Origin of the sequence: Streptomyces sp. NPDC093085, assembly GCF_040683935.1 — a bacterium.
Taxonomy (GTDB): Bacteria; Actinomycetota; Actinomycetes; order Streptomycetales; family Streptomycetaceae; genus Streptomyces.
In genome coordinates this window covers 57,672-104,468 of sequence record NZ_JBFBFB010000005.1, presented here as the reverse complement: position 1 = coordinate 104,468, position 46,797 = coordinate 57,672, and the positions used below count along the sequence as shown (strand labels likewise).

General features: G+C 73.4%; 40 protein-coding genes and 1 pseudogene (1 of these 41 cut by a window edge). 19 read left to right on the top strand and 22 right to left on the bottom strand.

Translation table 11 applies throughout. The features are described 5' to 3' along the window. The first annotated feature begins 157 nt into the window (after positions 1 to 157). The gene (locus tag AB0O07_RS16960; protein ID WP_365633384.1) at positions 158 to 1,021 is read left to right on the top strand and encodes an alpha/beta hydrolase; all 864 of its coding nucleotides are present in this window, start codon (positions 158 to 160) and stop codon (positions 1,019 to 1,021) included. Positions 1,022 to 1,116: 95 nt separating this feature from the next. Here AB0O07_RS16960 and AB0O07_RS16955 read toward each other — a convergent pair whose 3' ends face one another. Then, positions 1,117 to 2,367 (bottom strand): transcriptional regulator, encoded by a 1,251-nt coding sequence (locus tag AB0O07_RS16955; protein WP_365633381.1) that lies wholly within the window; start codon positions 2,365 to 2,367, stop codon positions 1,117 to 1,119. 103 nt (positions 2,368 to 2,470) lie between these two features. Here AB0O07_RS16955 and AB0O07_RS16950 point away from each other — a divergent pair, with 103 nt between their 5' ends. The 5 genes from AB0O07_RS16950 (at position 2,471) to AB0O07_RS16930 (ending at position 6,638) form a co-directional block, all read left to right on the top strand. Then, complete coding sequence (locus AB0O07_RS16950; RefSeq protein ID WP_365633378.1) at positions 2,471 to 3,157, top strand: hypothetical protein; 687 nt, start codon at positions 2,471 to 2,473, stop codon at positions 3,155 to 3,157. Positions 3,158 to 3,162: 5 nt separating this feature from the next. Then, positions 3,163 to 3,777, top strand: a complete 615-nt coding sequence (locus AB0O07_RS16945) for a hypothetical protein (protein ID WP_365633375.1) — start codon at positions 3,163 to 3,165, stop codon at positions 3,775 to 3,777. 27 nt (positions 3,778 to 3,804) lie between these two features. Then, complete coding sequence (locus tag AB0O07_RS16940; protein WP_365633372.1) at positions 3,805 to 3,969, top strand: hypothetical protein; 165 nt, start codon at positions 3,805 to 3,807, stop codon at positions 3,967 to 3,969. Positions 3,970 to 4,071: 102 nt separating this feature from the next. After that, positions 4,072 to 5,238, top strand: a complete 1,167-nt coding sequence (locus AB0O07_RS16935; protein WP_365633369.1) for a YcaO-like family protein — start codon at positions 4,072 to 4,074, stop codon at positions 5,236 to 5,238. After that, complete coding sequence (locus tag AB0O07_RS16930) at positions 5,235 to 6,638, top strand: TfuA-like protein (RefSeq protein WP_365633366.1); 1,404 nt, start codon at positions 5,235 to 5,237, stop codon at positions 6,636 to 6,638. The genes AB0O07_RS16935 and AB0O07_RS16930 overlap by 4 nt, the downstream gene beginning before the upstream one ends. Here the strand turns inward: AB0O07_RS16930 and AB0O07_RS16925 are convergent. The 3 genes from AB0O07_RS16925 to AB0O07_RS16915 form a co-directional block, all read right to left on the bottom strand. After that, positions 6,557 to 7,909 (bottom strand): MFS transporter, encoded by a 1,353-nt coding sequence (locus AB0O07_RS16925; protein ID WP_365633363.1) that lies wholly within the window; start codon positions 7,907 to 7,909, stop codon positions 6,557 to 6,559. The genes AB0O07_RS16930 and AB0O07_RS16925 overlap by 82 nt on opposite strands. A 274-nt stretch (positions 7,910 to 8,183) precedes the next feature. Continuing rightward, positions 8,184 to 8,390, bottom strand: a complete 207-nt coding sequence (locus tag AB0O07_RS16920; RefSeq protein ID WP_365633360.1) for a DUF397 domain-containing protein — start codon at positions 8,388 to 8,390, stop codon at positions 8,184 to 8,186. After that, positions 8,387 to 9,229 carry a helix-turn-helix transcriptional regulator gene (locus tag AB0O07_RS16915; protein ID WP_365633357.1) on the bottom strand — a complete coding sequence of 281 codons (843 nt, stop codon included), beginning with the start codon at positions 9,227 to 9,229 and terminating at the stop codon, positions 8,387 to 8,389. The genes AB0O07_RS16920 and AB0O07_RS16915 overlap by 4 nt, the downstream gene beginning before the upstream one ends. A gap of 652 nt (positions 9,230 to 9,881) precedes the next feature. On the opposite strand from AB0O07_RS16915, the gene AB0O07_RS16910 reads away from it, so the two are divergent. Then, entirely contained in the window at positions 9,882 to 10,337 is a 456-nt protein-coding gene (locus AB0O07_RS16910; RefSeq protein WP_365633354.1) for an ATP-binding protein, read from the top strand. 438 nt (positions 10,338 to 10,775) lie between these two features. Here AB0O07_RS16910 and AB0O07_RS16905 read toward each other — a convergent pair whose 3' ends face one another. The 3 genes from AB0O07_RS16905 to AB0O07_RS16895 all read right to left on the bottom strand — a co-directional run bounded on the left by AB0O07_RS16905 (position 10,776) and on the right by AB0O07_RS16895 (position 14,124). Then, entirely contained in the window at positions 10,776 to 12,518 is a 1,743-nt protein-coding gene (locus AB0O07_RS16905; RefSeq protein ID WP_365633351.1) for a transporter, read from the bottom strand. Then, positions 12,515 to 13,327 carry an ABC transporter ATP-binding protein gene (locus AB0O07_RS16900; protein ID WP_365633349.1) on the bottom strand — a complete coding sequence of 271 codons (813 nt, stop codon included), beginning with the start codon at positions 13,325 to 13,327 and terminating at the stop codon, positions 12,515 to 12,517. The genes AB0O07_RS16905 and AB0O07_RS16900 overlap by 4 nt, the downstream gene beginning before the upstream one ends. Before the next feature lie 176 nt (positions 13,328 to 13,503). After that, positions 13,504 to 14,124, bottom strand: coding sequence for a bifunctional DNA primase/polymerase (locus tag AB0O07_RS16895; RefSeq protein ID WP_365633346.1), 621 nt, complete (start codon positions 14,122 to 14,124; stop codon positions 13,504 to 13,506). Between the two features lie 379 nt (positions 14,125 to 14,503). Here AB0O07_RS16895 and AB0O07_RS16890 point away from each other — a divergent pair, with 379 nt between their 5' ends. Both AB0O07_RS16890 and AB0O07_RS16885 read left to right on the top strand, forming a co-directional pair. Then, positions 14,504 to 15,886 carry a transcriptional regulator gene (locus tag AB0O07_RS16890; RefSeq protein WP_365633343.1) on the top strand — a complete coding sequence of 461 codons (1,383 nt, stop codon included), beginning with the start codon at positions 14,504 to 14,506 and terminating at the stop codon, positions 15,884 to 15,886. A 304-nt stretch (positions 15,887 to 16,190) separates the two neighbouring features. Further along, on the top strand, positions 16,191 to 18,017 hold the full coding sequence (locus AB0O07_RS16885; protein WP_365633340.1) for a hypothetical protein: 1,827 nt from the start codon (positions 16,191 to 16,193) through the stop codon (positions 18,015 to 18,017). A 189-nt stretch (positions 18,018 to 18,206) separates the two neighbouring features. Here the strand turns inward: AB0O07_RS16885 and AB0O07_RS16880 are convergent, their stop codons facing one another. After that, on the bottom strand, positions 18,207 to 19,505 hold the full coding sequence (locus AB0O07_RS16880) for an ABC transporter substrate-binding protein (RefSeq protein ID WP_365633338.1): 1,299 nt from the start codon (positions 19,503 to 19,505) through the stop codon (positions 18,207 to 18,209). 173 nt (positions 19,506 to 19,678) lie between these two features. Here AB0O07_RS16880 and AB0O07_RS16875 point away from each other — a divergent pair, with 173 nt between their 5' ends. Further along, positions 19,679 to 20,125 carry a hypothetical protein gene (locus AB0O07_RS16875; RefSeq protein WP_365633335.1) on the top strand — a complete coding sequence of 149 codons (447 nt, stop codon included), beginning with the start codon at positions 19,679 to 19,681 and terminating at the stop codon, positions 20,123 to 20,125. 230 nt (positions 20,126 to 20,355) lie between these two features. Then, entirely contained in the window at positions 20,356 to 21,207 is an 852-nt protein-coding gene (gene purU, locus AB0O07_RS16870; RefSeq protein ID WP_365634228.1) for a formyltetrahydrofolate deformylase, read from the top strand. Positions 21,208 to 21,289: 82 nt separating this feature from the next. Here the strand turns inward: purU and AB0O07_RS16865 are convergent, their stop codons facing one another. Both AB0O07_RS16865 and AB0O07_RS16860 read right to left on the bottom strand, forming a co-directional pair. Then, positions 21,290 to 22,678 (bottom strand): DinB family protein, encoded by a 1,389-nt coding sequence (locus AB0O07_RS16865; RefSeq protein WP_365633332.1) that lies wholly within the window; start codon positions 22,676 to 22,678, stop codon positions 21,290 to 21,292. Next, entirely contained in the window at positions 22,675 to 23,277 is a 603-nt protein-coding gene (locus AB0O07_RS16860; protein WP_365633329.1) for a sigma-70 family RNA polymerase sigma factor, read from the bottom strand. Before AB0O07_RS16860 ends, AB0O07_RS16865 begins: the two co-directional genes overlap by 4 nt. A gap of 290 nt (positions 23,278 to 23,567) precedes the next feature. On the opposite strand from AB0O07_RS16860, the gene AB0O07_RS16855 reads away from it, so the two are divergent. From AB0O07_RS16855 to AB0O07_RS16845, 3 genes are all read left to right on the top strand, one after another. Next, positions 23,568 to 23,942 carry an STAS domain-containing protein gene (locus AB0O07_RS16855; RefSeq protein ID WP_365633326.1) on the top strand — a complete coding sequence of 125 codons (375 nt, stop codon included), beginning with the start codon at positions 23,568 to 23,570 and terminating at the stop codon, positions 23,940 to 23,942. Positions 23,943 to 24,087: 145 nt separating this feature from the next. Continuing rightward, positions 24,088 to 24,606, top strand: coding sequence for an EF-hand domain-containing protein (locus AB0O07_RS16850; protein ID WP_365633323.1), 519 nt, complete (start codon positions 24,088 to 24,090; stop codon positions 24,604 to 24,606). A gap of 516 nt (positions 24,607 to 25,122) precedes the next feature. Next, on the top strand, positions 25,123 to 25,623 hold the full coding sequence (locus AB0O07_RS16845; RefSeq protein ID WP_365633320.1) for an ATP-binding protein: 501 nt from the start codon (positions 25,123 to 25,125) through the stop codon (positions 25,621 to 25,623). 64 nt (positions 25,624 to 25,687) lie between these two features. On the opposite strand, the gene AB0O07_RS16840 is transcribed toward AB0O07_RS16845, so the two are convergent. Beyond that, complete coding sequence (locus AB0O07_RS16840) at positions 25,688 to 26,800, bottom strand: helix-turn-helix domain-containing protein (RefSeq protein WP_365633317.1); 1,113 nt, start codon at positions 26,798 to 26,800, stop codon at positions 25,688 to 25,690. 59 nt (positions 26,801 to 26,859) lie between these two features. Here AB0O07_RS16840 and AB0O07_RS16835 point away from each other — a divergent pair, with 59 nt between their 5' ends. Next, positions 26,860 to 28,203 carry an MFS transporter gene (locus AB0O07_RS16835; protein ID WP_365633314.1) on the top strand — a complete coding sequence of 448 codons (1,344 nt, stop codon included), beginning with the start codon at positions 26,860 to 26,862 and terminating at the stop codon, positions 28,201 to 28,203. Here AB0O07_RS16835 and AB0O07_RS16830 read toward each other — a convergent pair. Then, complete coding sequence (locus tag AB0O07_RS16830; protein ID WP_365633311.1) at positions 28,163 to 29,377, bottom strand: NAD(P)/FAD-dependent oxidoreductase; 1,215 nt, start codon at positions 29,375 to 29,377, stop codon at positions 28,163 to 28,165. The two genes, AB0O07_RS16835 and AB0O07_RS16830, sit on opposite strands and share 41 nt — an antisense overlap. 249 nt (positions 29,378 to 29,626) lie before the next feature. Next, a complete protein-coding gene (locus AB0O07_RS16825; protein ID WP_365633309.1) occupies positions 29,627 to 30,274 on the bottom strand; it encodes a TetR family transcriptional regulator in 648 nt (215 codons plus the stop codon). A 421-nt stretch (positions 30,275 to 30,695) separates the two neighbouring features. Between AB0O07_RS16825 and AB0O07_RS16820 the strand changes: the two are divergent. Both AB0O07_RS16820 and AB0O07_RS16815 read left to right on the top strand, forming a co-directional pair. Then, a pseudogene (locus AB0O07_RS16820) lies at positions 30,696 to 31,481 on the top strand (VOC family protein); the annotation flags it as partial. Positions 31,482 to 31,931: 450 nt separating this feature from the next. Next, on the top strand, positions 31,932 to 34,412 hold the full coding sequence (locus AB0O07_RS16815; RefSeq protein WP_365633306.1) for a PQQ-binding-like beta-propeller repeat protein: 2,481 nt from the start codon (positions 31,932 to 31,934) through the stop codon (positions 34,410 to 34,412). 136 nt (positions 34,413 to 34,548) lie between these two features. Here the strand turns inward: AB0O07_RS16815 and AB0O07_RS16810 are convergent, their stop codons facing one another. Next, the gene (locus tag AB0O07_RS16810) at positions 34,549 to 35,346 is read right to left on the bottom strand and encodes a hypothetical protein (protein ID WP_365633303.1); all 798 of its coding nucleotides are present in this window, start codon (positions 35,344 to 35,346) and stop codon (positions 34,549 to 34,551) included. 209 nt (positions 35,347 to 35,555) lie between these two features. Between AB0O07_RS16810 and AB0O07_RS16805 the strand changes: the two genes are divergently transcribed. Continuing rightward, positions 35,556 to 36,059 (top strand): hypothetical protein, encoded by a 504-nt coding sequence (locus AB0O07_RS16805; protein ID WP_365633300.1) that lies wholly within the window; start codon positions 35,556 to 35,558, stop codon positions 36,057 to 36,059. A 164-nt stretch (positions 36,060 to 36,223) separates the two neighbouring features. Here AB0O07_RS16805 and AB0O07_RS16800 read toward each other — a convergent pair whose 3' ends face one another. The 4 genes from AB0O07_RS16800 to AB0O07_RS16785 form a co-directional block, all read right to left on the bottom strand. Beyond that, positions 36,224 to 36,394 (bottom strand): hypothetical protein, encoded by a 171-nt coding sequence (locus tag AB0O07_RS16800; RefSeq protein WP_365633297.1) that lies wholly within the window; start codon positions 36,392 to 36,394, stop codon positions 36,224 to 36,226. A gap of 161 nt (positions 36,395 to 36,555) precedes the next feature. Beyond that, a complete protein-coding gene (locus AB0O07_RS16795; RefSeq protein ID WP_365633294.1) occupies positions 36,556 to 36,705 on the bottom strand; it encodes a hypothetical protein in 150 nt (49 codons plus the stop codon). Between the two features lie 213 nt (positions 36,706 to 36,918). Continuing rightward, a complete protein-coding gene (locus tag AB0O07_RS16790) occupies positions 36,919 to 40,287 on the bottom strand; it encodes a BTAD domain-containing putative transcriptional regulator (protein WP_365633291.1) in 3,369 nt (1,122 codons plus the stop codon). Positions 40,288 to 40,591: 304 nt separating this feature from the next. Then, positions 40,592 to 42,151: a CehA/McbA family metallohydrolase gene (locus AB0O07_RS16785; RefSeq protein ID WP_365633288.1), complete on the bottom strand. Its 1,560-nt coding sequence runs from the start codon at positions 42,149 to 42,151 to the stop codon at positions 40,592 to 40,594. A gap of 392 nt (positions 42,152 to 42,543) precedes the next feature. Between AB0O07_RS16785 and AB0O07_RS16780 the strand changes: the two genes are divergently transcribed. Then, the gene (locus AB0O07_RS16780; RefSeq protein ID WP_365633285.1) at positions 42,544 to 45,564 is read left to right on the top strand and encodes an ADP-ribosyltransferase; all 3,021 of its coding nucleotides are present in this window, start codon (positions 42,544 to 42,546) and stop codon (positions 45,562 to 45,564) included. A 130-nt stretch (positions 45,565 to 45,694) separates the two neighbouring features. Here AB0O07_RS16780 and AB0O07_RS16775 read toward each other — a convergent pair whose 3' ends face one another. The 4 genes from AB0O07_RS16775 to AB0O07_RS16760 form a co-directional block, all read right to left on the bottom strand. Then, a complete protein-coding gene (locus AB0O07_RS16775; protein ID WP_365633282.1) occupies positions 45,695 to 45,964 on the bottom strand; it encodes a DUF397 domain-containing protein in 270 nt (89 codons plus the stop codon). Beyond that, a complete protein-coding gene (locus AB0O07_RS16770; protein WP_365633279.1) occupies positions 45,957 to 46,157 on the bottom strand; it encodes a DUF397 domain-containing protein in 201 nt (66 codons plus the stop codon). Before AB0O07_RS16770 ends, AB0O07_RS16775 begins: the two co-directional genes overlap by 8 nt. Positions 46,158 to 46,191: 34 nt before the next feature. Next, positions 46,192 to 46,341: a Scr1 family TA system antitoxin-like transcriptional regulator gene (locus tag AB0O07_RS16765; protein ID WP_365633276.1), complete on the bottom strand. Its 150-nt coding sequence runs from the start codon at positions 46,339 to 46,341 to the stop codon at positions 46,192 to 46,194. 161 nt (positions 46,342 to 46,502) lie between these two features. Continuing rightward, a protein-coding gene (locus AB0O07_RS16760) for a GNAT family N-acetyltransferase (protein WP_365633273.1) crosses the window boundary here: on the bottom strand, positions 46,503 to 46,797 show its 3' portion. It continues 233 nt past the right edge of the window; the window shows 295 of its 528 coding nt (coding positions 234-528); its start codon lies beyond the right edge, outside the window; its stop codon occupies positions 46,503 to 46,505.

Sequence of the window (46,797 nt, the reverse complement as noted above, 5' to 3'; positions counted from 1 at the left end):
GCCTGGGTCGCCCGCTGCCCGTCCCGGGATACCGCCTGAGCCGGTGCAGGGAATCTCCCCAGGGAGCGCCCCGGCAACCCCGGAGTGACATCACTCGTACGAGCGATGTCACTCGCCACACCCCCATGTTCGAATAAGAGTTCGATACTCTGGGGTCATGGTGCGGCGCGTCGAGGAGACCGAGGTGACGGGGGCGGACGGCATACGTCTGGCCGCCCGCGCATACGCGGACCCGCGCGGCCCCGGTCCCGACGGCCCCGGAATCCTCCTCCTGCACGGCCTGATGGGGCGCGCCTCGCACTGGGACGCGACGGGGCGCGGCCTCGCCGCCCGGCACCGGGTGGTCGCGTTCGACCAGCGGGGCCACGGCGCCAGCGAGAAGCCCCCCGAGGGCCCGTACACGCCCGAGGCGTACGCGGCCGACGCGGAATCCGTCATCGAACAGCTCGCCCTGGCCCCTGTCACCCTCATAGGCCACTCCACGGGCGCGCTCACCGCCTGGCGGCTCGCCGCCCACCGCCCCGACCTGGTCCGGGCCCTGGTCATCTGCGACATGCGCGCCGCCGCGCCGGGCGCGGCCTCCCAGCGCGACTGGGGCGAGTGGTTCCGCGCCTGGCCGGTCCCGTTCGGCTCGCTCGCCGAGGCCCGCGCCTGGTTCGGCGAGCAGGACCCCTGGCTGGAGCGGCCGGCCCCGGCCCGGGGCGACTTCTTCGCGGAGGTCATGGCCGAACACCCGGACGGCTGGCGCCCGGTCTTCTCCCGCCGCCACATGCTGCGGGCCCGCGAATCCTGGGTCCACGACGCCCACTGGGACGACCTGGCCCACGTCCCCTGCCCCACCCTGGTGCTCCGGGGCCCGGACAGCGACCTGGGCCGCGCGGAGGCCCAGGAAATGGTCCGCGTCCTCCCCCAGGGCGCCTACGCGGAAGTCCCGGACGCCGGCCACCTCCTCCACTACACCCACCCAGCCCCCTGCCAGGCCGCCCTCACCCCCTTCCTGGAGGGCGTCCTCGCCCCCTGAGCCCCCTGAGCCCCCTGAGCCCCCTGAACCCCTGAACCCCTGAGCCTCCCGACCGGCTGCCCTCGGCCCTTCCTGCCTCCTTCAGGGCCGAAGGCTCAGGTGAGGGCCTGCCCGAGGAGGTCTCGGGGTCGGCCATCGAGGGAGTGGCGGAGGAGTTCGGCCCGGGAACGGATCAGGCCGTCACGAAAGGGGGCGGGGAGACGTCCGAAGATGTCCGCCGCCATCTGGGCCGCCGCAGCGGGGTCACCGTCGAGACGCAGGCAGGCGGCGGTGTCCATCGCGATCAGGGCCCGGGTCATCACCGAAGGGGAATCGGTGAGGCTGAGCGCGTCGTCCTGGGCCGCGTAGGCGGCGTCGGTGTCCTTGAGGAGGGTGTACGCCTGGGAGAGGTGGACGAAATGCTTCTGTGCCGGATAGCCGAACCATGTGTCGGCCGCTTCGTGCCCGTCGAGGCGTTCCACCAGGGACCGCACGTCCGCGACGGCCGTCCTCGCGCCCCGGTGGTCACCGATGGCGGCGAGCGAACGTGCGGTGACAGCAGCCGCCAGCGCTCCGGCGGCGGTGGGCGCCCGCCCGGCCGCTCGGCGGGCCCGGACGGCGATGCGTACGGCCGCCTCGGGGGCCCCGTAGTTCAGCGGCACCATCGCGTGCCGTGCCAGTACCCAGGCGGTCATCCTTCGGTCGCCGGACTCGCGGGCTGCCTTCTCCGCCGTCTCGAACCAGCGGAAGGCGTCCCCCTTTTCTCCGCGATCGTGCTGAACGATGGCGACGAGACCGGCGATCCCCGCGGTGGTACGGGCGAGGTCGGCGCGTGCGCCGGCCGGGTGGGGCTGGTTGAGAACCTGACCGAGGAGGTCGAGGTCCTCCCGCATCTCGCGGAGAACATCGCCAGGCGCCCGGCCGTGGTACCCGCCCCGGTGCCGCTCGAACGCCGACTCCAGGTAGGCCAGATCACTGGACCCCGACCCGGTGAGAGCGCCGTCGATGCCCTCGCGGGCCTGTGCGATGCCAGGCAGTGCGGTCGCACCTGCCGCGGCGGCCGCCACCCCGAAGAACCTCCGTCGTTCCACGTCCTCTTTCTCCCTGTGCCCGCCGCGTCGGTGCTGTCGTGATACGGCCACTGCCCGTCGTACGTCCGCGACGCTCACCCCGTACGCACGGGCGACCGTGGCGTGCCAGTCCGGGATCGGCAGCCGCTTCTCCAGTTCCCACCGCTTGATGTTCTCCCAGTCGAACCATCTGCCGTTCTGGGCCTGTTGAACGACCTGTGCCTGTTCCTCACGGGTCCGTCCGGCGCCTTCGCGGATCGCCCGCAGTAAGACACCGATGCCGTCCGGGGCCACCATGACACTTTCCCTCCGCCGCCGTCAGGTGAGACCTCGTCGTGGCCCCCCGCCGGGAAACGCACCCCTTCGTGGCCCCTCATTCCTTATGTTCCCCAGCAGTTCAATGGTCGAACGCCACCCGGACGGACAGACCCACCGACTGGAGGAGACCGTGGACACGGAAGCACTGAAGGAACGGCTGCCGGCTCGTGCCGTGTGGGAGGAGACGGGAACGGTGGTTGTTCCCGGTGTCCTTGAGCCGGACCGTTTCAAGGCCCTGGCCGAGGAGGTGCACGGCAGGGTCGATCTGGTCACGCCCCACGTCCACGAGCACACGGCCGCGCACCGTGACGGCAGCTTCGCCTCCCCGGTCCACTGCGGTTTCATCCCGCCCGGCCCGGTGCTGGAGGCTCTGGCCTTCGACAAGAACGTGCTGATGGCCTTGCGCGAGGCCACCGGTATTCCCCGGCTGATCCCGCGCGGGGGCGCCGTCGTCCTCTACCGGGAGGGCGACTTCCAGGGGCTGCACACGGACTCGGTGAAGTCCACCGTGACCGTCACCGTCGCGCTGACCGAGGACCTGCCCCCGATGGGATGGGCCCGGGATCTGATGGGGGCCTTCCCCGACCGTCTGGGAGAAGTCGTCACCGAGCAGGGGATCTTCCCCGAGGGCGAGGGGTTCACCAGCCTGCCCCACCCGTACGGCGACGGCAGCGTCCGGGCGTTCGCCGGATACCACGTGCCGCACTGGCGCCGGCCGCTCTCACTGCCGATGGGCCTGCTGGCGACCATGTCGTTCATGGACCTGTGATGGCCATGACTCCACGTCAGCGCTGGCTGACGGAAGGCCGGGCGGATGTCCCGCTGGACGTGGTCGAACCCGGGCTCTGGGAGGAGATCGCGGAGGAGGCCGCCCGGTGCGAGCCGTACGCGGTCGTCCGCCACAACCGACGGCCGGGCCTGCTGGCGATGCGGGACGGGTCGATCACGTCCCCCCAGCGGTGCAGGGTGCACACCGGCGGAGAAGCGCTCAGCCGGTTGGCCAGGTGCGAGGGTCTGGCAGAGGTGGCAGGGGAGGCGACCGGGCGCGTCCGGATGACCCCGATCCGCTTCGGCCTGAAGTTCTACGAGCCCGGTGACTACATGCACGTCCACCGCGACGACGGGAAGTGCTCGATCACCTTCTCGTGCGGTCTGACCCCCGGCCTCGTACCGATGGGCTGGCTGCCCCGGCTCCGGTGGCTGACCAGCCGGCAGGTGGCCGACCGCCTCAAGGACACCCCGTACCCCGGCGGCGGCAAGACCTTCCTCGTCCGCCACCGTGCCCTCACCGGATTCGACGGAAGCCGGATCCCTCACTGGCGTATCCCGCTCGACTCCCCGTCGCGCGAGGTACTGATCACCATCTGCTTCGCCGACCTTTCGGTGTAGCAGCGTCCTGATCAAGGAGGAACCACCATGTCCCAGCAGTTCCCCTCCGCCACGCCCCCGGCCGTGGACCCGGCCGACTTCGTGGCCGAGCTGCACGCCGAGGGCAATATGCCGCAGAACTCCGGCGGCGACCCGGCCGTGCCCGACTCCGCCTTCCCCGACACCCACACCTATCCGCTGCCGTCCGTCTGACCGGTGCCATAGGCGGTAGCCGAACCCGCCCGGCCGTCGCACACCCCGGCGTGACCCGGGTGCCCGGCGGTCGGGCTTCGGCATCCGAGAAGGGAGGAACCCGTGTGCAAGGCGTATGTCGACGGCACCCACCGGACCCGCCGTCCCGATCAGACGTGGGAGGCGATCCGGCCGCTGCTGATGGGGTACGGCATCACCCGCGTCGCCGACGTGACCGGCCTGGACGACCTCGGCATCCCGGTGACCATGGCCGTACGCCCTCTGGCCCGCACCCTGTCCGTCGCCCAGGGCAAAGGCGCGACACCGGCCGCCGCCCGCGTCTCGGGGGCCATGGAAGCGATCGAGGCATGGCACGGTGAGCGGGCCGTCCCGACCGCCGAAGTGCGGTCCCCGGCCGATGCCTTGGACCTGTCCTACCCGGTGACCGCCCTGGAGAGCCACCCCGGATCCCTGGTCACCGGCCGGACGGTCCTGGACTGGATCACCGCACATACGGCGCCGGGCGGCTCTCGTGTACTCGTTCCGGCCGCGTGCGTGCGGCTGGGCCGTCAAGCACACGGCCGGTGGCGGCTCCATCTGCCCAGCGCGTCCACGAACGGCCTCGCCTCCGGCAACACCCGCGCCGAGGCCGTCGCCCACGCTCTGGCCGAGCTGATCGAGCGCGACACGATCAGCGCTCTCGCCGGCGGGCGGGGCCACGGCCGGCTCGTCGATCCCGACACCATCGAGGACGAGCGCAGCAGGGCGCTGATCGGCCGGTTGCGGGCGGCCGGGGCCTGGCTGGAGCTGTGGGACCTGCCGAACCGGTTCGGGGTGCCCGTCATGAGCTGCTACCTGTGGCGTGAGGACCAACCGGCCCTGCTGGTCTCCGGCTCCGGCGCCCACCTGGACCCGCACGTGGCCCTGTCCCGGGCGATCACCGAGGCCGCTCAATCCCGCCTCACCCAGATCACCGGCAGCCGGGAGGACATCCATCCGGCCGCGTACCGGCATGCCGTACACCGTGGCCCCCGGCCGGCCACCAGCCCCGGCACCGGATGGGGGGAGGTCGTCGCGCAGCACACCAATGGGTTCGCCACAGACGACGGCGACGCCGAGTACCTGGCCGCCCGCGTCGCGGCCGTCACCGGCCATCCCCCGCTCGTGGTGGACCTCACCCACGGGGTCCACCAGAGGAGCGAGTTCGCCGTCGTCAAGGTGCTGGCCCCGACTCTGCGCTACGACGCCCGGCACGTCATCCCCCGGCCCATCCAGAAGGTGGCAGCATGACCGTGCACGTCTTCACCGGGCCCACCGTGCCCACCGCACGGGTCCGCGAACTTCTCCCCGACGCCGTGACGCATCCCCCGGTCCGGCACGGCGATCTGATGAGGCTCGGCTCCGGCCCCGGTGACACCGTGCTGGTCATCGACGGGCTCTGGCACCAGAACGCCCCGGTGCGGCACAAGGAGATCCTGGCGCTGCTGGCCGACGGCGTCACCGTGGTGGGTGCCGCCAGCATGGGAGCCCTGCGGGCCGCCGAGCTCGCCCCGTACGGAATGGTCGGCGTCGGCCGCGTCTTCGAAGCCTTCCGCAGCGGCGCCCTGGACGCGGACGACGAAGTCGCCGTGCTCCACACCGATGACGGCCGCCCACTGACCGAAGCCCTTGTGAACCTGCGAGCCGCACTGACCCGGGCCGCCGGTGAAGGACAGCTCGATGTCACCGAATCGGACCGACTCGTCGGCCTGGCCCGCTCTCTCCGCTACACCGCCCGGTCCTGGACCGCACTGGGCCGCCTCGCCGTCGAGGAGGGGCTGGCGCCCGCATTCCGCCGGGCGGACGCCTGGCGTCGTACGCATTCCTGCGACGTCAAGAGGGAGGACGCCGAGCGAGCTCTTGCCCTGGTCTCCACCGGCCTGCCCTTGCTGCCCGGCCCTGGTGCGTGGGCGGGCGAGCCATGGCGGACCAGCTTCGTCCGGTACTGGCAGGCGGCCTTCCGGCCGGGCGCGGTGGTGCGCGGGCAGCCCGTGAGCCTCCTCGCCCTTCTGCACTACCAGCAGGTGTACGACCCGGGATTCCCGGACCGGTGGCGGGCACGGGTCCTGGCCGCTCTCGCACAGGAGGCGGGCGACAACGTATGCCGTCCGATGCGATCCGCGGTGGTACGGCGGTCCGCCCTGCGGTTCGTAGCTGCGGCAGGTGTGGAGGTGGGCGGCCTGTCCGGCGACCAGCTCGCCCACTGGCTCACCGAGGAGGAGGTGAGCCGGCTCCCGCCCGAGGAAGCGCTGGTGAGGGTTGTCGTCCGCGCCGCCCGCCTGGACGGAGCGTGGACGGTGTGGCCCGCCACGGTGACCGAAGCGGGCGACCTGCTCGGTTCCGTCTCCCCGGCGGCCGAAGCCGTGGCCGCCGCGTTCGCCCTCAACGCCGAAGCCGAGGCGGCCGACCCCCACCACACCACCGCCCATCTGAGCGTTGCCCGCATCGCCGCTCATCTCACTTGGCGCTGGGGGCTTCCTGAGGGATGCGGCCGGTCCGCGCTCGACGCGGCGGCCCGGGACCGGGCGTTCCGCGACTTCGCCGGCGCCATCGAGGTGGCCCGGGCGTTCTACCTCGCCGCCCGCGCCACGGACACGGATCCGGCTGCGCCCTCGGCCGCCTCCGGCGCGAGACGGAGTCCCCGGACCTGAGCAAGGGCCAGGGGTACGACGGCGGCGGCGGTGATGATCAGGGCGCCTGTCGCCAAGGCCGTACGGAGCCCGAACATGTGGGCGGCGGGACCGGCGAGGAGATAGCCGAAGGGTACGGGCAAGGTCTGTCCGAGCGTCGAGTAGGACAGGGTCCGGCCCAGCCGGTCCGCAGGGATCCTCTCCTGCACCAGCGAGGCCCACACGGTCATGCTGACCGCCAGCCCCGTGCCCGCCACCCCTGTGGCGACCACCAGCACAGGCAGTGGCACGGCCAAGGCCATCGCCGCCAGCGGCACTGCCATCGACCCGGTGCCCGCGCAGACGACAACTCCGACCTGGCGTGGCTTCCACAGCAGGGCGAGCGCCGCCCCGGTCACCAGCCCGGCGGTGAAACCGGACACCGCCACACCCCACGGGGCGGCGCCCCCGAGCACCTGCTGCCCGTACACCGGACCGAGGAGCTGGTAGCCGGCCAGCCACACGGGAACGATCACGGCGGCCTGGCAGACCATCACCCACAGCCAGCGGCGGGAGCGGAAATCGTCCCAGCCCTCACGCAGATCGGCGGCGAACCCGCTCCGGACCTTCACGTTCCTGGGCGGGAGACCGAGCCGGGAGAAGAGCAGGGCCGAGGCGGCGAACGTCAGAGCGTCCCATCCGAGGGCCCAGCCGGGGCCGGCCACGGCGACCACCACGCCGCCCAGGGCCGGCCCCGCCACCTTCACCGTGTTCTGGCCGATCTTCAGCAGAGCGTTGGCCGCGTGCCGGAGTTCGGCGGGGACCACCTCCACGACGACGCCCCCGGCCGCCGGTGTGAAGAAGGCCCCCGCCGCGCCGCAGACGGCCGACATCGCCACCAGATGCCAGACCCGCGCCGTACCCGAGACGAGCAAGAGCACCGCCGCCGTCTCCGCGCCCGCGCAGACCACGTTGGACCACACCATGACCCGGGCCCTGGACAGCCGGTCCGCGACGACCCCGCCGACGAGCAGCAACAGGATCTGCGGTACGACGCCCGCCGCGAGAACGGCGCCCAACGCGCCGGGGCCGCCACCGATCTGGAGAACCGCGAAGGCCAGGCCGATGGGCGCCACGGCCGAGCCCGTCCAGGAGAGCAGGCGAGCGGTGAAATGCAGCCGATACGATCCGACGGCCAGCGGCGCGCCTGCCTCCCGCAACCGTGCCGCCCACCTGATACGGGGAACGGGGCCCGCCGGACTCCGGCCGTGCGGCCGCGCCTTGCCCAAGATCCAACTCCGCCCGGAGAACACGAAATCCCGGCAGCGGGACGCCACCGGGAAAGCCGCCCCGACTCTAGAGCACCCCAGCGATCCTGTCGTGCGGACGCGCCGTGGCCGACGGCCGGCCGGTCTGATGACATATCGCTGACGCGGGCCCGCGAGGTGAGTGGCGGGCGCGGTTCGAACTCGCCGGACGCCCGAGGCAACTTGGCGCCGGGGCTCGCTGGGCAACTCCGCTGCGGTGCCGCCACCGCGGCCGCGTGAAGCGCCCTGCGCGCCCGTTTCCCGCCCTCCGCCGCACCGTTCAGGCGGAGCGCTTCACCTCCGTGGTGAAGGCTGTCCAGGCCCGGTTCGTGAAGGGGAGGGCGGGGCCGTCGGGGGACTTGCTGTCCCGGACCAGGGTCCTGGCTTCCAGGGGCGAGGTCTCCACGCAGTTGCTGTTGGAGCCGCTGTAGCTGGACTTTTGCCAGTCGAGGCCCGCTATCGATGCGTCGGGGATGAACGCGGTCACGATGATGCACCCTTCTTGCTTGCGATGAGGGACAGCGACTGGTCAAAGGGGAGAGCGGAGGCTGTCAGTCGCTCGAACGCCTCCGAGTATCGCGCGACATCTGCCGGTTCCTCGATGTAGAGGCTGCTGTCGAGATGTTCCAGCAGTACCACGTCGAGTCCGGGCTGGCCGAAGCCGAGCACGGTGAAGCCTCCGCCTCCGCCTGGATGCAACTCGGCGTCCAACGGCAGTACTTGGATGGACACCTGTGGATAGACGGCCACATCCAGGAGTTTCTGCAACTGGTCGCGCATGACACCGGGGTCGGATGCGCGGGACATCAGCGCGGCCTCGTGGATGATCGCTCGCAGTTTCAGGGGCTTGGGCTGGGTCAACGCGGACTGCCGGGCCACTCGTACCTCGACCAGGGGTGCGATCTCTTCGGGCGTAGCGGTCATGCTCATGGCGCCGATGACGGAGCGGGCGTAAGAGGCCGTTTGCAGGAGCCCCGGGATGAGGAGCGGCTCGAAGGTGTTGACCGAGGAGGCGTCGGTCTCCAGGCCGATCAGGTCGGCGTACACCTGCGGGAGATCGTAGGTCTGCCACCATCCGCGCTTCCCGCCGTCCCGGGCCAGGATCAGAAGGAACTTCGCCAGGTCGCTGTCAGTCACCTCGTAGACGCCGAGAAGGCGCTCGACATCCGCTGTGCGGGCGCCTCGGGTGGCGCTCTCGATACGGGAAATCTTGGACGCGCTGAGCCCCGAGCGATCTCCGACCTCATCGAGTGTCAACTTGGCGCTTTCGCGCAGCCGTCGTAGCTCCAGGCCGAGCCTTCGCCGCCGCACGGTGGGTGCCGTCATGGGGCCTGCCGCTCCCTTCGTGTCCTGGTCCGGGGCAAGTGTCTCCGCCCCCGGTTATGGGTGGCTACATGCTCGCATGGTGTTGGAATGGCCATCTTTCATTTTGGCAATCTTGCCATTCACTCTTTAGGGGCTTGCCGATTTACGTGCGGATAGGCCACTCTCTGGGCAAGCAGGCAGCGTTAGTTGGCGATCGTGCGCAACTGGAGTCTGCCTGTGGGCTTGGCGAACGCCTGGTCATTCGCGCCCGGGGCGCGAGTCGCCCGGCGTGCGGCCAAGAGAAACCCCCGCGACCTGGCCGGGTCCGGGGGTGTGGCCAACGCTGGTAAGGAGCAGTCGACATGGTGGAGTTTATCGTTCGTCTCTTCGCGTCACCGGCGCGTGGCTTATTTCCGGATGCCGGGCCTCCTCGGCCGGTCCCGTCTGCGCCGCGTCGGGTGGTGTTCCGCCCGGCGGTGGTCTTCGTGCACGGCTGTCGCACTGCCGCGTGTGGCCCGCATGACGCACTCCTTCTGCCCTGCGACCGGGGTGAGTTCGAGCGGTGGGAGCGGGCGGAGCAGCGGCGGCGTCGGTGGTGGCTGCGGGAGGTGTGGCTTGCCTCGCAGGGGGCCGGCGCCGGGGTGCGGGCGGTTCATGGTGGGGAGGTCGGCCGGTGAGCTCTTCCGTGGATCCCGGGGGCCCTGCGGTGGTGCTGCGGTGGAGGCGCCACGCGAGCTGTGTCGGACTGGCGCGGCTGGAGTTGCGCAAGACCTTGGCGGGGTGGGGACTGAGCGCGCTGGAGGAGGCGGCTCTCCTCGTCCTGTCCGAGCTGTTCACCAACGCCGTGCGGCATGCGAGGGTTTCGCCGGGACGGGAGATCGAGACGCGCTTTGTGCCGGTCCCCGGTGGTCTGCGGCTGGAGGTGCATGACGCCGCGCCCGAACGCCCGCGGCAGTGCGTGCCGGATCCGGACGCGTGCGGCGGCAGGGGTCTTCTGCTGGTGGAGGCGCTGGCCGCGCGGTGGGGAGTCGGCGACCGTGACGGGGTCGGCAAGGTCGTGTGGGCGCTGCTCGCGGCGCCCGACGGGATCGGCGACGCGACGGGTGGCGCAGTGGGCGGCGCGTCATGACGTACCGGCGTGCTGTGCGTCTGGTCAGGGCTTTGGCGCGGGGCCTGGGGCAAGGGTGTTACGGGGGTACGGGGGGATTCCTTGCCGCAGAGTGCTCCGGGCGCTGCCCGTGGGGTTGTTGCCGTCTCGGGGGCGATGTTTCTGGCCCGCTTCCGGCGGAACGCCTCACCCGGCGGGAACGGGAAACGGCCCGGCGGGAGGCACCCGTGGTCCGGCTGTGGGCCCGGAATTCCTGGGCAGGAAAATCCGGGGCAGGCCACCCGTCCTCGTAGCCCGCCTGTGGTTCCTGGGGCGTCAGGGGCGGGGACGGCCGGTCTCCGAGGGCTGCCCCGGGGGCCTCCGCCCCGGGGGCCCAACCCCTGGGCGCCCCCGCTTCCGCCCCCGGGCGCCCCTCCGCCCCGGCGCGCCCCCGCCCCCTGCCGCCGTAGCCCCGTACCCCTACCCCTTGCTGACCGCCGCCAGGATCTCCGGGAGGCGGGTGGCTGTCTGGGGGGCTGCCAGGCGGAGGCCGCCTTGGGCTATCAGGACGCCGTATGCGGTGCCTGCGGGGAGGAGGAGCCAGGTGGGGGCGGCGGTGTACGAGACGTGCAGCCAGATGGTCAGGGCCAGGACCGGGGCGCAGAGGAGGGCCGCGCCGAGCATGCCGCCGAAGATGGAGATCCCGGCCAGACCCGCCTGGCCGGGGGCGACGTTCTTGTAGCCGTTGTCCTGCGGGATCGAGTACGGGAAGCGTGCCGACGCCACGGCGCCCGTCGCCAGCATCGCGCCCAGCAGCGCGAACGAGAGCCCCAGCGCCTCCGGCAGCGTGTGCCAGTCGCCCAGGACCGCCGCCGTGGCGACCGTGACCAGTACCGAGTACGGCAGCGTGATCACCAGCAGGGCGAGCGCCCGCGCCCGCAGCTCCAGATAGGCGTCCCGCGTCGAGGAGATCGTCTGCGCGACCATCCAGAACGCCGAGGTGTCCTGGCCGAACTGGTTGTACATCTGGATGCCGAGCATGCCCGCCGCGAAGCACGCGAAGTACAGCGTGCCCTGGCCCTGGAGCGCGTTGAAGAGCGGCACGATCAGCCCGATCGCCAGCGAAGTGGCCCACGCCGCCTTCGTCTTCGGGTCGCGCCACACGTACCGCAGGGAGCGCCGCATCACCGTCGCCGTACGCCCCTCCGGGACCAGCGCCGTCAGCAGCCGCCCCACGCCCCGGGCGGCCTTCGCGTTTCTCGTCCGGTCCGGACCCGACGCTCCCAGCGTCGAGCCGTCCGGGGCCGTCATCAGCTTCGTCAGGGAGCGCTGCCACGCGTAGAGCAGGACCGTCAACGCGCCTGCCGAAAGGAGGAGTTGGAGTGCCGCGCGGGCGTAGGCGCCCTCGGACGCGGAGTCGACGGCGCCGAACGCGGCGGCGGGCGGCAGCCACCGTACGACCGACGCCGCCGGGTCGAGCGCCGCCAGGCCGCCCGCCGTGCCCAGCCGCTGCGCCGCGAAGTTGACGAACTGCGCGCCGACCGCGATCACCAGGCCGCTGAGGACGGCCAGGTCGCGGCCCTTGCGCGAGCTCAGCAGGCGGATGTTGGCCGCGGCGACGGCCCGCGCCAGGGCCACGCACACCAGCAGCGCCAGCGGTACGGCGACCACCGCCACGGCCACCGCGCCCGCGCCGCGCGCCGCCGCGTACGCGGCACCGGTCAGTACGGAGAGGGTGAACGCCGGGCCGATCCCCACCAGGGACGTCACCAGCAGCGCCCGTACCAGGGGCGCCGGGCGCAGCGGCAGCATCACCAGCCGCGTCGGGTCCAGCGTCTCGTCCCCGCTGGGGAAGAAGAGCGGCAGCACCGCCCACCCCACCGCCAGGACGGCGGCCACCAGGACGGAGACGGTGGCCGCGTGGGCGTGGCCGCGCAGCAGGACGAGGCCGGTGACCTGCGCCGCCGTGAAGAGCAGGACGGCGACCAGGGTGCCGATGTACGCGACCGTCCGGCCCGAGGACTGCCGCAGGCCGTTGCGGAGGAGGGAGAGCTTCAGGCGGACGAGGGTGGGGGTGAGGGGGTACGAGGCGGCGGGCGTCCCGCTCAGGGGGTACGGGGCGGAGAGCGCGGGCCCGGCCGGCGGGGGCGCCGGGGCGGCCGGCGTCGGAGTTGTCGGCGTCGGGCCGGTGGGCGCCGGCCCGGCCGGCGTCGGGCCGGTCATCGGGTGCCGCCCAGCCAGTCGAGGTGGTCCCCGCCGGCCACCCGGCCCTGCGCGCCGACGAGTTCGAGGAAGGCGCTCTGGAGCGAGGGCGCGTCGCCGCGTACCTCCGCGAGGGTGCCGTGGGCCCGGATCCGGCCCGCCGCCATCACCGCGACCCAGTCGCAGAGCGACTCGACCAGCTCCATGACATGGCTGGAGAAGACGACGGTGGCGCCCGAGGCGGTGTAGCGCTCCAGGACGCCCCGGATGGTCTGCGCCGAGACCGGGTCGACGCCCTCGAACGGCTCGTCCAGGAAGAGGACTTGGGGGTTGTGCAGCAGCGCGGCGGCCAGCCCGATCTTCTTCCGCATGCCCGTCGAGTAGTCGACGACGAGCTTGTGCTGGGCGCCCGCCAGGTCGAGCACGTCGAGGAGCTGGGCGGCCCGCTTGTCCACCTCGGCGCCGGGCAGCCCCCGCAACCGCCCGGTGTAGCCGAGGAGTTCGCGCCCGGAGAGCCGTTCGAAGAGCCGCAGCCCCTCCGGCAGCACGCCGATCACGGCCTTCACCCGGGCCGGGTCCCGCCAGACGTCGTGCCCGGCGACCGTGACCCGGCCCTGGTCGGGGCGGAGCAGCCCGGTGATCATGGAGAGGGTGGTCGTCTTGCCCGCGCCGTTCGGCCCGACCAGGCCGATGAACTGGCCCGCGGGCAGCTCCAGGTCGACACCCGCGACGGCGATCTGCTCGCCGAAGCGCTTCCACAGCCCCTCCACCCGGACGGCGGGGGCCGTCTCCGCCCCCGCGCCCGCCCCTCCTGATGTTCGGTCCGGCATGACGTACGACCCTTCCGTGTGCGGTGAATCCCTGACATCCCTCCCAGGGATACGGGAACCACCCTACGTACCCGGAAACCGCCTCCCCATGCCCCCGCCGCGCCCGCGCCCCCCTGCTCCCCCCGCCCCCGCCGCCCTCGCCCCCGCTGTCCTCGCCCTCGCCGCCCCCGCCCCCGCTACCCCCGCCGGGCCCGGACCGCCGCCTCCTGGCCGCACGCGTACGCCAGCGGGGAGATCAGCTCCGCCACATCGGGCAGCCACCGGTTGGCCGGGGTCGGGCGGCGGGCCCACTGGACCGCGCCCCGGCCGCCCACCCGGGTCGGCGGCGCGGCCACGTAACCCCCCTTGCCCCGCACCACCAGGTCCACCGCCCCCGGGTCCCAGCCCAGCGCCCGTACCAGCGCCTCCGTCTTCGCCGCCGCGCCCGCCAGCACGAAGAACACCACCCGCCGGTCCGGGGTGCAGGTCACCGGGCCCAGCGACACCCTCATCCGGTCCATCCTGGCCAGCGCCAGGAACCCGGCCGCCTCCGGCACGTCCAGCGCGTCGAAGGTCCGCCCCGTCGGCAGCAGCACCGAAGCCCCCGGCTCCTTCGCCCACATCCTGCGCACCGCCGCCGGGCTCCCGGTGGCCAGCCCCGCCCACCCGGTCCCCACCGGGTGCGCCCCCGGCGAGCCGCACTCGGGCCGCCCGCACGAGCACTGTTCGCCGCCCGGCACCCGTACCAGCCAGGTGCCGGGGAACACGTCCCAGTGCCGCTCCTCCGCGTACCGCACCGCGCTGTCCAGCGTTCCCATGGTCTCTTCCACGGTGAGCACAACTCCCGCCACCTGTGCGGGTTACGGGCGCGGAACGGCGCGCGGTCTCCCCGGAACCCGCACATGGGGCGCATCGATGCATGTACGGGGGCGCGCGGGAAGGGGCGGAGCGGTACGCGGGTAACGAGCCCCGGGGGTCGGAGACGATATGGGCAGCGCACGGCGGCGCGGAACCGTTCGGGGCCGCCGGCGACGTGTCGCCGGGCCACGACCGGACAGCTCCGGAGAGGACGGGGGAAGTTTCCGGACGTACCGAAAGACCTAGATTATTTGCGTTAACGCCGAACATGCGCATTCTCCGCACATTCGCCGGGCAGTGTTCACAGAGATGATCACTGCGGCCACAGGGGGTAATCCATTGGCAGCCAGGCCACTCGTCGCGCGCCAGCCGAACGAACGGCTCCAGGCGCTCATCCAGGAAGCCGGGTGCTCCAACGCCGGGCTCGCGCGACGCGTCAACATGGTGGGTACGGAGCGCGGGTTGGACCTGCGCTACGACAAGACGTCGGTGGCCCGCTGGCTCCGCGGCCAGCAGCCGCGCGGCCGGGCGCCGGGCATCATCGCCGAGGCGCTGGGCCGCAAGCTGGGCCGTACGGTCACGATCGACGAGATCGGCATGGCCAACGGCAAGAACCTCGCCTCGGGGGTCGGCCTCCAGTTCTCGCCGACGGTCGTGGGGGCGATCGAGCAGGTCTGTGAGCTGTGGCGGAGCGATGTGGGGCGGCGTGACTTCCTCTCCGGCTCGGCCGTGGCCTCCTCCGCGCTGGTCGAGCCCAGCCGCGACTGGCTGATCACCGGCGCGGACTCGACGGTCGCCCGCAACACCGGGGCCCGGGTGGGGGATTCGGACGTCGAGGCGGTACGGGCGATGACCCGCGCCCTGATCGACCTGGACCACCGCTTCGGCAGCGGCCATGTCCGCCCCGTGGTGGTCCACTACCTGAACAGCGTGGTGGCGGGGCTGCTCGCGGGCTCGTACCGGGAGACGGTCGGCCGCCGGCTCTTCGCCGCCGTCTCCCGGCTCACCGAACTCGCCGGGTACATGGCGGTGGACACCGGCCAGCCGGGGCTCGCCCAGCGCTACTACATCCAGGCGCTGCGCCTCGCCCAGGCGGCGGGGGACCGGGGGTACGGGGGGTACGTCCTGGCCGCGTCCATGAGTCATCTCGCCGCGCAGCTCGGAAACCCGCGCGAGATCGCCCAGTTGGCGCGGGCGGCGCAGGAGGGGACGCGGGGTCAGGTGCCGCCGCGCGCCCAGGCGATGTTCCACGCGGCGGAGGCGCGCGGCCATGCCCTGATGGGCGACGTCCGCACCTGCGAGGCGGCGGCGGGCCGGGCCGTCACGGCGCTGGAGCACACGGCGGAGGGGAGCGGCGAGGACCCGGAGTGGATCGCCCACTTCGACCACGCCTATCTCTCCGACGAACTCGCCCACTGCTACCGGGATCTGGGCCGCCCCGAGGCGGCGGCCCGGCATGCCTCGGCGGCGCTGGACGGCCACCCGGAGTCGCGGGCGCGGCGCCGCGCCATCGGCCTCGTCCTGCTGGCGACGGCGCAGGTCCAGCGGCGCGAGGTGGAGGAGGCGTGCCGGACCGGCACCCGCGCGGTGGAGCTGCTGGGCACGCTGCGCTCCAGCCGGGGGGCGGAGTATCTGGACGACTTCCAGCAGCGGCTGGAGCCGTACGGGGACGAGCCCGCGGTACGGGAGTTCGGCGCACGGCTGGAGATCCAGGCGGCCTGAGGCGGCGCGGGGGTGTCGTGAGGGTGCGGTGTGCGTACCGTGCGCTCGTCGGTGCCCTCCGCCGAGTTCGCCCCGTACCCTCCCCGCGCCCTTCCCGCACCCTCCGCCCATTCCGCCAATTCCGCCGGTACGCACCCGGATTCCCCCCGGATGCCCCCGGAACCGCCCCTTCCATCCGCGGTTTCACGGACCGTGCCGTTACCGGTTCGACACCCTTCCGGCGTGTGTGTTCGAAGAGTCGGTTCACCCGGTAGCGTGAACCGACGATTCGGTAGGTCCAGACGTTCCACACGTAGGAGTCCCGGTGACGCACAGCGGACTAGGGGATGAGCCGCAGAAACCCGCCGCTCGGCCCGTGCAGGGCGTGGTGCTGCCCAGCGACGGCAGCGGGCCCTGGATCCCCGGCTCCGCCGAGGACCAGGACCAGCCGCCGGCCCCGCTGCCGCCCCAGCAGCCGCCGCACCAGCCGCAGGCGTACGGGCACGATACGCACGCCCCGTATGCGCCCTACGGGGCCCACGACCCGGCCCAGGGCGCCGGGCAGGGGTACGGGGCGCCCCAGGGCACGCAGCCGTACGACCTGCCCCACCAGCAGGGTTACCCGCAGGGCGGCGTCCAGGACGGCGCGGGGCCCTACGGCGGTTACGGTGCGCCGGAGCCCGCGCCCTCGTACGGCGCCCCGGGCGGCGACCCCTACGGGGCGTCCCCCTCCCTCCCGCCCCAGCAGCCCCAGGGGCCCCAGGGGCTCCCGCAGGGCCACTCCCCGTCGTACGGTCAGCCGCTGCCCCAGCAGTACGGCGACCCGCACCACGCCGCCGCCCCCGCCCACCAGCCGCACACCCCGCAGGGCCAGTCGCCGTCCTACGGCCAGCCGCTGCCGCTGCCCGCCGAGACCCCCGCGCCGGCCGGCAGCGCGGACGCCACGCAGTACCTCCCGCCGGTCACCGCGACGCCCCCCGGCGCCATGCCCTCCGCCGGAATGCCGCCTGCCGGGATGCCCGGCTCGATGCCCGGTGCGATGCCCCCGGCGGCGGCCGGGGCGGACTCCGAGGCCACCCAGTTCATCGCGCCCATCCCGGCCGGCGGCCAGGGCCCCGGCGTACTGCCGCCCGAGAGCCAGGACAGCGCGGCCGACGCGACCCAGTTCCTGCCGCCCGTGCCCGCGGCCGGGGCGGGCGGGGCGGACTCCGAGGCGACCCAGCTCATCCCGCCCGTCCCCGGCGGCCCCGACCCCGTCGCGGCCCCTTCTTCCTCCCCCTACGGGGTACGGCCCGGCGCCCCCGGTGACCGGCCGCCGCCCGCCGAGTTCGACAACCTCTTCCGCTCCGAGGGCGGCGGTGCGCCCGAGTCCACCCAGAAGATGCCCCGCATCGAGACCCAGGCCCCGCCGGTCGGCGGACGCCGGGCCGCCCGGGGCGCCCAGCCGCCCCAGGCCCCGCCCCCGCGCCAGGACCACGCCACGGCCGGCGGCCCCCCGCCGGGACGCGGGCGCCGCACCTCCTCCCGGGTCCCCCTGATCGCCGCCGTCACCGCGGGCATCGTCGCCCTCGGGCTGGGCGCGGGCGCGCTGATGAGCGGCGGGGGCGACGACACGAAGGAGCACAGCACGACCGTCGCGTCATCGTCCTCGCCCGGGACCACCGAGGAGTCCCCGGCCCAGGAGGAGGCCCCGGACCCGGTCAGGACCCAGGCCGAGGCGCTCGACAAGCTCCTCGCGGACAGCAGCAGCAGCCGCGAGTCCGTGATCAACGCGGTCAACTCCATCCGCACCTGCGACAACCTCGACCAGGCCGCCACCGACCTGCACGCCGCCGCCGAACAGCGCCGGGGCCTGAAGACCCGGCTGGACGAGCTGACCGTCGACCAGCTTCCCGGCCACGAGGCCCTGACCACGTCCCTCACCGACGCCTGGGAAGCCTCCGCCTCGGCGGACGACCACTACGCGGCCTGGGCCAAACAGGTCGGCAAGAAGAAGGGCTGCAAGGACGGCCAGGCCCGGGTCACCTCGGAACGCCACAAGGGCGACCGCGCCAGCGGCGAGGCCACCACGGCGAAGAAGAAGGCCTCGGGCCTCTGGAACTCCATAGCCACCAAGTACGACCTCACCGAACGCGCCCCGACCCAGCTCTGACCGGACCCCCACCCTGCCGGACCCCCACCCTGCCGGACCCCCACCCTGCCGGACCCCCACCCCTGCCGGACCGCCGCCCTTACGGGACCCCGTAAGGGCGGCGCGGGGTCCCGTAAGGGCAGGGGGGTCCCGTAAGGGGCCGGTGGCGTCCTGTGCCGCCGGGGGGGCGTCACACGCCGCCGGGGGGCGTCACGCCCCGCCGGGGGACTCGCCGAGGAGGGTTTCGCCCACGTCGACGAAGCCCTTGCGCTGAGCCACCAGGCGGCCCTGCTTCACGACCTGGAAGGTCACGTCCGCGTTGATGATCCTGGGGAAGCCCGGGGTGCCGAGCATGTCCTCGTAGCGCCAGCGGAGGGTGGGGGTCAGGCCGCCCGTGGAGACCTCCAGGCCCCGGTCCAGGGTGTCGGTGATACGGCCGGCGGTGATGTTCTGCGAGCCGATCGCCTCGATGACCTTGCGCAGCACCGTGTACGCGATCCAGGTGGTCTGCACCCCGGGGTCGGCCGGGTCGATGTCGTTGTTGCCGAAGGCGTACTTGTCGATCACCGTCCGCATCGGCTGCCACGCCCGGTCGTCCGCCACCGGGTACCAGCCGGTGAAGTACGCGTTCTCGAAGATCCCGTCCTTGCCGCCGGTCCGGTCGATGAGCGACTGGTCGACGCTGCCCAGCACCGAGGAGACCCGGATGGTCCTGCCGTCCTCGGGGAGCCTGCGGTAGGAGTCGAAGAAGGTCTCCGTACGGTCGCCGAGCACCACCGTCACACAGCCGCCGTCCCCGGCCCGCTCGCGGGAGAGTCCGGCCTGCCGGGTGTAGTCGGTGGCGTCCTCCGCCGCGCGGATGTCGGAGACCGGGCCCCGGCCGCCGCCCTTCAGCCCGGCGTCGATCAGCGCGGGCATGTCGTCCCCGGTCACCGTGTCCGGCCGGACCAGCGCCGTACGGCCGCAGTTGCGCGCCACCTGCCGGCCGCTGCCCGCCAGCAGGGTGGCCTGGCCCCCGTTGACCGGGTAGGAGAGGAAGCTCGTGAACTCCTCCTCGCTGATGCCGTATCCGCCGATGTACGGGATCCCCGCGGCCTCCAGCGGCGCCATGAACTCCCGGCCGAACTGGCTGTACGAGCCGACCACGGCGACCGCCTTCTCGCGCACCGCCCGCCGGGCGCACTCCGCGGCCCCGGCCGAGTCGTTCCGCTCGTTGCAGGTCAGCACGCGCAGCTTGTGGCCCGCGATACCGCCCTCCTCGTCGGCCCAGCGCGCGTACGCCTCCGCCATCGCCGGCATGCCCGGCAGGTTGGTCGCGTTGGTCCCGATCGGCGCCCAGGTCATCACCGTGACCTCGCTCTGCCCGCCGCCGGAGTTCCCCGGCAGCAGACCGCAGCCGGTCAGGAGGGTGGCGAGGGCGAGCAGCGCCGCGCCACCTCTCCGGAGCGGGCGCAGGGACGGGAAGGACGGGAGAGACGGGAGGGAGGAGAGGCGTCGCCGACCGGTCATAGCCCATTACGCTCCTGCCCCGCGGGGAACTGGGCGATGAGTCCGGTTCAACGGCGGGTGGCGTGGAGGTGAATACCGGGGGCCGTGGGGGGCGCCGCGCCCCGGACCGTAGAGTCGGACGGGTGCAGCAAGGTTCCGAGAACTCTTCCCGTCGTGCCCGTCGCTCCCCCACCATGGCTGGCATGCCGCTCAACGACATGCCGTGGTGGCGCTGGCGCAGCAATGTGCGCTCGGCGCTGCACATGCTCTCCGATCCCGTCTTCCATCACGAGTACTGGCTGGCCGGCCGGGAGGGGTACGGCGACGTCACCGACGCCGTGTACCGCCTGGTCGAGGACACCTGGCTGGACAACTGGTCCGCCGAGAAGTACGTCGGAACGATTTTCCGCGACTCCGGCGAGGCCGCGCTCGTCGATGTCGCCGTGCTGCGCGTGCTCCGCATCATGCACCAGGTCGGCGCGGACGCGCCGGTCTCCGCCTATCTGGAGCACCACGGCTGGCCGGAGGCGGTCCGGGCGGCGCGCGAGGCGCACGTACGGCTGGCGGCGGCCGACGGGGAGGACCCGGACACGCTGCCGCAGTCGCTGGACGTGCTGCGGATCGTGACACGGTCGGCCTGAGGCCTGAGGCCTGAGGCCTGAGGCCTGAGGACCGGCGCCCGGGACCGGCGCCCGATGCCCCGGGCCGAGGACCGGGGCCCGGGACCGGGGCCCGAGGCCCGAACCGGACGGGGCGCGGCGGTGTGGGATCCTTAGGGGTCATGAGCAACGCCGCGCAGCCCGCCGCCGAGTCCGCGTCCGAGTCCAGCTCCGCCGAGCCCGGCACGTCCGGGGCCGAGTCCGGGTCGGGGGTGCCCGACCAGTACGTGCTGACCCTCTCCTGCCCGGACAAAGAGGGCATCGTGCACGCCGTGTCGAGCTACCTCTTCATGACCGGCTGCAACATCGTGGACAGCCAGCAGTTCGGCGACCGCGACACCGGGCTCTTCTTCATGCGCGTGCACTTCTCGGCGGAGGCGCCGGTGAGCGTGGCGAAGCTGCGGGCGAGCTTCGCGGCGATCGGGGACGCCTTCCGGATGGAGTGGGCGATCCACCGGCCCGAGGAGCGGATGAGGATCCTCCTCATGGTCAGCAAGTTCGGCCACTGCCTCAACGACCTCCTCTTCCGGGCGTCCACCGGAGCGCTCCCGGTGGAGGTCGCGGCCGTCGTGTCGAACCACACGGACTTCGCCGAGCTGGCCGCCTCGTACGACATCCCCTTCCACCACATCCCGGTGACCAGGGACACCAAGGCCGAGGCCGAGGCGGAGCTGCTGGAGCTGGTCCGGGCCGAGCGCGTGGAGCTGGTCGTCCTCGCCCGCTACATGCAGGTCATCTCCGACGACCTCTGCAAGCGGCTCAGCGGCCGGATCATCAACATCCACCACTCCTTCCTCCCCAGCTTCAAGGGCGCCAAGCCGTACCACCAGGCGCACGCCCGGGGCGTGAAGCTGATCGGCGCAACGGCGCACTATGTGACCGCCGACCTCGACGAGGGCCCCATCATCGAGCAGGGCGTGGAGCGCGTCGGCCACCAGGTCACCCCGGAGCAGTTGGTCGCGATCGGCCGGGACGTGGAGTGCCAGGCGCTGGCCCGCGCGGTGAAGTGGCACGCGGAGCACCGCATCCTGCTCAACGGCCACCGTACGGTCGTCTTCGCCTGAGCCCCGCCCGGCGGGGACCCGCCCGGAGCCGTCCCCGCCCGGAGCCGTCCACCGCTCGTCCCCGCCCGGGGCCGTCCGCCGCTCAGAGCCGGCTCATCGCCGCCGCGGCGAAGAGGACGTCCCGGATCGCCTCCCGGTCGCCGTCCTGCCCGGCCGCCGCGTCCTCCGGCGAGACCCGCCCGGCCACCACGCTGCAGAACTCGACCGCGTCGAGCGCCACCTCGCCCACCGACAGCTCCCGGCTGCCCAGCGCCGCCGGGGAGTCCAGCGGGATGTACCAGTCCCCGCCGCCGGGCCCCTCCACCAGCAGCCGCAGCGAGCGGCCCGGCGACCCCGCCGTGACCAGCTCCTTCGCCGGGGCGGCCAGCCCGGCCCTGCGGCGCACCGCGAGCGCCCCGGGGAGCAGCCGCGCGCCCAGGTCGATCATCGCGGAGAGATACGGGCCGCTCGGCGGATCGTACGGGTAGGCCACCGCCTCCGCGATGTCCGTGCCGTGGATCCAGCACTCGAAGGCCCGCTCCAGCAGCGCGTCCCGCAGGGGCAGGGCGAACTCCCCGTACGTCACCGACAGTTCGGCCACGCCCCGGTCGGCGAAGGAGACCGTACGGATCAGGGCGTGGCTCTGCTCCCGCCAGGGTTCGTGGAGCGCCCGGGTGGGCGGCGGCGTCGCGGAGTCCCAGAACACCTCCGTACGCTCGGTCGGGTCGACGGGCGCGCCGGGGCCCAGCGGGTCGTCGAGCCCGACGGCCGTCGCGACCAGCCCGTCCACGGTCAGCAGATGACCCAGCACCCCGGCGACCGTCGTCTTCCGTACGGCCGTCCGCTCGTTCCCGAACCACCGCAGCCGTACCGGGGCGTGCCAGTCGTGGGCGGGGATGTCGCGGAGCAGCGCGTCGAGCCGGGCGGTCTCGGCGTCGTACGGCGCGGCCCAGTTGGGCACCGGGACCCGGGCCGGGCGGCGGCCGAGGCACTCCTCCAGCACCCGGGCGCGGAGCAGCGGGTCGAGGTCGAGGCTGCTCTCGGGGTGCAGCAGTCCGACGGCGTCCCGCAGCCGCAGCGCCTCCTCGGCGCAGGGCGCGCACTCGGTGAGGTGATCCTCGACGAGCCCGGTCTCGGCGGCGGAACAGGCGGCGAGCGCCCAGGCGCCGAGGAGCGACTTCAGCACCTTGTGGGTGAGGCGGGGGAGCGCGTGCGCGGAGCCGGCCGCCGGGTCGGCCCGTACGGCGGGAGCCTCCGGCTGCTCTGGTACGGGGCGATCCGGCGCCCCCGGCGCGGCAGGGCCCGCCGGCCCCGATGGCTTCGCCGGATCCGCCGGTTCCGCCGGGTCCGATGGCTTCGCCGGATCCGGGGGCTCCGGATCCGGGGGCTCCAGGTCGTCGCCGGCCGCCCTGGGGCCGGGTATCCGCAGGTAGCGCGGCGGGTCTTCGGGTTCGCGGCCGTCGTGCTGGCCGCCGTCCAGCGGGCCGGTCACCGGGGGCGTCCGTTTCCCAGCGGTTCCGGCGGCGAGAGGCCTTCGCCGGCCCGGGTGTTGGCCGTGGAGAGGAGTTGCAGGCCCAGCCGGAGCCGGCGCCGCGCCTCGTCCTCCGTGACGCCCAGGTCGGCGGCGGTCTGCCGGCAGTCGCGGCGCTCGAAGTAGGCCAGCCGCAAGGCGTTGAGCAGGGGTTTGGGCATCGACCTGACGATGTAGTCGGCGCGGGCCACCGCCGAGGCGCGCCGTATCTTCGCCTCGACCTCCTCGGCCTCCTCCGCCGAGCCCGCGCCGCCGCTCGCCCGGAGCGCCTCGCGCTCGGTCTCGCGGAGCCGCCGGACGGCCAGTTCCTGTGTGATGTTCGCCACCCAGGAGCGGAGGGAGCCCTGCTGGGGATCGTATGCGTCCGGGTTCTCCCAGACATGACCGAATACCTCGCGGGTGACGCGGTCGGCCGCGGCGTCGTCGTCCAGGACCCGGTGGGCGAGGTCGCGTACGAGGGACGCGTACCGGTCGTACAACTCGCCGAGCGCAGCCGCCTCGCCCCGCGTCAGCCGCTGCTGCATCAAGCGGTCCCAGCGGGGTGGTGTGTTCTTCGCCATCCGACCCCCAGCCCTGTTCCCCTGGCCCTCGTGCTTCCCCGTACCCGTCGTACCTGTCGTACCCGCCGTGCCCGCCGTGTGCCCGTCCCGTCTGTCCGAGGACATGATGCCGAAGACCGGCCCCACCGTCCCATCGAATGTAGTGGGCATCACCGACAGCGCACGCCCCTTTGCGGTAAGTGCGCCCTTACAAGCGGTCGCGATGTTTCGGCCCGGCCCAGAAGGGCAGGCGCGGTCGGGAAGCAAGACTTCCGGATCGTCCCATCCTCCGAGGAGAAGGGCTCAGACGCGTGACGCTCAAGGTGAACGAGTCGGAGCAGGGCGGTTGGACCGTGCTGCACATCACCGGCGAGCTGGACCTCGTGACCTCGCCCGAAGTCCGGCAGCGCGTCCATGACGCGGTGGCCGAGGGACGGCACGAACTGGTGCTCGACCTCTCGCGCGTGTTCTTCTGCGACTCCAGTGGCGTCGGTGTCCTGATCGCGTCCCGCAGGCTGCTCCACTCCTGCCGGGGCAGCCTCCGCCTCATCCTGCCCGCGCGCGGCTCCGAGGAGGGCTCGCACGTCAACCGGGTGCTGGCCGCGCTGGGCGTACGCCGGCTCTTCGAGGTCTTCCCGGACCTGCCCAGCGCCGTCGACACGGAGGCGCAGCCGCTCTCGGCGTAGCGGTACGAGGTGCGCCGGGCACCCCGGGCGTCGCCGCGAAGACCGCCCCGAACTGGGCTTTTCCGCCTGTCGATCGCCGATGTCCTTCCTGTGGCTTCCGGCCAAGCGACCACATCGGCGCCCTCCGCCGTCGTACGCTCCCGCCATGGACAGCGCAGAATACGAGGGCAAGATCGCCTCCAGGTTCGCCGCATTCGACCAGGACGGCAGCGGGTACATCGACCGGGAGGACTTCAGCGGGGCCGCGGCGGCGCTGCTCGCCGAGTTCGGCGTCACGGCCCGCTCCGACCGGGGGCAGGCGCTCTACAGCGGCGCCGAGGCGTTCTGGCAGGGGATGGCCGGGATCGCGGATGTCGACGGCGACCAGCGGGTCAGCCGCGAGGAGTTCGTGACCGGCGCGGTGAAGCGGCTGCGGGACAACCCCGAGCGGTTCGCCGAGATCGCGCGCCCGTTCCTGTCGGCGGCGATCGCGGTGGCGGCGGGGGAGGCCCCCGCGGGCTCGGTCTCCGTGGCGGCGGCGGCGCGCGCCCTGAAGGTCCTGGGCGTGGCGCCCGAGGTGGCGGCGCCGGTGGCGCGCGAGCTGGACGCGGACGGGGACGGCGCGATCGGCGAGGCGGAGATCCTGAGCGGCCTCGCCGCGTACTACGTGACCCCGGAGCCCTAGCCGGACCGGGGACCGGAAGACCGAATCGCGTCCCTTCGCGACATCTCCAGTACGGAACGGGCCCGCTTCCGATCACCCCGGAAGCGTTGGCCTCAGCCATCTCCTCTGTCACCGTCCGTGGTGAGAGGGGGACGGACGAGGTCGATACCGGGTTGTGTCCTTACGGTTCCCCGTCACACGCCGGAGTCGCGTGCGCGCTCCGGTACCCTCCCTTGGATGCGAGAGGCAGCGAGGCGCGAAGGGCGCGACGGGGCGGTTACGGCACCCCCCGCGCTCCGTAAGTGCGCCGCTCGCACGGCGCGAACGCGCTGTGCGCTCCCGTGTTCGACTCCCCGCAGCGTGCGTCGCACAGTATGCACTACGCATACTCCTTCGCGCTGGAATATGCCCGAAGCGCTTGTTGCGGTGACTGTACGTCAACCATGCTGTCTCGCAAGGAAATCACGTTCGGTGATCTCATCGAGAAACCTGTCGAGGCGCGAGGCTATGTGTCCGCCGGTTCGGATGGTGTGAGCGGTGCAGGTGCTTCAGGTTCAGTTGGAGATCGGGCCCGACCCCGCGGAGGTGGGGAGGGCCCGCAGATGGGCCAGATCGAGGCTGGTCGGATCAGGTGTGAGAGATGACGAGCCGGTCGCGGAGACGCTGATCCTGCTCATCTCGGAGCTGGTGACCAACGCCGTGGTGCACACCGGCTGTCCGGCCGTGCTGCGGATGCTCTTCGGCTCGGGCGCGGCGGAGGCCGGCACGGTACGGGTGGAGGTCGCCGACATCAGCGCCGCGCCGCCCCGGCCGCGCCACGCCGCGGGCGAGGACACGAACGGCCGCGGCCTGGAGCTGGTGGACGGCCTCGCCGACCGGTGGGGCTGGCAGCCGGAGGGCGCGGGCAAGCGCATCTGGTGCGAGGTGGACCGGGGCATCCCCCAGGACACCCCCCGTCCCGCCCCGGCCCCGGCCCCGGCCCGCCGCTCCGCTCCGTACCACCCCCACCCCACGTACGGCATCCCGCGCCCGGCCTGAGGCCCCGGCCGTCCCGCCCGCCGCCGCGCCCCTGCCGCCCGCGGCCGGCCCTCCGGCCGCTCCCCTACGGAGCCGGGGCCGGATCCGAGGCCGGGGCCGGGGCCGGCTCCGGATCCGGGGGACCGGTCCGGGTGCGGAAGGTGCGGCGGTAGGCCGACGGCGGGACGCCCACCGCCGCCTGGAGGTGCTGGCGCATCGACTGCGCGGTGCCGAAGCCCGCGTCCCGCGCGATCCGGTCGACCGACAGGTCCGTCGACTCCAGCAGCAGACAGGCCCGCTCGACCCGCTGGCGGACCAGCCACTGCCCCGGGCTGACGCCCGCCTCCTCGCGGAAGCGGCGGGTGAAGGTCCGTACCGACATCGACTCCCGCTCGGCCAGGTCCCGGAGCTGGATGGGCTCATGGAGCCGGGCCAGCGCCCAGGCCCGCGCCGCGCCGGTGGTCGCCGTGCCCGGTTCGGGGAGCGGGCGCCGGACGTACTGGGCCTGGCCGCCGTCCCGGTGCGGCGGTACGACCGAACGGCGCGCCACCGCGTTGGCGACGGCGGCCCCGTGGTCCCGGCGCACGATATGGAGACAGAGGTCGATCCCGGCCGCCACCCCCGCCGAGGTGAGCACGTCGCCGTCGTCCACGAAGAGCACGTCGGGGTCGACCGCGACCCTCGGGAAGAGCCGCTGGAACGCCGCGGCCGAGGCCCAGTGCGTGGTGGCGGGCCGCCCGTCCAGATACCCGGCGGCGGCGAGCACATAGCTGCCCGTGCAGATCGAGACCAGCCGGGTCCCCGGCCGGATCCGGCCGAGCGCGGCGGCGAGTTCCGGGGTGAGCACGCCGCGCGTCCGGACCGGGCCGAGCGCGTACGAGGCCGGGACGACCACGGTGTCGGCCTCGGCCAGCGCCTCGGGGCCGTGCTCCACCAGGATCGAGAAGTCGGCGTCGGTGGGGACGGCGCCGGGGGCCCCGGCGGTGCAGGTCACCACGGTGTAGAGGGGCTCCCGTTCGCCTCGTTCGTCTCTCCCGCCTCGCTCACCCCGTTCCTCCCTCTCACCCCGTTCCTCCCTCTCGCCCCGTTCATCGCGTTCCTCCGCTCGCGCGCCGCCGAAGATCCGCTGCGGGATGCCGAGTTCGAAGGGGATGACGCCGGGGAGGGCGAGGACGACGACGCGGTGCGGGGAGGGCATGGCCCGATCCTAGCGAAGGGTGTCCCTCCGGCCACTCGTACGGCCGGATCCCACGCCCGATGCTGGCGGACGTGACCCACGTGACCCCGGTGAACCCGCAGGCGGAGCCCTCCCCGAAGAGGGGCGCTCCCGGGCCGGCCCCGCGCGCGCCCGGCCGGATCCACCGGGCGTGGCTCGTCGCCGCCGTCAGCTTTGTGACCATCGTCGGCGCCGCCGCCTTCGCCTCGCTCCCCGGGCTCCTGATCGAGCCGCTGCACGGCGAATTCGCCTGGTCGCGCGGGACGATCGGGTTCGCCGTCTCCGTCAACCTGGCGCTGTACGGGCTGACCGCGCCGTTCGCCGCCGCCCTGATGGACCGGTTCGGGATCCGCCGGGTCGTCTCCGTCGCGCTGAGCGTGATCGCGGCCGGCGCGCTGCTCACCGTCGGGATGACCACGGCCTGGCAACTGGTGCTCTACTGGGGCGTCCTGGTCGGCCTCGGCAGCGGCTCCATGGCGCTGGCCTTCGCCGCGACCGTCACCAACCGCTGGTTCGTGGCCCGGCGCGGCCTGGTCACCGGCATCCTGACCGCCGCCGGCGCCTCCGGGCAGCTCGTCTTCCTGCCGCTGCTCTCCTGGCTGGTCGAGACGCACGGCTGGCGCCCCGCCGCCGTCACCGTCGCGCTGACCGCGCTCGCCGTCGTCCCCCTCGTCTGGCTGCTGCTCCGCGACCACCCGGCCGATGTGGGCCTCGCCCCGTACGGCGCCGCGGAGTTCACCCCGAAGCCCGCCCCGGTGCCCGGCGCCGCCCGGCGCGCCCTCTCGGTGCTCTTCTCGGCCGCCCGTACGGGGCCGTTCTGGCTGCTCGCCGGTACCTTCGCGATCTGCGGCGCCTCCACCAACGGCCTGGTCAAGACCCACTTCGTACCGGCGGCGCACGACCACGGCATGCCCGTCACGGCCGCCGCCTCGCTGCTCGCCGTCATCGGCGTCTTCGACGTCGTCGGAACCGTCGCCTCCGGCTGGTTCACCGACCGCTTCGAGGCGCGCCGGCTGCTCGCCGTCTACTACGCGCTGCGCGGCCTCTCGCTGCTCTTCCTGCCGATGCTGCTCGCGCCGGCCGTCCACCCCCCGATGGTCTTCTTCATCGTCTTCTACGGGCTGGACTGGGTCGCCACCGTGCCCCCGACCATCGCCCTCTGCCGTGAGCACTACGGCGCGGACAGCGTCATCGTCTTCGGCTGGGTGCTCGCCTCGCACCAGGTCGGCGCGGCGGTCGTCGCCTTCGTCGGCGGCCTGACCCGGGACCTCTTCGGCACGTACGACGTGATCTGGTACGCCTCGGGCGCTCTGTGCGCGGTCGCAGCCCTGATGGCGCTGGTGATCAGGCGGGGACGGCCGGCGGAGGCTGCCGCCGCGGGGTAGCCGCCGCCTTCCGGTCGCGGCGGGCGATCGCCTTGGCGATCCGGGGGGCGTCGAGCCCCAGCTCGCGGAGGTTGCCGCTGATGGGGTTGGTGAAGCCGGTGAAGTAGAGGCCGGGGGCGTGCTGGGGGGAGCGGCGGCCGTGGACGAGGGGGCGGCCCCGCTCGTCGAGCACGTCCAGATGGCCCACCAGGCCCTCCAGCGCGCGGCGGTAGCCGGTCGCCGCGATGACGGCGTCGGGGGAGATCCGGGAGCCGTCGGTGAGGACGACCTCGGTCCCCTCGAAGGAGTCCACCGCGGCGACCGGCTCGACTCTCCCCTTCCGTACCGCCTTCAGCAGCCCCACGTCCTGCACCGGGATCGCGCCCTGCCGTGCCCGCGTGTAGAGACCGGTGCGCGGGCGCGGCAGCCCCTGTGCGCTCAGATCGGGGACCGCCACCTTGGCCAGCACCCCGGCGGCCCCGTCGACCAGCCGGGTCGGCAGCCGGCGGATCAGGATGCCGGTCCGCTGCGTGGGCCACCCCAGGGTGGAGCGGCGCAGGATGTGCGGGACGGTCCTGATGGCGAGGCGCACCCGGGCCGCGCCGCCCTCGACGAGGTCGACGGCTATCTCGGCGCCGGTGTTGCCGACGCCCACGACCAGGACGTCCTGCCCGGCGTACGGGGCGGGTTCGCGGTAGGCGGCGGCGTGCAGCAGGGTGCCGCCGGCCTCCTCGTACGCCTCCCGGCCCGGCCAGGAGGGGAGCCGGGGCGTGTGGTTGAAACCGGTCGCCACGACCACCGCGCGCCCGGTCAGTTGCCGTCCGCCGGTGGCGTGCAGCAGCCAGTCGGCGGAGTCGGGGGCGCGTTCGACACGGGTGACCTCGACGCCGGTGACGATCTCCAGGCCGTGGTGGACGGCGTACTTCTCCAGATAGCGCACCACGTCGGCGCGGCGCACCCACCGCCCGAAGGAGCGCGGCACGGCGAGTCCGGGGAGCGCGGAGCCGGCCCGGGTGGTGTGCAGGCGGAGCCGCTCGTAGTGGCCGCGCCAGGACGCGCCGACGGCGTCCGACTTCTCCAGGACGACGGCGCGTACGCCCTGCTGCCGCAGGCACGCGGCGGCGGCGAGCCCGCCGGGGCCACCGCCGATGACATACACGGGGCGGTCGTCGGTGAGGTCGAAAGCGGCAGACATGAGAACTGAGCGTATGGCGTCGCGGGGCCGTTCGGTTCCGGAAGGAGGGGAAACCGGTTGCGAATCGGTCACGCGGGGGGGTGGGGGGAGCGCCGGTGGGGGCACGGGCCTCGCGGGCCCGGGTACGGGAACGCCGACGGGGTCGGTCCGCGCCGGGAGCGGCGGCGGGGGACCCCGTCGGCGTGACAGGACAGTGGGCGGGCACGCCCGTACGTGCCCTCCGGCCCGGTGCCGGATCGTTTCAGCGCGCTATTTCGTCGGCTTCCTGCCGGTCAGGCCGAGATGGACCAACAGGGCGAGGTTCGGCTTCAGTTCGGCCTGTTTCACGCCCCAGCTCTGGAACCCCTTCTGGTGCGAGGCGACCGAGGCGAGCATGACCACCAGCGCGCCGGCCACCGCCGCCGGGTTGACGTCCTTGTCGACGCGGCCCTTGGACTGGAGCTCGGCGACCGATTCCGTAAGGGAGTTGGTCACCGAGTTGAGGATCTTCATCCGGATCTTGTTGAACCGCTTGTCGCCCTCGGCGGCGCCCAGGTCGACCACCCGGAGGATGGCGTCGTGTTTGCGCCAGAAGTCGAGGAACCCCTCGACAAGCTCCTCCGCCGTCTGCCACCCGGCCTTGCCGGCCCAGGAGCGGCCGGAGACCAGGGTGGTCAACCCGGTTCCCTCCTTGGCCATTTCCTCGGCGATTTCGAGGACGGCGCCCTCCACATCCGGGAAGTACTGGTAGAAGGTGGCTGGTGAAGTGCCCGCCCTGCGGGCCACATCGATGACTTTCACGTCTCTGTACGGCGAGGAGCTGAGCATCTCGCCGAGGCAGTCGAGCAGCTTCTGCCGCGTCGCCTGCCCGCGTCGACCGGCCACGCGGCCGTCGACGGTGCGCACTTGTCCTGTCATGCCGTCAGCTTACCGAGGGGTGATCGGAGCGCGATTTGGCCGAGTGCAAATGGGGAATCGGCCATCTCTCGCGGGGGCGCGGGCGGGTGCCGGAGGGGGGTCCGGGAGGGTTTCCGGCGGGGTCCTTGGCGGGGTCCCCGGCGGGGTTCCTGGCCGGGTCCCCGGCGGGGACCGGACAGGGTCCCGACGGAGCCCCTGAGCGAGTTATCCACAGGGATTAGTGTTATCAACAGCCTGTGGATGAGTTCGGTGGATAACTTGGGGTGGCGGTCGTTTCACCCTGGGACGATGGACTGGTTGTTCGATTTCGTCCGCTCTGTCGCTGTTGATGTCTCCCAGGCTCTCCGGTGCGTTTCCGGCCAACCCGCATTAGCTTTGCTGTGACGGGCGCCACACGCTCGGGGAAGGAAGGATCCGGGTCATGGCCGCATTCGCCGAGTCCACGCCGTGCTGGGTCGAGGTCTCCCTGCCCGACCTGGAGGCGGGCAAGCGCTTCTACGGGGAGCTGTTCGGCTGGACCTTCGGCGCCGCCGCCGACGCGGAGGCCAGGCTCGTGGAGTACCGGCGGTACGCGGAGGCGTTCAGCGAAGGGAAGCGGGTCGCGGGGCTCGGGGCGAAGCGGGACGGCCGGATGCCCACGGTGTGGGGGGTGTACTTCGCGACCGGCGACGCCGTCGCGCTGAGCGCCCGGATCGAGGAGGCGGGCGGCCGGCTGGTCAGGGGGCCGGCGGCGGCCGGGCGCGCCGGGGTGCTGGCCCAGGCTGCGGACCCGGCCGGGGCGGTCTTCGGGATCTGGCAGACCGGGGACGGCGCGGGGTTCGAGCGGAAGGGGCTGCCGGGCTCCTTCTGCTGGACCGAGGTCTACACCCGGGACAAGGACCGGGTGGACCCCTTCTACGAGGGCGTCTTCGGCTTCCGGGGCACGGATGTGCCCGGGGACTCCGACATCGACTTCCGGCTCTGGACCCCGGCGGGCGCGCCCCCGGGCGGGGCGGGCGCGATCGGCGGGCGCAGCGTGATCACCGACGCCTTCCCCGCGGAGCTGCCCGGCCACTTCCTCACCTACTTCGCCGTCGCCGACTGCGACCGGACCGCGGGCACGGCGGTCCGGCTGGGCGGCCGGATCACGGCGCCGCCGTTCGACATCGCGTCCGGACGGATGGCGGTCCTCGTGGACGACCAGGGCGCTTCCTTCGCCGTACTGGAGGAGCGCGGCGCCGGGGCGGCGGAACCGGCGGCGGCCGGAGCGGGGGAGCGGGAGCGGGGACAGGGGCGCCGACCAGGGGAGCCGCCGGGCGGGGAAGCGGGGCCGCCGGGCGGAGGACCAGGGGAGCCGGCCGCCGGGGAAAAGGGGAAAGCGGCGGGGGAATCCCTGACGGAATCGGGGCCGGGATCCGTATCAGAGCCCGAGGCGGGCAGAAAGTGGCTGCGGGGCTGGAAACGCACCGGGGATTAGCGGGCGGCGGGACTTCGGCCGGTGACCCGGGGGACAATCCTCTGTGTACGCGGGCGTCGCGGCGGCGCGTGGTGCGCGGTTGTCCGGATCGGTACGAGACACCCCGATCCGCCCCCGGGTTCGCAACCGCCGCCTCCGGCAGGAAGAATCAGGCGGCACGGGGCCGTACCTTTGTGGCCCGTACGGGGAGGTGGCAGGCAAGTGGAGCAGCTCACGCAGCACGACCCGCGGCGTATCGGCCCTTTCGAGGTGCTGGGGCGCCTCGGGGCCGGCGGCATGGGGCTGGTCTATCTCGCTCGGTCGGCGTCCGGCCGCCGCGTGGCGATCAAGACCGTCCGTACCGAACTCGCCGAGGACCAGCTCTTCCGGGTCCGGTTCACCCGCGAGGTGGAGGCGGCCCGCGCCGTCAGCGGGTTCTACACGGCCGCCGTGGTCGACGCCGATCCACGGGCCGCCGTGCCCTGGCTGGCCACGGCGTATGTGCCCGCGCCGTCGCTGGAGGAGATAGTGAATCAGTGCGGCCCGATGCCCGCGCAGGCGGTGCGCTGGCTGGCCGCAGGGATCGCCGAGGCGCTCCAGTCGATCCACGGGGCCAACCTCGTCCACCGCGACCTGAAGCCGTCGAACGTGCTGGTGGTCGAGGACGGCCCCCGCGTGATCGACTTCGGGATCGCCTCCGGTGTCTCCAACACCCGGCTGACCATGACCAACGTCGCCGTCGGCACCCCCGCCTACATGTCCCCGGAACAGGCCAGGGACTCCCGTAGCGTGACCGGCGCCAGCGACATCTTCTCGCTCGGCTCCACCCTTGTCTTCGCCGCCACCGGACACGCCCCCTTCCACGGCGCCAACCCGGTCGAGACGGTCTTCATGCTGCTCCGCGAGGGCCCGGACCTGACGGGGCTGCCGGACGAGCTGAGACCCCTCATCGAGTCCTGTATGCAGATGGACGCCGGGCTGCGCCCCACCCCCGCCGATCTCCAGGCGCAGCTCGCTCCGCACCTCTTCGCCTCGGGCGACAACGACAGCGGTACGGCCTCGGCGTGGCTGCCTGCCTCGGCCACCGCGATGATCGAGGAGCGCTACTACGAGGGGCGTCCCGCGCCCTCGCGTCCCGCGCCCGTCCCCCCGCAGCCCGCGCACCAGCCGCCGCCCCGGCCCGCGCAGATGCCGGACTGGGACGCCGCCTGGCGCCCCGACGGCGGCGCCCCTGCCGCGCCCGCCGCCGCGCACGCCGGGCCGCCGGGACCCGGCCCGGGCCAGCAGGCGGGCGCGGGGCTTCCCGCGCTCCAGGCCGCCGCCCCGCTGCCGGCCGCCGCGCCCTCGCTCGGCCCGGTGCGGCTCCCGGGCGCGCCCGTCCCGATCGGCCCCGGGCCCCGGGTCGCCGACGCGCACGCCGTCGCGGACGCGGGCGCCGCCACCGGCTGGGTCCGCCCGCCCGGCGGCGCGCTGGCCCCGGAGCCGCCGTTCGGCGTCGGCGCCGCCACCCAGCCGCACCCGCCCATGCCGGGGCTGCCGGTCCCGGCCCACCCGCCGGACCTGCCGGCCGCGCCGCCGCGCTGGCGGCCCTGGCGGTTCCGGATGTCCAACGACGTGTGGGGCACCCCGGTCGTCGACGGCGACCTGCTCTACGTCACCTCCTTCGAGGTCCACGCGCTGGACGTGGGCAGCGGGCGCCGCCAGTTCAAGACCCGCGACGTGGCCTGGGCGATGGCGGTGGCGGGCGGCCGTATCCACGCCTCCGACGGCCCGACGCTCTACGCGCTCGACGGCGCGACCGGCGCCGAGCGCTGGCGGCTCCAGACCACCTCCTGGGTCTACTCCCTCAAGGTCGACCGGGGCACGGTCGTCACCGGCACGCGCGGCGGCGGCGTCCAGGCGTGGGAGGCGTCCAACGGCGAGCGGCTCTGGGAGATCGCGGGCGCCCAGACGGACTTCGAGACCCCGGAGTCGGGGCCGACGGTCCACGAGGGCACGGTTTTCGTCTGGAAGGACGCCCGGCTCCAGGCGCTGGATGCCCGTTCGGGCACCGAGCTCTGGTCGTACCCGATCGGCGACGCGGCCTCCTGCGGCGGCGTCCCGGTCCGGGTGACCCCCGCCTCCGACGGCTATCTGTACGTCTCGGCGGGACCCCGGGTGCTCTGTATCGACCTCGTCAGCGGCCATGTCCGCTGGCACTTCGAGGCGCCCGCCGTCTTCCTCTCCCCGCCCGCCTTCGCGCCGGGCCCCGCCGTCACGGGCGGCGGTGTCTACCTCGCGGACTACCTGGGGACGGTGTACGCGCTGGACGCGACCACCGGCAAGGACCGCTGGCGGATCGCCACCGAGTCCCGGCAGTCGATCGAGCCGGTCCTCGTCGCCGACGGCAATGTCCATGTCGGCAGCGGCAGTGCCCTCTACACCCTGGACGCGGTCACCGGCACGCCCAAGTGGCGCTTCGCGGCGGGCGGCGAGGTCATCGGCGCCCCGGTCGTCGCGGAGGGACGGCTCCACTTCGGCTCCGCCGACCACGTGCTCTACACGCTGGACGCGAGCGGCGGCCAGCTCCGCTGGAAGCTCGCCACGGGCGGCGAGATCACCGGCTCACCGGTGGCCCGGCGCGGCGTGGTGTACGCGTGCAGCAAGGACCGGTGCGTGTACGCGCTGGACGCGGTGAAGGGGACGGCGACGGGGCGCGGCTGACCCGGGCGGGGCACGCCGAGTCGCGGGACGCCCCCGCGCGGAGGCCCGCGGCGCGGCGTACGCGGCGTACGGATGTGCGGGGCGTACGGACACGGGGCGGAGGCGCGCGCGGGGCGGGCGCGGCGCGCGGGGCCGCTCAGCGGCGGCGGCCGGGGCCGGGGTCCTGGGGGCCCGTGCCCTCCTCGTACCAGCGGCCGGTGACCGGCAGGGACTGGGTGTCGCCGTCGTGCGCCTGCCCGGACCCCGGGCCCTGTCCCGGCTCCTGTCCCGTCCAGGGGGCGGGTTCGTACCGCTGGTCGCCGTACCGCTGATCACCGTACGGCCGCTCCCCGTACCCCTGGCCGTACCCCTCCTGCTGTCCGTAGCCGCCCTGGCCGCCCGGCCGGCCGAAGCCCGGGTCGCCGTAGTCCGGGGGCGTGTACTCCTCGTACGGCGGGGGCCGTCCGGTGCCGCTCACGCCCCCGGACGGCGGGGGCAGAGGCTCGTTCTCCTCCCGGTCCTCCCGGTCCCGCCACTCCGACCGGCGCCGGCCCGCCATCAGGACCGCCGCCAGCAGCAGCGCCACCCCGCCGCCCGCCGTGTACCCGACGCCCGCGCCCAGCCCCGTCGGGCCGCCGCTGATGGTGAGGCTCCCCGCCGCCTGCCCCTGCCGCACCAACCACAGGACGGTGAAGCCGAGCACGGTCAGCCCGGCCAGCGCGATCAGCGGACGCGCCCGCGTCACCACCCCGATCAGCGTCAGCAGGGCGGCGAAGGCGAAGGGGAGCAGCAGCGAGGTGATGACCGGTGACCCGTTCGGAGTCACGCCGTTGAAGAGATCGGCGATCCGGTACGAGGTGCCGGTTCTCCCGTCGTTCCAGGCCAGGAACGGCCCGTAGACCGCGGCGGCGGCCCCGGCGAGCGCGAGGATCGAACCGAAGATGTTGCGGACCATCGCCCGGCCTCCTTGGCTGTGCGGAATCCGGCCCCAGGTGCCGACGGTACGCCGGGTACCCGGGGTGCGCCATGTGGCGCCCGACGCTGTCGGAGCGCGCTGTTAGGGTATGCCCTCGCGCTTGACAGGTTCATGTGCGGCACGTGAAGCGGCGCCGGGTAGCGGCGCGCTGAGCAGTAGTACGTAGGCAACGGGGGAGTGACTCGACTGTGGTGCGTCGGCGTCTGAAGTTCGCGGCTGTTCTGGTCGCGGTGGTACTGGCTCTGACGGGGTTCTCGTCGGCGAAGAGCGGCCGGCACGGCAGCGGGGGCTCCTCGGACGGTGACAGCGGGGGCGGCGGCTGCTCGTCGTCCCGTAAGAGCAACGACGACACGTTCTCGTCCTCGGACGACCGGTCCGCCTCGGACGACCGGTCCGCCTCGGGCGGATCCTCGCGGGCGAAGAAGAAGGAGCGCGTCACGGCGCGCGTGATCACCTGTGCCGGCCCGGGTGTCCCGTACGCGAAGGTGGAGGTGGAGGTCCCACGGGGCCGCTCCGGCCGTTACGACGTCGACGTGACGTTCACGGACGCGACCGGGAGCGTCGTCGACACCGGCGGGACGGAGGCCGAACTCCCGGGCGGCGAGACGACGACGGTGAAGGTGGCGATGGACACCCCGGCGCGGGTGGCGGACGTCGGCCGGTGCGAGGCGAGCGCGTCGCGCGCCGCCTGAACGGCGGGACGGAAGCGCGTACCGAGCCCGTACGGGAGCACATACGAGAGAGGGCCGAGCGGATCGCTCGGCCCTCTCTCGTGTCGCTCCGGTGCTCGCGTATCTCGAATGTCCCGAATATTCCGGGTGTTCCGGGTGTTCCGGGTGTCACGCGCGTGGGTGGCTCAGGTGATGTGGATGTCCTGCGGCTCGACGCCGGCATGGTTGTCCTGGGGCCGGTCGACGGCGCCGCTGGTGCCCTGTGCGAGGGCCGGGGACGCCGCTCCCGCTCCCGCGACGACGACCAGCGCCGCGGTGACCAGGATTCTCTTGACGAGCGTTGTCTGAGGTGTCATATCGAAATTCTTTCCGGTAGGCACTGCCGCAACCGTCCACGCGCCGACGGTAAGCGGGGCCCGGGCTTCCGCACCGGGCTCCGGACATGACACGGCCGCGGCGGCTCCCCCTCCGCGCCGCCGCGGCCGTCGGCCCCCGTCAGAGAGGCGCAGCGATGTGATCAGGCAGGCTCGCTGGTGATGTGCGTGTCCTGGGTGGTGACGTCCCCGCTGGTGATGTGGGTGTCCGTCGGCTTGGGCGTCGTCTCCGACTCGCCCGTGACGTTCGAGTCCTCGTTCTTGGTGAGCTGCTCGGTCTTCTTCTCGCTCATGGCCGGATCTCCCTCGTTGTGAGCGGTGTGACGGGGCATGAGGCCCGTCCGGCCGATCCCCCGATTGAGGCCGGACGGGCGTCTCAAGGCCGCCCACCCTAAGGGTTCGGCCTCACATCGAACCGTCTGCCCCCCGTTGCAACGGCTTCGACGGGGAAGACAATGCCGTGCACCGCTAAACGATTGATGAACGCGCAGACCACAGCCGTATGCCTACGCCGCAGCCGACGAGCCGAGCAGCCCGTGCACCTCCGCCGCCTCCGGCGACCCCAGCTCCTCGAAGATGTCCAGCGCCTCCTGCCAGCAGACCTGGGCGCGCCCCGTCTGCCCTATGCCGTCCAGCGCCCGCCCCAGCGCGGTCAGCACCTGGCCGCGCCGCCACTCGCCGCCGATGCCGCGCAGCACCGTCAGCGCCATCTCCGCGTTCGACGCGGCCTGCGCGGGCCGCCGCGCCGCCAGGTCGACCTCGGCGAGCCGGAAGAGCGTCATGCCCTCCCAGAGCCGCTGCCGGCTGTCCCGGAAGCTCTCCAGAGCCTCCGTCAGCGCCTGTGCCGCGTCCGTGAGCCGGCCGCTCTTGGTGAGCGCCAGGGCGAGCGCGTACCGGGCGTTCGCGGCCCGCAGCGCGTTCCCCATCCGGTCGTAGATCCTGATGCCCTCCCTGGCCAGTGAGACCGCGCTCTGGGTGCGTCCCAGGGCGAGCTGGGCCCGGGAAAGGTTGCAGAGCGCGGACGCCTCGCCCGGCGCGTTCCGCTCGGCGCGGAAGTCGTCGATCGCCGCCCGCAGCAGGGTCTCGCCGTCCTCGTACCTGTTCTGGTAGACGGCGATGATCCCGCGCAGGTTGCTCACCCAGCACAAGGTCAGCCGGTCACCGGCGCGTTCGGCCGGGGCGATGGCCTGCCGCGTCTGCTCGTCGGCCTGGTCGAACCGGCCCGTCACCAGATGCGCGTTGCTCAGCGTGATCAGCGCCCGGCCCTCCGCCCGGTCGTCGCCGAGCCCCCGGGCCGCGCGGAGCACCGCCCGCGCCGTGGCCTCGTACTCCCTGGAGTTGGCGCCGGACTCGCCGAGGTCCAGCGAGGCCCAGAGCAGGTCCACCGCGCGGCGGAGCAGGGAGCCGTCCGGGGCGCCTTCCCGCCGTACGGCGTCTGAGGCGTGCTGCCGTACGCAGGCCAGCACGCAGTTGGCCTCCGCGTACAGCCAGTCCTGGGCGTCGTGCCGGTCGGTGAAGGCCAGCCCCTGGTACGCCGTCGGCGCCAGGTGCTCGACCAGCCGGTCCCCGGGCCGCTGGAGCGCGTACACCCGCGCCGAGGTGGAGAGATAGAAGTCCAGCAGCCGGGAGAGCGCGGCGCGCCGCTCCTCGGGGTCCCGCTCGTCGCGCTCGGCGCAGGCACGCGCGTAGAGCCGTACGAGATCGTGGTAGCGGTAGCGGCCCGGCGCCGCCGACTCCAGCAGGGACGTGTCGACCAGCGACTCCAGCAGGTCCTCCGCCTCCCGCACCGGCAGGTCGAGCAGGGCGGCGGCGCCCGCCAGCGAGAGGTCGGGGCCGTCGGCGAGGCCGAGCAGCCGGAACGCCCGCGCCTGCGCCGGGTCGAGCGCCCCGTATCCCAGCTCGAAGGTGGCCGCGACGGCGAGGTCGCCCGCCTGCAACTCGTCGAGCCGGCGCCGCTCGTCGGCGAGTTTCGCGGCGAGGACGGAGACCGTCCAGGTACGGCGCGAGGCGATCCGGGAGGCCGCGATCCGGATGGCCAGCGGGAGGAAGCCGCAGGCGGCGACCACGTCGAGGGCCGCCTCGCGTTCGCTGCTGACCCGTTCGAAACCGACGATACGGGTGAAGAGTTGAAGCGCCTCCTCCGGCGACATCACATCGAGGTCGACGAGGTGCGCGCCGACCAGGTCGACCAGCCGGGCCCGGCTGGTGATCAGCGCCGCGCACCCGGTCGTCCCCGGCAGCAGCGGGCGGATCTGGGCGGCGTCGCGGGCGTTGTCGAGCAGCACGAGGACGCGCCGCCCGGCGAGCGTGGAGCGGTAGAGCGCGGCCCGCTCGTCCAGGGTGGGGGGGATCTCGTCGGGCGGGGTGCCCAACGCCCTCAGGAAGGAGCCCAGTACCGCCTCGGGCTCGGCCACCTGGGGCCCGGCGCCCTGGAGGTCCACGTACAACTGCCCGTCGGGGAAGTGCCCGCGCGCCGCGTGCGCCACATGGACGGCGAGCGTCGTCTTGCCGACGCCCCCGATCCCGGCGAGCGCGGAGACCGCCATGACCGAGCCCTCGGCGGTGGCCAGCCGGTTCCCCAGCTCCCGTACGAACGCCTCGCGCCCCGTGAAGTCAGGTACGGTCGCGGGCAGTTGGGCCGGGCGCGGCACGGAGTGCACCGGCTCGGGCTGCTCCGGCGGGTGGGCGAGATCCTCGTCGGCCTGGAGGATCCGGCGCTGGAGTTCGGAGAGTTCGGGGCGCGGGTCCACGCCCAGCTCGTCGGCGAGGAGCCGGCGGGTGTCCGCGTAGACGGCGAGCGCCTCCGCCTGCCGCCCGCTCCGGTAGAGCGCCACCATCAGCAGCTCGCGCAGGCGTTCGCGGAGCGGGTGTTCGGCGGTGAGCGCGGTCAGCGAGGAGACGGCCTCCGTATGGCAGCCGACCTCCAGATCGAGATCGAGCCGGGTCTCGGTGAGCTGGAGGCGCCACTCCTCCAGGCGGGTGCGCTGGGTCTCGGCGTACGGGCCCGGCACGGAGGCCAGCGTCTCGCCGTCCCAGAGGTTGAGCGACTTGCTGATCAGCGAGCGCGCCTGCGAACGGTCCCCGGCGGCGCGCGCCTTGTCGGCGTCGGCGGCCAGCTCCTGGGCCACGTTCAGGTCGAGGGCGTCGGGCGCGGTGCGCAGCGCGTAGCCGCCGGACTCGCTGACCAGCACGCCCGGGGTGAGCACCTTGCGGAGCCGGGAGGCGTACGTACGGACGGCGGCCAGCGCCTGCGAGGGCGGCTCGTCGCCCCAGAGCCCGTCGATGAGTTCGGCGGCGGTGGCGGTCCTGCCGTCGCGGAGCAGGAGCGAGGCGAGCAGCGCCCGCTGCTGCGGCGAACCGGGCGGCAGCGCCTCGCCGTCCCGCCAGGCGCGGACCGGGCCGAGGACGCTGAAGCGGAGGTGGGAGGCGCGGGGCGCGCGGGGGGCTTCGTTGGGCGCGCCGGAGACGGTGGAGTCGGCCTTGCCGCTGATGTCCTTGTCGGCCGCGTTGGCCTGGCCGGCCCGGCCGCCCCGTTTGCTCCGGACCCGCCGGCCGGCCGTGATGGTCGCGGTCGCGCCGGTCCGCTCAGTACCGTTCCTGTCGGCGCCGGTGCGCTCCGTACCGTTCCTGTCCGCGCCGGTCCGCTCTGTACCGTTCCTGTCCGCGCCGGTCCGCTCCGTACCGGTCCCGTCCGCGCCGGTCCTGTCCGCTCCGTTCGGCCCTGAGCCGTTCCGCCCTGAGCTCTGCTGCCCTGAGCCGTTCTGCTGTGAGCCGTTCGGTTCGGCGCCGTTCGGTTCTGTGCCGTTCGGTTCTCTGCCGTTCGGTACGACCGGAGCCCACTGCTCCGGCACGCGCGGTCCGCCATCGAGGCCCATAACTCCCCCTGCCCGCCACTCACCGGTATCGCCCCCGACAGTCTGCCCTGTCGATGGCTGTGCGTCAGCAGCGAGACAGGCTCTGCACAGCCCCTCGACAGGATCGGTACCACCTGTGGCCGAAGCGCTACGGGGCGAGCGAGGGGCGGAGTGGCCCCCACCGCCTCCCTCTTGGTCTCCCTACACCCTCCCCCTCCTCCGCCCCGTCCGAAACGGAGCGCCGGGTTCTGTCGCCCGCGCCGTGCGGCGAGGAACGTTCCGTCGCCCGCTTCCCGGGAACGTCCCGTCGCCCGCTTCCCTGCTCCTACTCCCCGAGGAACACCGGGTTGGTGAAGGCCGCCAGCGCCCCCGGCAGCCCGGCCGTCTTCGGGGCGTGCCGCACCTCGGCCCGTACATACGCGGCGTACGAGGCGGTGGTCGTCCACTCCACCGTGCCCGCCCCCGACTCCGGGAGCGCCGTGCTGTACAGCGGCCCCTGGTCGGTGACGAAGGACGCGGTGCACCCGGGGGCCCCGGTCACCTCCAGCCGTACGGTCACGGGCGCGTCCGCCGGGACCCGGAGCCGCTCGCCGATGCCCGCGTGGTGCCCCCGGCCGCCCGCGGCGCCGAAGGAGAGCGAGACCTGAGCGGACTCGGCGACGTAACTGCGGCCGGCGCGGAGCCCGGCGAGGATCGCGGTACGGCTGAGTTCGTCGGCGAGGACGACGGTCTGCGGGGTGCCGACCGGGTCGGGGTCGCGGTGCGCGTCGCTGTTGCCCATGGCGGGGGTCCAGTTCGGCCCCGTACCACTGGCGCGACCCGAACGGACGGCGGCGACCAGGGAGTTGTCCCATTCGGCGAGGGAGATCTCGTCGTCCGGGGTGTAGGCGCCGTTCCAGACCTCGATGGCGTCGGCCTCGGCGAAGCCGAACTTCCAGTTGCAGCCGATGCAGGTGCCGTGCGGGTGGGCGGGGACGACGAGGCCGCCGGCCCGGGAGATCTCGCGCGCGAAGCGCCCCCAGCGGTTGTCGCGGGCGCGGTACCGCCAGTCGACGAACGTGCCGGGTTCCGTGCCGAGCGCCAGCACATGGCCGTTGCGGGTGGTGACCTCCTCGCCGGTGAGGATCAGCAGGTCGTCGCCCCACAGGCCGCCCCAGGCGGAGTGCGCGGAGGAGGTGTTGTGGTCGCTGGTGTTGATGAAGTCGAGCCCGGCGGCGCGGGCGAGCGCGGCGATCTGGGCGGGGGTGCGCCCGCCGTCCGAGTGCACGGAGTGCAGATGGCAGTCGCCCCGGTACCAGGCCCTGCCCCGCCCCTTGGCGCGCTGCGGCGGGTGGACGGGGGTCGGGGTGGTGCCCGGGGCGCCGGTGGTGAGGGTGATGGTGACCTCGTACGGCAGCCCCTGGGGCGCGACGGTGTACGGGCCCAGCGCGATGTGCCAGGTGCCCGCGCGGACGGGGCCCGGGAGGTAGCCGGGGGTGGCCGCGTCGGCCCGTACGAAGAACTCGGTGCGTGCCCCGCCGGACCAGCCTCGGAACCCGGGGCCGCCCAGCTCCGTACCGCGCCAGTCGAAGAGGCCGATGTCGAGGGCGTTGCCCGCGGTGCCGGCCGGGACCTGTACGCGCTCGTACGAGTAGGCGACATGGATCTGGTTGACGCCACGGGGCACTTCGACGGGGAGGTAGACGAAGTCGGGGGAGCCGGTGGGGAGGGTGCCGCGGACGGTTCTGGTCATGGTGCCGCCGGTTCCGGTGCCGCTGCTGCCGCCGGTGCCGGGGCTGGGGCTGGGGCTGGGGGTGCTGGCTTGGGCGAAGCTCACGGTGCTCAACGTAAGCGCGCCGGCGGCTCCCGTCACCAGGAGTCCGCGTCGTCCGATGGACTGATTCATGCCGACCGCTCCAAGGGAGGAGAAGGAAAAGAGAGGGAGGGGGAGAGGGAGGGGGGAGGGAAGAGGCCCGGGAAACCTGGTGCGACATGCGGCAGACGGGGATGACCGACGGAACCGACGCACCCGTCCCGGCACTCTCGTAGCCCGCGGTGAATGGGGGCGCAAGACCCGGCGGTCGGCGGATGGCCGACAGACAGCGGTCGGATGGCCCGCCGGTGTCGCCCGCCCCGATGGCCCGCAGGGGCAAGGGGCATCGCCCCCATTGGGCCCGGGCGTTGGGCCCACGGGCCCTGTCGGCGGGTACCGCGGGGGGCCTACCCTGCCGGTGCTCCGGGGGAACTCGCGCGGGTGTGCGAGTGCGAGTCAATTCACTTACATACAAGAAGTGTTGGGTGAGTCACGTGTCCGGGCTCGGTCTCCAGGCGCACTCGGGTGCCGCGGGTGTCTTCGCGCGGTTCAGGCAGTTCACGGGGTACGCGCGGTTCGCGCGGCACCTCAGGGACCGGCGCGAACGCACCCCCATGCCGCCCTCCCTCCGCGCCGCGCGCGTGCTGCTCCATGTGCTGTTCGGGCTCACGGTCGTGGGCACGCTGAGCGTGACCGTCGACGCCGTGGCCACCGGCCTGATGACCCTGAAACTCTTCGCCCTGGCGCTGTACGCGGCGACGCCCGGCATCCTGGCCTGGGTCCTCCTCCGGCACCTCCGCGAGGGCGCCCTGCGCGTCTGGGCCGGCCTGGTCGCGACCCAGGTGTGGCTGGCGGGCGGCGGCCTGGTCAACGTCGCCGGGGGCTCGGCGCAGGGCCTCAGCCAACTGGTGCTGCCGCTGGCGACGCTGGTCTTCCTCACCCGGCCCGAGACCCGTACGTGGTCGGGCGGGCAGCCCTCCACGAAGGGCCTGCGGGAGCGCATCTCGGAGTTCTCCGTCTCGCGCATGCTCTTCCGGCGGAGCGACCGGGCCCAGACGGGCGTGGAGTATCTGGGCATGGTCCTGGTCGTCTCGGTGATCATGCTGGCGATGGTCACGGGCGGCATCGCGGGCCGGATGACCGGCCGGCTGGAGGAGGCCGTCTGCAACCTCGGGGGCGGCACGTCGTGCTCGGCGGCCGGTTCGACGGGCGGTACGACGGGGAGCGGCGGGGCCAGTGGCGGGACCGCCGGTGAGACGGCCGGTGAGACGACGACCGGGGGTGCGACGGGCGGCGCGAACGGTGGCGCGACGGGCGGCGCGAATGGTGGCGCGAACGGCGGTGCGAACGGCGGCGCGAACAGTGGTACGACGGGTGACACCACCACCGGCGGCGCGACGGGTGGTACGGCCGGGACCGGTGGTACGGCCGGGACCGGTGGCGCGACCGGGGGCGAGGACAACGGCGGTACCACGGCGGGTGGTACGGCGACCGGGGGCAACGCCGACGGCGGTACGTCGGGCAGCGGGACCTCCGGCAGCGGCGCGAGCGGCAGCGGCGCGTCAGGGAGCGGCGCGAACGGCGGGGACTCGGGCGGCGACCGGGGCGGGGCGACCGGCGGGGCGGTGACCGGCGGGACCACCGGGAGCAATACGGGCGGGACCACGGGCGGGACCACCAGTGGCACCTCCGGGGGTACGGCCGGGACCGGGGGCGCGACAGGCGGCAGCACCGGCGGATCCAATGGCGGATCCAATGGCGGAGCCAACGGGAACGGCGGCAACAGCAGCGGAGAAGACGACAACGGCGGGGCCGTAGCCGGAGTGATCGGCGGGACGTCGGGCGGTACGACGGGCTCCGGCGGGGCGACGGGCTCCGGCGGGGCGACCGGCTCCGGCGGGGCGACCGGCGGCAACAACGGGGGTGCCAGCGGGGGCGCCAGCGGGGGCGCCGCCTCCGGCTCCGGCGGGGCGTCCGGTGGTACGAACTCGGGCGGCGCGAGCGGCAGCAGCGGAAGCTCAGGCAACTCGGGCAGCAGCGGCAGCTCCGGCAGCTCCGGCAGCGGCGGAAACTCGGGCAGCTCGGGCAGCTCCGGTTCTGGTTCCGCTTCCGGCGGTGCGAGTGGCGGTGCCAGTGGCGGCGTGTCCGGGAGTTCGGGATCGGCCTCCGGTTCCGCCTCTGGTTCCGCCTCCGGCGGTGCGAGCGGCGGGGCTAGTGGCGGCGTGTCCGGGAGTTCGGGATCGGCCTCCGGCTCGGCCTCCGGCTCGGCTTCCGGCTCGGCCTCCGGCTCCGGCGGTGCGAGTGGCGGGGCTAGTGGCGGGGCGAGCGGCAGTTCAAGCTCCGGCGGCTCCAACTCGGGCGGTGCGAGCGGCAGCAGCGGAGGCGCGTCCGGCAGCTCCGGCTCCAGCGGTTCGAACAGCGGTGGGACCGCGAACGGCGGCAACGAGACTCCGGAGTCGCCCAAGCCCGAGGACTCGGAAGACCCGAAGCACCCGGACCCGCCCAAGGACGACTGCGACAACCAGCGCATGGTCGGCATGGGCCCCGCCCCGACCTCCACCGGATTCGGCTCCACCGGATTCGGCTCCACCGGATTCGGCTCCACCGGATTCGTCTCCACCGGTTACGTCATCCTGGCGGCGGGCGAGACCTCCGGCCCCAACCAGAACGGCACCAAGACCTCCGTAGCGTCGCAGATGGCCGCCGCAGGCAAGTCGGCCGCCGCTTCCGGCGTATCCGGTTACGGCACCTACGAGGAGGCCGAGGAGGCCGCCAAGCAGGCCTGGGGCGGGGGCGCCGACTGCTCGAACAAGGACCAGAACGAGGACCAGCCCAAGGACACGCCCGAGGACGACCCCAACCAGGAGAACGAGAAGGTCCCCACCCGGGACCCGATGCGCGCCCTGGACGACGTCCCGGACTACAAGCCGGGCCCCGCCGCGAGCAAGGAGTGGGCCCGGCAGGTCGAGGAGATCGCCAAGAAGAACCCGCTGACCGAGAACCTCACGGCTCAGGACGCGCTCGTCATCGCCAACTACACCGGTAGCTGGGCCGCCGACCTCAACGGCTATCTGCGCACCGGGAACGCGCGCGGATCGTTCAAGAACCCGGAAGCCAAGGTGCAGTTGATGGACGAGGCGCTGAGCCATCTGCCGCCGGTGCCCGACCTCACCGTCTACCGGGGCACGTTCATGCCGGACAACGTTCTCCAGCAGTTCCTCAACGGCGACGAGGTCCAGTTCCCCGAGTACCTGAGTACGTCCACGGACCTGGGCAAGGCGGAATCCGCCCTGGGCCGGGCGAGCGGAGGGGGCGCGGGCGGCGAGAACGTCCTGCTCGAAATCGAGACGAGCAACGGCCGCAACATCGACCCGCTCTCCCGTTACCGGGGCAAGGAGTCGGAGGTCCTCATCCCGCGTGACGGAAAGTTCACGATGACCAGCCAGGAGACCCGGATCATCAACGGCAAGGAAGTCAAGGTCATCAAGGTGACCCAGACCGGCTGACCTGCCCTGCCCTGCCCCGCCCCTGTCCGGCCCTGCCCCGCCCCTGTCCGGCCCGCCGGCCCCGTACGGACGCGCAAGAACCCGCCGTACGGGGCCGGTCGCAGGGCGGCGGCGGAGGGCGACGGCTTCCTCAGGACGGGGAGCCGTCGCCCTCCGCGTCCTCCTCCAACTCGGCGAAGTGGTCGAACTCCCCGGCCATGACCCCCTTCACGAACGCCTCCCACTTCACCTGGGTGGTGGTGACGATGTTGTCGGGGTCGCTGGTCTCCCGGAGATGAACGAGATCGTCGGCCCCGGCGGCCACCTCGATCCAGGGCCCTTCCCCGTCATCCCCCTCGGGCGCGGCACGGACCCATTCGAGCGTGGCGGGATCGGGCGCGGGGGCGGGCAGTTCAGTCATCGCTGTCGGACTCCTTCACCGAACGGAGAAACGTGGCCCCGGTGACCGGGCCGGTCGCCAGGGTGGTGCGCGCGGGACCGGCGCTCCCGGCAACCCGTATCCCCTTGCCCCGCGCTCCGCGCGCCACGGCGACGCTCGGACAGGCCTCGCCCTGGGCGCAGCAGGACGACCTCTGCCAGGCGGACGCCGTCATGATTTTCCCCCTTCCCGGACTCTGGTTCACAGGTTCACAGGTTCTCGGCGATCTCGTGGATGAAGTCGCGGGACTCGGCCTCCGGGAGGGCCATGCCGTCCAGCCGCTCGACGAGCATGCGGTACTGGTTCAACCGGGCCTCGGCGTCGACGAACGCGACCTCGTGGGCCTGGTCGGGCTGCACCGCCCGGCGGGCAGCACGCCCCGGGCCCGTACTCCCCGCGTATCCGCGCCCGGGAACCGCACCGGCTCCGGGTCGGGGTCCGGGACGGCGCCCCGGAGATTCCGCCGCCGTTCAACGCCGACCCGGTGGCGCCGTCCGGGGCGCCCGGGTGCGGGAGCGGGTTATGGCTCGTACGGCTCTACGCCGACAGCCGGGGCGTGTACCACCTCGGGGGAGAGCACTCCGGGCACTGCGGGAAGGTGCTGCGGGTGGAGGCCGGAGGAGGCGACGGCGCCGGGTGTGGGCGGTGGGCGGAGCAGAGTGACGTCGATCGGGTCCTCGGACTCCAGGGCGAACCCGTGGCGTTCGTAGAGCCGGCGCGCGGCGCTGCCCTGGACGACGACGAGGCGGACGGGGAGGCCCTGCTCGTCGGCGCGTTTCAGCACCGTACGCAGGACGGCGGAACCGAGCCCGAGG

Excerpts from the sequence above, each read along its gene's own strand:
- AB0O07_RS16840 (WP_365633317.1), bottom strand. The coding sequence starts at position 26,800 with ATGCCCTCCCCGCACCGCGTCGTCGTCCTCGCCCTCCCCGGCGTCATC.
- AB0O07_RS16795 (WP_365633294.1), bottom strand. The coding sequence starts at position 36,705 with ATGAGCGAGAAGAAGACCGAGCAGCTCACCAAGAACGAGGACTCGAAC.
- AB0O07_RS16835 (WP_365633314.1), top strand. The coding sequence starts at position 26,860 with ATGCTGGCGGACGTGACCCACGTGACCCCGGTGAACCCGCAGGCGGAG.
- AB0O07_RS16930 (WP_365633366.1), top strand. The coding sequence starts at position 5,235 with ATGACCGTGCACGTCTTCACCGGGCCCACCGTGCCCACCGCACGGGTC.
- AB0O07_RS16825 (WP_365633309.1), bottom strand. The coding sequence starts at position 30,274 with ATGACAGGACAAGTGCGCACCGTCGACGGCCGCGTGGCCGGTCGACGC.
- AB0O07_RS16770 (WP_365633279.1), bottom strand. The coding sequence starts at position 46,157 with ATGACGGCGTCCGCCTGGCAGAGGTCGTCCTGCTGCGCCCAGGGCGAG.
- AB0O07_RS16895 (WP_365633346.1), bottom strand. The coding sequence starts at position 14,124 with ATGGGAACGCTGGACAGCGCGGTGCGGTACGCGGAGGAGCGGCACTGG.
- AB0O07_RS16790 (WP_365633291.1), bottom strand. The coding sequence starts at position 40,287 with ATGGGCCTCGATGGCGGACCGCGCGTGCCGGAGCAGTGGGCTCCGGTC.
- AB0O07_RS16860 (WP_365633329.1), bottom strand. The coding sequence starts at position 23,277 with ATGGCGAAGAACACACCACCCCGCTGGGACCGCTTGATGCAGCAGCGG.
- AB0O07_RS16955 (WP_365633381.1), bottom strand. The coding sequence starts at position 2,367 with ATGGTGGCCCCGGACGGCATCGGTGTCTTACTGCGGGCGATCCGCGAA.
- AB0O07_RS16905 (WP_365633351.1), bottom strand. The coding sequence starts at position 12,518 with ATGACCGGCCCGACGCCGGCCGGGCCGGCGCCCACCGGCCCGACGCCG.
- AB0O07_RS16775 (WP_365633282.1), bottom strand. The coding sequence starts at position 45,964 with ATGACTGAACTGCCCGCCCCCGCGCCCGATCCCGCCACGCTCGAATGG.
- AB0O07_RS16800 (WP_365633297.1), bottom strand. The coding sequence starts at position 36,394 with ATGACACCTCAGACAACGCTCGTCAAGAGAATCCTGGTCACCGCGGCG.
- AB0O07_RS16900 (WP_365633349.1), bottom strand. The coding sequence starts at position 13,327 with ATGCCGGACCGAACATCAGGAGGGGCGGGCGCGGGGGCGGAGACGGCC.
- AB0O07_RS16850 (WP_365633323.1), top strand. The coding sequence starts at position 24,088 with ATGGACAGCGCAGAATACGAGGGCAAGATCGCCTCCAGGTTCGCCGCA.
- AB0O07_RS16945 (WP_365633375.1), top strand. The coding sequence starts at position 3,163 with ATGACTCCACGTCAGCGCTGGCTGACGGAAGGCCGGGCGGATGTCCCG.
- AB0O07_RS16810 (WP_365633303.1), bottom strand. The coding sequence starts at position 35,346 with ATGGTCCGCAACATCTTCGGTTCGATCCTCGCGCTCGCCGGGGCCGCC.
- AB0O07_RS16830 (WP_365633311.1), bottom strand. The coding sequence starts at position 29,377 with ATGTCTGCCGCTTTCGACCTCACCGACGACCGCCCCGTGTATGTCATC.
- AB0O07_RS16915 (WP_365633357.1), bottom strand. The coding sequence starts at position 9,229 with ATGACGGCACCCACCGTGCGGCGGCGAAGGCTCGGCCTGGAGCTACGA.
- AB0O07_RS16950 (WP_365633378.1), top strand. The coding sequence starts at position 2,471 with ATGGTCGAACGCCACCCGGACGGACAGACCCACCGACTGGAGGAGACC.
- AB0O07_RS16940 (WP_365633372.1), top strand. The coding sequence starts at position 3,805 with ATGTCCCAGCAGTTCCCCTCCGCCACGCCCCCGGCCGTGGACCCGGCC.
- AB0O07_RS16880 (WP_365633338.1), bottom strand. The coding sequence starts at position 19,505 with ATGACCGGTCGGCGACGCCTCTCCTCCCTCCCGTCTCTCCCGTCCTTC.
- AB0O07_RS16875 (WP_365633335.1), top strand. The coding sequence starts at position 19,679 with ATGGCTGGCATGCCGCTCAACGACATGCCGTGGTGGCGCTGGCGCAGC.
- AB0O07_RS16960 (WP_365633384.1), top strand. The coding sequence starts at position 158 with ATGGTGCGGCGCGTCGAGGAGACCGAGGTGACGGGGGCGGACGGCATA.
- AB0O07_RS16785 (WP_365633288.1), bottom strand. The coding sequence starts at position 42,151 with ATGAATCAGTCCATCGGACGACGCGGACTCCTGGTGACGGGAGCCGCC.